We start from the raw sequence: 40,378 nt of genomic DNA, 5'->3' as shown, positions 1-40,378 counted from the left end.
TGCGAACGGAGAAACCTTAAAAGTAATGACCGGCGTTATTGAAAAATGTGCTGTTCTTGGTGGGAAAAGCGCCGAAGCCCATTCACACGCAACCATTAAAACAAGGTCAGGAAGTTACTTAATATCAAGTGTTTCAAATTGCAGTGTCGGGAGTGATGTTACTATTTATGTTAAGCGTGGCATTCTGTATTTTAATACAATCTACGTCGCGGAAATAAAGTAAATGACGCTTTGGTTTTTGCTGTGAAAATCGATTCGCCCCCATTTATTTTATAGGGGCGATATCCTAGCTTTACTTCACCCAAATTTGCTTCGTATTTACAAACTCTCGAATACCGTGGGGCCCCAATTCGCGGCCATAGCCAGAGCTTTTTACTCCACCGCTAGGCAGCCGCGAGTCGGTTTTAACAATACCGTTTATGGCCACTTGGCCCGCTTCTAGGCGGTTGGCAATGTTGGTGGCGAGTTTGGCATCGTTGGTCCATACCGCCGCGCCAAGTCCGTAGGGGGTTTCGTTGGCGAGTTGCACGGCCTCTTCAACATCGGCGGCGCGGATCACGACCATGACGGGACCGAAGGTTTCTTCTTTAAAGGCGCACATACCCTCTGTTACATCGACTAATAGCGTTGGCGGGTAAAAGAACCCTGGGCCGTTGCTGAGCTCCCCGCCGAGTAGACATTTGGCGCCAGCGCTAATGGTTTCGGTTACTTGGCGATGCAGATTTTGACGCAGGTCCTCTCTGGCAATAGGGCCGACTTGGGTATCTGGAAGCAGTGGGTCGCCGGTTTTGAATTTTGCCATTCGGGAGTGCAGCTTTTCGACAAAGGTATCGTATACGGTGTCTTCGACAATAATACGCTTTGCCGCTATGCAAGATTGCCCTGCATTGATCATCCGCGACAGGGTGGCAACGTCTGCCGCGGCATCTAAATTGGCGTTGGCGAGAATAATACACGGGTCGGAGCCCCCGAGTTCAAGCACGGTTGGTTTGATTTCGGAGCCTGCAATGGCGGCAACAATGCGACCAGCATTGCCCGAGCCCGTAAACGACACGGCGGCAATGCGGGGGTCGCGAATGGCGGTTTCTATGGTGCTATTGTCGATCGCAATGTTAACCACAATATTTTCTGGGGCACCGGCATCCGTAAAGACGTTGGCGATGGCGGCGGCACAGGCGGGCACATTGGGGTCGTGCTTCATGACGCAGGTATTGCCTGCCATGAGCGCGGGCGCAAGGTAACGAAAGGCCAACCACAGCGGCGCATTCCACGGCAGTATGCCAAGTAGGGTGCCCAGCGGTGGATGGCACACATAGCTGATACTGGCGTCTGAGGGTAGGGTTTGCGGCGCCAAGTACTCTGCGGCGTGCTCGGCGTAGTATTCGGCGCAGCCCGCTGCTTTTTCAACTTCTGGGCCGCCTTCGAGAATGGGTTTGCCCATTTCTAAGGCCATGAGTTTAGCCAGGGCGTCTTTTTGCACGCGGAGCTCTGTTGCTACTGCGCGCAGTATTTTGCCGCGCTCCTCGATACTGGTGGCCTGCCATTGGTCGGCGGCACGGTCGGCGTCGCCAATTTTTTCGTGGAGCTCGCTACTGTTCAATGTGGGGTATTCGGCTATGACTTTTCCGGTGCAGGGGTTTGTCGCTGTTAGCATGGCTACCTCGTTGTGAATGATTACTCGCCGCTTTTCGCTTTGGCCTTGTCGCTACTGGTGCTGGCTTCGGCTCGCTCCCGTTTGTTTTTACGTGCTTCGTCAAATTCTAGCAGAGCGGGTTCAGGCTGCTCGGGCTTTACGGTGAAATCGCGGTCCATAGTGAAAAAGGATTCGCAGCCGGTGTCGGTAATGTAAATTGAGTCAGAAATTCCACAGGTTTTGTCGCCGTCTACGCCCCACATCCAGGGAATGATGTGGAAGGTCATACCGGGCTGTAGTACCGTTGATTCGCCTTGCTTGAGACTGACGATATAGCCTTCATCCCAACTGGGCGGAAAGGCGATACCAATGGAATAGCCGGAGCGGGTGATAAGCCTGGCGCCACAGTCATTTTCAGAAATAATATTGCGCACTAAGTTATCGGCGTCAGAGACCGTCATACCCGGTTGCACTTTGTCGTGCACTGCGTGCAGTGCCAGTTTCATCCGCTCTTGGGCATGGTGCATAGAGTCGCTGAGTTTGCCCAATACAACGGTGCGCATCATGGCAGTGTGGTAACGACGATAACAGCCGCCAACTTCTAAAAAAACATGCTCATTGGGCAGCATGGTGCGGCCCTCCCAAGTGGCGTGACCGATCATGGTACGGGGGCCGGAGGTGACGTAGGGCATTACTGCTGGGGGCTCGCCGCCCGCTTGGAACATTGCAGCGCTAATGGCGGCGCCAATTTCATTTTCGCTTACACCCGGTTGGCATGCGTCGATACCTGCTTGCATCCCGGCTTCAGTGGCTACGGCCGCTTTGCGCATAAGCTGAATTTCTGCAGGTGATTTGCAGATGCGGCCCTGCTCAACAATGCCAAAACAGTCGAGCAGTTTGGCCTCGGTCAGCGTGGTGTGTACGCGATCTTGTTGATAAGCCGGAAAAAAATAGCTATTGCGCTCGTAGCCAATGCGCTTTTTGGCAAGGCCAAATTCGCGCAGGGCATCTACCAGCATTTGTATCGCGTCGCCGGTGTCGGGGTAGGGCCGCGTGCGCTCTACCCAAGTGCGGGCAATAATATTCGACTCCTCCATGGCGCGCGTGATCATGAAGGGCTCGTCTTCTAAGGGCACAACTAAGGCCTGAAAGAAGGAGTACCCCGTGGTTTGGTAATCGGTGAGATACATGATGTTCTCTGGGTCAGAAATCACCACGGCATCTAAGCGTCGGTCGGCAATTCGCAGCCGCAGCGCCGCGAGGCGATTCTGGTATTCCTCGAAAGGAAAGGTCATGTCGTCGCGTTGAATCATGCGGTGGCCTCCATCACTTTGCTGGTATTGTTCACCAAGATATCGAGTCCATGCTGGAGGTCGTCGTGGGGAATGGTGAGCGGTGGAATTAATTTAACCACGCGGCCACCGGTGCCGCAGCTGGCAATCAGTAGTCCGTCGGCAAAGCACGCGTCTACAATTGCTTTAGCTTGTTCACCACTGCCCACATCTAAGCCGAGAATCATGCCTTTGCCACGCACGGTAATCGCCTTAATGTTCTTTTCAAGTGGCGCTAGTGCGCCCGCCATGAGTGCGCCTTTGTGGGTGACCTCAGTCATGAGTTCACTGTCTTCAAAATAGCCGAGCGCCTCGCTCCCTGCGACAAAGGACAGTGACTGGCCGCGAAATGTGCCGGTGTGTTCGCCGGGGGACCAGTGCTTGTCGATATCGGGCTTAACTAGGTTGAGGGCCATGGGTGTGCCCATACCGCCAACACCTTTGGCGAGGCACACAATGTCGGGGTCGAGCCCCATATCGTCAAAGCTAAAGTAACTGCCAGTGCGGCCACATCCGACCTGGATGTCGTCAATAATTAATAGGGCGCCGATGTCTTTAGCGAGCTTCGCCAGCGCTTGTAACCATTCCCTGCTGGCTACGTTTACGCCGCCTTCCGCCTGTATGGTTTCAACTAAAAATGCGGCAGGTGGCGAGAAGCCGCTAGACGCGTCGCTATAGTAGCTTGCCAACTGTTTAAGATGCGCTGTACAGCCAAATTTGTGATGTGATACATGATTTAGTGGTACGCCTGCCGCGCCCCGGAAATAGGCATTGGCGGTGCAGGCCAAGGCGCCTAAGGTCATGCCGTGAAAGCCGTGGGTAAAGGCCGCTATTTCTTGGCGGCCAGTGGCGCGCCGAGCAATTTTGAGGGCTGCCTCAACCGAGTTGGTACCGGTTGGCCCCATAAATTGCATTTTATGATCCATATTCCGGGGTTCAAGAATGGTTTTAACGAAGCGCTCCATGAACGCCCGCTTCGCGGTGGTGTGCATGTCCAAACTGTGAGTAACACCGTCGGATTCAAGGTAGTTGATCAGGGCCTTTTTCATGCGCGGGTTGTTGTGGCCAAAGTTCAAGACCCCAGCACCTGCAAAAAAGTCGATGTACTGTTTGCCGTTCTCGTCGGTTTGGCGCGCGTTCACGGCCTTGTCGAATACCACAGGGTACACTCGGCAATAGGCGCGGATGTTTGATTCGCGTTGCTCAAAAATACTCATGCGTGCTCTCCTTCTTGTAAATAATGTCCGTCGCGATGCTATTTTTAGATGGTTTGTGCAGGTTTTTCGGGCGTCGTCACGCCGCAGAGGCGAGAAAACAAATTGGTCACCAGAGGGATTAATCGGTCATTAAAATCGTAGTGGGGACTGTGGCAGGGCACTTGATGATGCTCGTCGCCATCGTCCGCACCAATGAGTGCAAAGGCGCCGGGAATTTCCCGAAGATAATAGCTGAAATCCTCCGAGGCCATGATCGGCGTGCGGATATTTAAGTGCAGTGAATCGCTGCCATTGCTTTCTTGCCAAAGCTGGCGAACATGCTGAGCGTGCGCTGGGTGATTGATGGTGGCGTTGTAGCGGGGAGTTATTTCGACCTTACACGCCACGCCGTAACTGTGTGCGGTGTGCTGGCTAATCTCGGTGATTAGGGCATTGATTTGATCGCGACTCGCCTGGTCTGGCATGCGAATACTGCCACTCAAGATCGCCTGCTGGGGAATAATGGTTGCCCCGCTGTCAGCCATGAAGGAGGTTACGCTAACGACGGCTGCCTGTTGTGGGGGGAGGCGGCGACTGACAACTTGTTGCAGCGCTAGGGTAATGGCGCTGGCGGCGAGTACGGGATCGCGGCACAGTTCTGGTTGGCTGGCATGACCGCCCTTGCCGGTCACCGTTATCGTAAAGGTCCCGTTGCCACACATAACAATATCGTCGGGACACACCAGTTTCCCGAAGGGAATCGCAGGCCAGTTGTGCCAGCCATAAATTTCGTCGATGCCGTCTAGTGCGCCTTCATTAATCATTTCTCTCGCGCCGTGCCCGCCTTCTTCTGCTGGTTGGAATAGTAATGTGACAGGGCCAGTTAAGCTTTGTTCATTGTGTTTTAACCAACGCGCGGTGGCAAGCAGTGTGGCGGTGTGGCCATCGTGGCCACAAGCGTGCATACAGCCCGACTGGGTCGACGACCAGTCGCGACCGGTTTGCTCAATAATCGGTAGGGCGTCGATGTCGCCGCGCAGCGCGATATGTTTGCTGTGAGATGTAGCCATTTTGCTGTTGGCTTGCAGTGTGGCGATGGTGCCCGTTCCGGCACATTTGCGCCACGCAATGCCGAGTTGGCTAAGGGTGTTTTGCACTGTTTCAGCAGTGCGAACCTCTTGCCAGCTCGGCTCGGGGTGGGCGTGTAAGTCGCGGCGCAAGGTCTGTGCGGCGGCGATTGTATTCAACCAATATTTAGACATCACGGTTTTACTGTGGCATAGCTTTTGCGTTGGGGCAAATCTTCATTTGAAATTTTTTAAGTGCTTTGAAATGAGCCACATTGGTGCGGTTGCGCAGTTTATGGTGCTGGATCGCATAAATTTCATGAAAAAAATAATTTTTTCATGAAATTTACCTAAATTTTAAAACTCGCTTAACAAGCCAGTGTATCGGCAATTTGGTGCTTTTGGTCGAATCGGCTTGTTTTTTGTCGGCACAGAATCTGCATGCTCATTGAACTGCAACGTAGACGGCACTAGCAAACACTTAGTGCACTGCCAGTGTCGTCGTTGGTGTTATAAAATTTTATAACAGCACCCGGAGTCTGGTGGGAGCTGGGCTCTGTGTCCATACGCAGGTGATTTTAATGCTTTTAGCTACGGATTTAGACGGTACATTTCTAGCTGGCGATAATGACTATCGCCTTAAACTTTATCGATTAATTGCGGCGCACCCAGAAATTAAACTCGCTTTTGTGACCGGCCGCGGGCTGGAGTCGGTATTGCCGCTGCTCTCTGACCCAATGATTCCCGAACCGGATTATATTATTTGTGACGTGGGCTGTACGGTGGTCGATGGCCACACTCAGCAAGCCATTCAACCGCTGCAGGGTGACATTGATAAGCGCTGGCCCGGTGACCATGTGGTTGAATCTGCGGTAAGCCATATTGCCAATTTACAGCGTCAGGATGTTCCTCAGGAACGGCGTTACTCCTTCTTTTGTAATGCCGAAGCGATTAGCGGCGAGCTTGAGGCGGCCGTCAGTGGACTGGATTGTGATCTGCTGTATTCGGCTGGTTTGTATCTGGATATTTTACCCAAGGGCGTGAATAAGGGTTCTACTTTGCGGGGTCTGGTCGAGCAACTGGGCATAGACGATGAAGATGTCTTAGTTGCGGGTGATACCCTGAATGATTTGTCCATGTACGAACACGGCTTTATTGGTGTTTGCGTTGGCGAGTCTGAACCCGCCTTATTAAGCGCGACCGAAAATAAGGCGCGGGTTTACCACGCTGAGGAGACTGGTTGTGGTGGTATTTTACAAGCGATAGAACATTTTGGCTTTTTAGGCGCGGCGGGCATGGCTGCTGAACAGCGCGATGTCTTGGTGCCGGGGAAGTCTGATTTGGTGATTGTTTATCACCGACTGCCCTATGAAGAATTTCGCGAAAATGGTGAGACTATTCGTCGCCGACCAAGCTCACCCAATGGCATTATTCCAACCTTGATGAGCTTTTTTGCCGACGGTCGCGCGGGTTCTTGGGTTGCTTGGTCAATTCATGAAGAAGGTGACGCTAAATTTGAAACTCACACCGAAGTAGATGCCGCACGCTACCCCAATTTGCTTGCCGCACGTGTGGCCTTAACAACACACGAAATGGATATTTTTTATAAAAAGTTCTCTAAAGAAGCCTTCTGGCCAACCCTGCATACCTTCTGGGAACGCGCGACCTTTCGAGAGGATCATTGGCAGGTTTTTCTGAATGTGAATAGGCGCTTTGCTGAGGTGGCCGCCAGCGAGGCTGCTGAAGGCGCAACGGTGTGGATACACGATTACAATTTATGGATGGTTCCGGCATTTTTACGCGAGATTCGCCCTGATGTGATCATTGCGTTTTTTCACCATACCTATTTTCCGTCGGCGGACGTGTTCAATGTTATTCCTTGGCGTCGAGATATTATTGGCAGCTTATTGCAGTGCGATTATATTGGCTTTCATATTCCTCGCCAGAGTGAGAATTTTGTTGATGTTGCTCGCGGCGTAACGCCCTTAATAGTAACGGAGAAAATGAGCTGCGCGCCGCGTTTTTTGAGCTATGGCTGCGCGGTGGGTTTAGATGAAATGAGTACTGAGATTCAAGTCAATGATCGTCGGATTTGTTTGGGGGCGCATCCAGTTGGATTGGACCTTAAACGGGTGGGGGACGCGCTAAGCAATGCAAAAGTGCAGCGGCGAATGCTTGAACTCAGGGAGGAGTTACACGGCACCCGCATGATTTTGTCAGTGGGTCGACTCGATTACACCAAGGGTATATTAGAGCAGCTTGAGGCCTACGAAGGTTTACTGGAAGACCACCCTGATCTCCACGATAAAGTCACCTTGATGATGGTCTGTGTGCCCGCCGCCAGCGAAATGACAATTTATCGGGATTTACAGCAACAAATTGAGCAGGCGGTAGGTCGTATAAATGGTCGCTTCGCCAAAGTGGGCTGGACGCCACTGCAATTTTTCTTTCGCAGCTTGCCCTTTGCTGAGTTGGTGGCCTATTACAGTATGGCGGATGTGATGTGGATTACGCCTTTGCGCGATGGTCTTAATCTGGTAGCCAAAGAATATATTGCTACCCAAGGTATGACTGACGGCGCTGGAGTTGTAGTTCTATCTGAATTTGCGGGGGCGGCGGCAGAATTACGTGGCCCAATTTTGGCGAACCCTCATGATCGTAATGAGCTAGTGCAAACCTGCTACTTTGCACTAAACCTTAACCGTGACGAAGCTCGAAGTAGAATGCGTGAGGCTTACGACGTTGTTCGCCACAATGACATAAAAGTTTGGGGTGATGAGTTTATGGCGGCTGTGGACGCGTGTCGCAGGTCTGCCGATGAGACCACACTTAGGGAGCTGATGCCCGACGTGATTTAGTGTTAAATATTATTATTTAAAGCCTTGTGGTGTCACCAAGAGCAGTTTTGCCGTGGGCACGCGCTGCTTATTTATTTTTTCCGAGGCTGGAGACGCCGTATGGCATTACGCAATGCAGTACAGATGATTTGCTATCCTAATCGTCTGGGCAATAATCTAAAGGATTTATACACCGTCATTGACCGGCATTTTTCCGACGCTATTGGCGGAGTGCATATTTTGCCCTTTTTTCCCTCAAACGCCGACGCTGGATTCTCGCCATTAACCCATAAGGAAGTCGATTCTGACTACGGCGATTGGGCGGATGTTGAACGAATATCGGCAAAATACGATCTATGTTGTGACGTAACCGTAAACCATATTTCAGATGAATCGGTCGAGTTCAAGGATTTTATCGCCAATGGCTATGACTCGGTATACGCGGACCTCTTTGTGCACGTTGATACGTTTGGTGAAATAAGCCCAGATGATTTGGCGAAAATTCATATTCGTAAAGAGAAGGAACCTTTTCGGCGGGTGGACTTTGCCAACGGTGGCACAGGTCGAGTTTGGTGTACGTTTACGGAACATCAGATTGATTTGAATTACGAGTCTGAACTGACGTATCAGCTAATGGAAAGCTATATTGGTTTTCTGGCACAGCGGGGCGTGAAGTTATTTAGGCTAGATGCTTTTGGTTATACCACCAAGCGTATTGGCACCAGCTGCTTTTTGGTGGAGCCCGATGTGTATCGCAATCTGGATTGGATTAATGGTGTTGCCCAGTTACACGGTGCTGAGGTCTTGCCTGAAGTACATGACCACAGTAGCTATCAATACGCCATAAGCCGTCGCAATATGCATCCCTATGGCTTTGCTTTGCCGCCGCTGCTGCTATTTTCGCTGCTGGATGCGAATAGCGTGTACTTAAAAAATTGGCTGCGAATGTGTCCGCGCAATTTGGTGACGGTGCTCGATACTCACGACGGTATCTGTATTCCCGATGTTGAAGGTGTTTTGCCTGATGATAAAATTCGCGCTTTAATCGACAATATCTCCAGCCGCAGTGCTGATCCTATACTGCGTCGCTCGGCTGCCAATATTCACAGCGTTGGCGCTATCTACCAGTTAACCTGTACTTTTTACGATGCCTTAATGCGCAATGACGACGCGTATTTGGCGGCGAGGGCGATTCAATTTTTTACGCCGGGGATTCCTCAAGTGTATTATGTAGGCTTGCTGGCGGGCTGCAATGACAATGAACTAATGGAAGCAACAGGCGAGTTGCGTGATATTAATCGGCATTTTTACAGTATGACGGAAATTGATGAGGCGGTGGCGCAGCCGGTGGTGCAGCGGCTCTTGGCGTTAATGCGCTTTAGAAGCAATTACCCGGCATTTGATGGTCATTTTGAGCTTGGCTACTCTAATGCTTCCAGCGTGGCGATGGCGTGGCGTCATGGTGAATATTATTGCCATCTGTTTGTTGACCTAAATTTCAATACCGCTACGATTAAATATCTCGACAAAGAATCATTAGCTGAATGTCAATTGCAATGTTAGTCAGTGCCTTGCTAAGACGATTTTGTGCCCGCCTATTTACCCGCGAGGCGTGCATGTAAATGATGGATTTGCTTCTCGATATCCTTTGCAATATCGGCTGAACTCATTGCACCGCCGCAATACTGAACGCCATACCAAAGTAGGCAAAGATAGTCATAGATGATTTTCCAGTGATGCAGTCGCTGCCAATCTTCTTGGGTGATCTGGCGTTTTAGGTAATTTACTAGCAAGCGTTCCTGTTGCTGGGTATTTAAACTATTGCCTTCAATTACCACGGCCAATTCATAAAAAGGATCGCTCATAGCTGCGTACTCCCAGTCTATGGCATATAAGGCGTGCTTATCGTTCATGATAAGGTTAGAGCGTAATAAATCGTTGTGGCAGAGCGCGTGGCCGTTATTGAGCGCCTTGGCGCTGGTGATATGCGCACTAGCAGCTGAGTCGAGTGATTTTAATTCGCAGGTAAATGTTGCGTTGGCGTCGATTGCTTGCCAGTAGCAGCTGATTTTATGTTCTACATTTAAGTCTGCATCGATACCAGGTAATTGGTGAATGCCGCGAAGTAATTTGGCGAGTAAAGATAAATCATGATCAATACTGGCGGACCAAGTTTTATCGCCCAGATAGCGGCTGACCATATACTGATGTTGGTCATCGTAATATATTAATGGCGCGCAGAGTCCGGCTTCATCGGCGCGGCTCAGTGCTTTGGCCTCGGCGCAGCGATTTAAATTGAGCGCTTCGCTTATGGGCGAGTTTTTACGCAATACAAACAGCTCCTGCTTAACGCTGATTAAATAATTTAGGTTGGTTAAACCGCCAAGCAAGGGCTTAATAATAACCGGCTGGCTGTCGCTCCAGCGCCACCAATCGTTGGGAATAATATTAGCCTGCGGCATGGTCATGCCGTTCTTGTTTATAGAGCGTATTCCATTGGTAGAAACCGATGACCACGAGTACCACGTAGAGCATGAATAGCAGCGCGGTGAGGTAGAGGCCTCGGTCGATATATAAATAGACCGAAGCACCGTCTATTACAATCCAATAAATCCAATTCTCCAGTACTTTGCGGGTTACCATATAGGTGGTAATGACTGCGCCCCAGGTGGTAAAGGAGTCTAGGTAGGGTAGGGCTGCGTGGGATTTTTGCGCTAGTCCGTAGCCAAAAATTAAGGTCAGTAGTCCAACGACGGCAATCACCAATAGGTGAGTTTTGATTGGCCAGCAATGGATGCTAAGGTTTTGTTGCTTATCTGAGTGATGTCGCCACTGCCACCAGCCATAGACGGCCATAACTAGGTAAAATACCTGTAATGCCGACTCCATTAATAAACTCACGTCCCAGAATAAAAACAGGTATATTGCCGTGCTGATAAAAGCAGCATACCAGCAGCTATTCTTTTCTTTCATGGCGAGGATTAAATACGCCAGCGCCAATATAACCGCGACTAATTCCCATAGCGACATGCTCTGAGCTGCGTCCTTAATGGCCGTAATTGTCTCGGTGTTAAGCATGGTGTGTGGCCGGGCTTAAGTTCCCGTCAATAAATTTGCAGACGAAAATGGCGCGCCCAAATTGTTCATAAGACTTACGCATTTCTTGTTTTATGACATCCATTACCACTTCGTAGTCACCAAATATTTGGGTGCTCATGGTATTGGTGAGTACCTGTAAATTGGTGTGGCAGTTTAGGCGGTCGATAAAGTCTTGAATCGCCGGAATGTAGATGTCTTTCAGTGGGTACATGCTGATTTCAACAGAGAGTTTCATATGATTTTCTCATGTTCTTATAGGGTAAGTAGGGCGACACTCAGTCGCCCGATAAAATTTAAAAGCGGTAGTTAGCCGAGATGCCCGCAATTCGTGGTTCACCTAACTGGTAGTAGGTCTCTGGTGCGTAGCCTTTGGCCGGGTCGTTACCAAAGGCATTGCTGAAGTAAAAACCACGAGTCTGGACATCTTCGTCGCTTAGGTTGCGTCCCCATAGCGACAGGTCCCAATTGCTGCCTTGGTAGCTTAGGCGCGCGTTGACCATTTCATAGCGCAGTGATTTCTCATTGTGACTATTAGAAAAATAGAATTCGTCCTTGCCTTCAAGCTCTATCCGTAAACTTAGATTATTGATGAGGGCGATTTCGGTGCCAATAAAGAATTGATAATGGGGGGCGTGGGCAACTTCTCGGCCGTCCATATTAACTGGCGGTAGCGCTGTACCCGTATTGTCATCTTTAGCATCGACATGAGTAATGCTAGTGAAATCCTTAAACTCCGCGTTTAACCAGCCAGCTGCTGCAAAAAGGCGAACGGCGTCACTGGCGAGATAATTCATCTCTACTTCTAGTCCTGTCGTTTTGCCTTTGGCAGCGTTGCTCAGATAGTCGTCAAAGGAAAAATTATTGGGGTCAAATATCGATTGCTTGGCCTGCACGTCACTGCGATCTTGGTAAAATGCCGCGACTTGGGCCTGCAGGCGATTGTCGAGCCAGCTGCCCTTGAAACCCAATTCGTAATTCAGCATGTGCTCGGTGTCAAATTCATACATATCGGCTGTGATTTCTGAATTTGCCGTCGATGCGGAAATGATTCGGCCATTAATGCCCCCCGCTTTATAGCCTCGGGAGATCGTGCCGTAGAGCAGGCTGTCGTTATGGTAGTGGTATTCAAGGGTGAGGTTGCCCCCCCACAACTCTTCATCGTTACTCGATGTAACGGCGAGTGAGTCGTCATAGTCGGCATTGCGCTGCTCAATCCTAAGTCCGCTGACGAGTTCAAGGGTGTCGCTGAGGCTACTGCGAAGTTGGCCGTAGAGTGCGAAGTTTTCAGTGTTGAACTCGCTGGTGAAGCTGCCGTTGCGTCTTAGGTCTTCGCTATCTTTACGCAGATAGGCGCCAAGCACCCAGCTACTGCTGTCGTTCAGTAGTTTGGCGTGCTCGGTCGATATAAAGCGAAAATCTGCACTGATATTGTCTTTATTGCGCTGGTAGTTGTCCGTGGAGCTGTATTCGTCAGGGTGGTAACCAATATAGGTCCAGTCTTCGTCGTAGCCGTATTCGGTATTTGAGTTGGCGGCACTCAGTGTGGACTCAAGACTAAACAGGGGGTTTGCTGACCAGTGTGCGACAACCGAGCCAGCCACGCTTTCTTGGCGGTCGTGGCCGGGCTGGTCGGACAAGGTGTTGCGTGTATTGTTCAGGGAAAAGGCGTCGTAACCATTGTCGGCATTGAGGTAGAGCAGCGAGAAATCTAACTGCAAATCGTCGCTCGCTTGGTAGCGCAATTTGCCGCGCAAGATTGATTCGTCGATATTGTTGACGTCGTCGCGATCTAGGTATCGATTTTTAATATAGCCGTCAGACTGCTGGTTTTGGGCGGCAATGCGATAACTTATTTTTTCGTTCAGGGGGCCGCTGGTGACGAGGCCGAGTTTGTGGCTATTGTATTGGGCGGCTTCTATTGAAATTTTTGCCATCGGCAATGCCGAGGGTGCGCTGCTGTGCATGCTAATGAGTCCCGCTAGGGCACTCGCGCCGTATTCAGTTCCCTGAGGGCCGCGCAGTATCTCTATTTGGCCAATGTCTAGGGTGCTGGCTGCCAGGCCTAGGCCGCTAAAATCAATGCCGTCGATAATAAGCCCGACCGAGGGGCTTACTGGGTCAATGAACTGACTGCGTTCGCCAATGCCGCGAATTTGAAAGAAGCGTCCCCGCGATGCCCCCGCCGAATAATTTACGTTTGGTGCCATATTAAACAGTTGTTCGATATTACTCGCGCCGCGCGCATCGATAGTGCTTTGGTCAAATACGCTGACGCTGCTGGCAAGGTCAAGCAAACTGGTGTCGCGAAACTGACTGCTAACAATCACTTCTTCTAATTTTGATATCTCAGTCGCGCTAATCAGCCCGCTACTAAGGCAGGCCACAAAGCCAATAGCGTGACGTAGAGGTGTTTTTACAATTAGGGGATTCATGGTTCTCTCTCGGGTGAAACTGATGTGAAAGAGACCCGGTGTGCGACGTGAAGAGGATTACTCACCTATTCCTACGCCGGTATTAACCGGATCAGGTTCAAGGGTTTGCATTGTAGGTTTCAATTGCATCTCAGGCGCTAGCCACCCCTTAGGTATTGCTGACGGATAATAGCAGAAATCTCGTTTAGCGGGAATGGCTCGGTTGTGAGGCTGGTGATGGTTTATATTTTGACGCAACAAAAAATAGCATTGCCGGAAGGGGTATTACTGGGGACGAGTTTTTCATAATCATGTTCGAAGACATGCACATCAAAATACGGCTGCAGCAGCTGTTGTAATTCGTCAAACGTCACGGCGACCATGGGGTGTTCGTCCTGCCATGTTTCGGTATGCGCGCCGGTGGTTTTTTCAATTTTAAGGCGCAGGGACTGCTGGTTGGCGCGGCCGCTGTATCGCCAACCCGAGCTGAAGGTAAAGTGGCTGCCATGGTGTTCGACGGTATGGCGAACAAAAGCGCTGGAATCAATTTTGTTTTTATCGACCGTGTTAAAACAAAAGACACCGCCAGATGCTAGCGCGCGGTGGGTGCTCGCAATACAGGATTTAAGCTGAGTAATATCGCTGCTGTAGTGTATGGAGTATAAAAAGCAGGTAATTAAATCAGGGGCGTCATCTACCTGAAAATTGCACATGTCTTGCAGGCTGAAATTGCCTGCCGGGCAGCGCTGCTGGGCGAGATCAAGCATCGGCTGGTTAATATCTAGGCCCCTGCTCTGGTAGCCAAAATAGATGAAATGCTGAACATGAGGACCGGTGCCACAAGCTAAGTCTAGGTGTTTTTTGCCATTGTTGCCGAAGATCTGATGTAGTCTGCGCATGCAGTTGCTTTGGGCTTGGTAATCGATGTCTGCGCACATTAGGTCGTAATAGCCAGACAGATCTGTGTAAAGCGCGTTAGTTGTCATCTCGGCCTTCTAAATCGTGATTATTGAGGAATATGGGTTTAAGTAATAGCGGTAGTAATGCAACGCCGAATATGAAGATGGTCATGGCGTAGAAATTATCTAAATAGGCGATCATTGCCGCTTGCCGCTGAATTTCCATATCTAGCAATTGTAAGGCGGCAAGCCCGGTATCGCCAAGGTGGTCGGCAGCGGCAAGGGGATCTATTCTTGGGACCGCGACATCAACAATAATGCCACCCACTTCGGCACTAATCGAAATTTTGTCCTGTCTGATATAGGCGTTGTCAGTAGAGGTGAAGCCCAGGTTTGCATAATAGTAAGCGATGGCGGCGCTAAATAGCAGGAGTGGTACCACGAGGATGAGTGCTAGGCGACGGATAGGCGGAGACAAAATCATACCTCTATGTTGTATGTAATTGTTATTGCTGTCCTGATAACAATAATCGTTTTCCGCGCCCCAAGTCTATTTTGGTGGTGCAGTATAAAGTACCGGCGCAATGTTGCATGAAAAGGATGCGCCAGCACAATTATATACTCGGTGACTTATCGTCACGCTATCGTCTGTTTGAATTTACGCTTTGCGTTTATTAATCTGTATTGGCAGTCCGTCCGTTGGAAATACGATTGGCACAACATTAAATTGCATTTTATAGCCAGGCTTTACGCTAATGGTGTGGTTGCGAAGCAAGTGGAACAGAAAAAGCTTTACTTGCATTTCAGCAAAATTGAGACCAATGCATTTGTGGTGACCGCCACCAAAGGGAATCCACTGGTAGAAGTGCCTTTTATGCTCGGCGCGTTCTGCGGAGAAACGTTCGGGGTCAAATTTTTGAGGTTCAGTCCACCATTCTGCCATGTAATGGGTGAATAGGGGGGATACACCGATGCCGGTATTGGCCGGAATACGGTAGCCCATGATTTCGGTTTCTTTAATGGTGCGACGCGGGATTACGGGGACGGGGGGGTACATCCGCAGGGCCTCTTTCATTACCAAGCCCGTTTTTTCCAGCTTAGGTAAGTCATCGTACTGCAAGTCATCACGGGTGATTTGCTGATATTCGCTGTGCAGTATGTCTTGCCATTCGGGGTTTTTGGCGATTGCGTAAATGATAGAGCACAGTGTGCTAGTGGTAGTGTCGTGGGCGGCAAATAGTAAGAAAATAATATGGTCGCGCACGGCTTCGTCGCTGAGTTCGTTGCCGTCTTCGTCTTTGGCATGGCAAAACTGCGAGAAAAAGTCGCCGCTTTCTGTAGCGCGTTTGGCGGTGATGTGCTTTTGAATAAACTCCTCTAGGGCTTGTCGGCCTTTGATTCCCTTGTACCAGGTTGTGCCGGGTATCGGCAGCTTTACTACCGCCATTGACGCTTCCATGGCGTGGAGGAATCCCTTATTGATTTTGTCTGCCTCTTTGCCCATTTCCACGCCCATAAAGACTTGGGCGGCCACATTGAGTAGCAAGCTTTTTATGCTGTCTTTAAAACCAAATTCGTTGTCTTTTGGAAAGTCGATAACGCCCTGGCGCATTCTCGGGTTCATGGTTTCTAAATAGGCTTGCAAAGATTCTTTTTTAAAAGCTGCCTGCAACACTTTTCTGTGGAAGCGATGTACGTCGAAATCGCGCAGCATAAGACCGTTGGGGAAGAGCTTGTCGAGGAGGGGGTCCCAGGCTTTTTTACTGGAAAAGATCTTATCGCTGTCTTTAAGTACTAGCTCATTGGCCTCTGGCCCAAGTAGGGCAATATTGCGCTGCAAGAGCGCATTATTACGATATATCGGGCCATAAAGCTTATATTTTCGGTTAATTAAACCGTGGTAGTCCTTTAAAAATTCAACGGTGTCACCAAGGATGGGCAGCGCGCCGTTGTCGCCCGGAATATGGTTGACGTGGCGGTTAGCTTTACGTGGCAGCTCCAGGTAATCAGTAGACGTTTTCATGCTTATATCCTTATTTAAAGATGCCAGCCGTTAAACAGTAGGTCGATAAATTGTTGAATATGACTTTCAATTTGTTTCGGGCTTAACTGGGGGCTTCCGGTGAGTTTTTGAAAAAAGGGGTATTGCACCACCGGTGCGGTTGCCGATTGCACGACAAAAAACAAGGTTTCAATCGGTATCGGTTTTAGCTCGCCATGTTGATTCACTTTATTAACGAGTTCGCGAATGTATTGCCAGGGCGATTCAAAATAGGACTGATAAATATAATCCAAGCGCGGGCCTTGGGATTGGGATTCTTGCTGGTAAATCAGGTAAATCGCGGGGTGTTCAAAGGCGCTGCGAATATAGACCGTAATGGCCGCTTTGAGAGCGTCCAGCTCTGTGTGATTGTCATCAATGTGGTTTAAAGCATTGACCACTTTAGCGGTAGTTGCACCTGCTAGCTTGTCGACCACCGCTTTCCACAGTGCTTCTTTAGAGCTGAAATAGTGGTGAAAAAAGGTGTAGCTAACCTTGAGCTCGCTTTGCAATTTACGTAGCGATACGCGGTCATAGCCGTCGCGAGCGAAAATGGCGGCGGACGCCTCCAATAAATGATCAATAGAAGGGCTTGCCGCTTCGTCGTTACGTGGCCGTCCGCGTCGTCGTGTTGGCGTTGCTGTGCTCATCGTTAAGACCAATATTAAACATGTGTTTAATATTGGTCTCGACCCGCGCCATTGTCAATAGAGCGGTGCCAACCCCCTCTGTATGGATGATGCGCGCTTCTCGGTGCCTCGCTAAGCTGAGCTACGATTGCCATAAAAATCAATAACAGGACGAATATATGCTTTTACAGGGCAAGGTAGTGATTGTGTCAGGTATTGGCCCAGGTTTAGGACGGGAGCTTGCTGTAGAGGCGGCTAGGCAGGGTGCAGTGGTAGCAATGTGTGCTCGTACCCCTGCCAAACTCGATGAGGCCGAGCGAGAAATTCTGGCCTTGGGCTTGGATACAGCGATTTTGAAGATGGCGACGGATATCAGTGACCGCGAGCAGTGTAAGGCGTTGGTTGCGCAAACTATCGCGCGATTCGGACGTATTGATGTGCTGTTTAATAGTGCCTATAACCCCGGTAGCTTTGAACCGATAGAAGTAGCCAATCTCGATAGCTGGCGTGCGGCAATGGACGTAAACTTGTTCGGCACCATGGCTTTGACCCTTGAGGTCGTGCCGCAGATGAAAGCCCAAGGTGGTGGGGCGATTGTCATGATCAATACCATGGTTACCCGTAAGCCTTTGCAGACCCAGGGTGGCTACGGTGCATCGAAAGCCGCCTTGGCCAGCGCGACCTCCCATTTGGCGCTGGAGCTGGGACAGTACAATATTCGCGTTAACTCAGCTTATATGGGGTGGATGTGGGGGGCGTCGGTTGAAGGCTATTTGCAAATGAACACCGACGCCGGGGGCCCTAGCGTGGCAGATCAGCGCGCGGCGGTGGCAAAGAATATTCCGCTGGGTGATATTCCTGACGATGCTGATTGTGCCAAAGCGGCAATCTTTCTTGGCTGTGATTATGCCTGCGCGATAACCGGCGCCGCTTTAGATGTAAATGGCGGAGAGTATTTGCCGCATTAATTGTGGTGCTGCTTATAAAGTACTGGGCTAAATAGTCAGCCCAGTACTTCAGCTAAATGAAATTAGCTGGCTGGTGGGGTTTTGCTTGCTGCTTTAGCAGAGGCCTTTTTCGCAGCCGCTTTTTTGGCAGGTGCTTTTTTTGCTGCGGTGGCTTTCGCTGGCGCCTTTTTGGCTGGGGCTTTCTTTACCGCCGTCTTTTTGGCAGGTGCTTTATTGGCCGCTGGCTTCGTCGTTTTGTCAAAGTTCTTGGCGGCATCTTGGGCCGCTTTAGCCAGTGCCTTAGCCCGCTGATAATCACCCTTTAGCTCAGTAAGTTGGTCTTTGGCCATAATCATTAAGGCTTTGGCATCTAGTTCTAATTCTTTTGCGGCATCCACTGCGTCATGAGCGCGGTCTAGCTGCTTGTGGATTCTGGCGTCCATGCTTGCTTTTGCCTTTTTCTGTAGCTCGCCGAGCTTAGTCTGTTCTTCCTTTAGTTTTTTACGTGCTCGCTCAGCTTGCATTTTCGCCTTGTCCATTGCCTTGTGGGCATCAGCCATTAAGCGATCGCGCAGTTGTTCAACTTTGTGCTCTAAAGATTCGATCTCTTTACGGATTAATGCAACGGGATCCATTTTCTTATTTGTCATGTCAGTGAGCCTCTGGGGTCGATTTTTCTTGTTAAATAAAAATCTGTAACAGCACTAACATAGCAAACTTTGCGATAATGGACAGGGAATCTGAAATGCTAGGTGAAAAAAAATGGATAAAATGAAATCTGATGCTATTGAAGCGGCTGCATTTAGGCGTTTATTAGCTCATCTCGACAGTCGCAAAGATGTGCAAAATATCGACTTAATGAATTTAGCTGGCTTCTGTCGTAACTGTTTGTCTAAGTGGTATGTTGCCGCTGCGGAACAAGAGGGCGAACGTGTTGATTATGAGGCGGCGCGAGAACGGGTGTACGGCATGCCTTACGCGCAGTGGAAAGCTGAGTTTCAGGCTGAGGCCAGCCCTGAGCAATTGGCTGGCTTTGCTAAAAAGAGCGACTAAAGCTTGCTTTAAAGTCCACCGTTTGGAATAAAGCGATTATCTGTGTTCGCGCGAATCCACAGTAGCATGTCGCGGGATAATTTTTCACCGCGCTTGCGCAGGGCTTTATTTATCCAAATGGCGGGTGACTCTTTGCCCGCATCCCAGCCGCTAATGAGTTTTTCGGCGCGGGTAAAAAAGCGTATTAAGTCGACAAGCTCGTCGTTACTGAAGTTGGCGACGGCGGCTTGCCATTGCTCCGGCGCAACGCGCATAAAGACAGCGTATTTTTGCTGTTCTTCTTCGCTAAAGGGGGCGGGGAGTAATTCGAGCTCATCACTACGGCTCAGGGCAATGCATTGCTGCAGCCATTGCGTGTCAATACTGAGGGTGTCTTTCTCTTTTTCTGGGGTCCAGCTGCCAATCGCCATGTTAACGTATACCTATTTACCGATTATGGGGCTAAGACCCTAGTATAACGCACAATCGCGGGTGACTTGTGCCTAGTGATTTGCTATTTTACTGGCTATTTATCCAGTTGTTGGTGGCTCGCGGTGAGAAGCAGCGTTTGCGCAAAATAATACATTGCGATTGTGATTGTTTTTACGCGTCGGTAGAGGCGCGTGACAATCCCGCCTTGCGTGGGCGCCCGCTAGCAGTTGGTGGTGACGCGGCACGGCGCGGTGTCATCGCGACCTGCAATTATGAGGCGCGGGCCTTTGGTGTTCATTCAGCCATGGCGACGGTCACGGCCATACGGCGTTGCCCAGATTTAGTGATAGTCGCGCCGAATATGGATAAATACCGCGAAGTTGCTCTGCATATTCGCAGCATATTTGCCCAGTTTTCTGAAATAATAGAGCCTCTGTCTTTGGATGAAGCCTACTTAGATGTAAGTGATAGCACGGCATTTCAAGGTAGCGCGACGCGAATTGCGCAAGCTATACGGCAACAGGTGAGTTCTGAACTTGGTATTACCATTTCTGCGGGCGTGGCCCCGAATAAATTTTTGGCGAAGGTGGCCAGTGACTGGAATAAGCCTGATGGTCTTACCGTGATAACACCCGCTCAGGTTGACGACTTCGTCTTAAGCTTGCCCGTGGGTAAAATTCATGGGGTAGGTAAGGTCATGGCTCAGCGCATGGCGGCGCTGGATATATACACCTGCGCGGATTTGCGCCAACGCAGCATGGCGGAGTTGCAACGCCATTTTGGTAAATTTGGCCAGCAACTCTACGATTACGCGCGGGGTATTGATCATCGCGACGTTAAAACTCATCGCCAGCGTAAATCCTTAAGTGTCGAGAATACCTACGCGGAAGATATTGAGGGGGTGGAGCTAGCGCTTGCGGCGTTGCCCGCTTTACTCGATGAGCTAAAACGACGCTTGAATAAGCACAATGGCGAAACCTTTACTGGCGTGTTTGTGAAATTAAAGGCATCTGACTTTAGGCAGACCACCATCGAGCGGCGTTGCGATGGCTTTCTTGAATTAGACCTGTTTGAGACTCTTCTCAAAGAAGCTTGGCTAAGAATGGAGTCTTCCCTGCGTTTAGTCGGGGTGGGGGTTCGGTTTGGCAATAAACAAAGTGGGGCAGTGGCTGAGCGGCGTGCTGAGTATCAATTAGATTTGTTTGATCCGGGCATCTAGGCTTACCCTACAAAATACCATGTTCCTCAGATGCTTGCGTTCGTAAGCAATGACTCTTATTAGTAGGTGTGTTTGCGTTCGCCGTCCCTCATTAAGCGTTTCGCTAAGACAATAAAAAAAGGGAGCACGGTTTCCCGTACTCCCTTTGTCAGTTTAGTAAGCCTTATTTATTCGGGCTAATAACCTGCAGCTCAACACGACGATTGCGTTCACGACCTTCGTCAGTACTGTTGTCGGCAACCGGCCTACTTTCGCCGTAGCCTTTGGCTTTTTGACGTGACTCGCTAATGCCTTTACGTGTTAAGTAGCGCACCACTGATTCAGCGCGTGACTGAGACAGCTTCAGGTTGTATGCATCGCTACCAACCGAGTCGGTGTGACCCATGATGATGATGTTTACGTCAGGCTCATTGGCCAGTGATTCTGCAACTTTATCAAGTACGGTCTGTGAATCTAGCATCAGACGCGACTTGTTAAACTCAAAATGCACGCCGCTTAAGGCAACAGTCTGAGATATCACACAGCCACGTGAATTGACTTTAAGGCCTGGCAGAGTACCTGGGCACTGGTCAATCTTGTTTGGTACGCCGTCGCCGTCGCTATCCAGTGGGCAGCCTTGAGCATTGACTGGAACGCCGCGTGGAGTGCCTGGGCACTGATCAATGTCATTTGGTACGCCGTCGCCGTCGTCATCAATAGAGCAGCCGTTTACATTAACCCGAGCGCCAGGCGGCGTGTTAGGGCATTGGTCGCGGAAGTTAGGAATGCCATCGCCGTCGCTATCCAGCGGGCAACCCGTAGCGTCAACTGGGGTGCCGCGCGGAGTATTGGGGCATTTGTCGATGCGGTCGGGTACGCCGTCACCGTCGGAGTCGAAATTATACGGGCGCGGTTTCTCGCCAAAGGGTACCGAAATACCGATTAGGGCTGCGTAGGTGTAGAAATTATCATCGTCAGGGAATAAGGGCAGATCTCGCTGAATACTGTCAATTTGGTAGCGAATCTCACCGCGAAGGGAGACTTTATCTAGCTCATACATAAAGCCGGCGATCGCATCACTGCCGTAATCAGTTTGATTTGACGTGACGGTAGGCGTTTCGTAATCAATTTCATGGTAAGTGACGCCTACGCCCAGATAGGGCTGCAGTGCATCTGCGTTCAGCATAAACGCACCAAGGGGGAAGTACAGAAAATCTAAACCACCGGCAAAGCGGCTGTAGGTGTCGTTGTTGGTGTTTTTTAACTCACCGTAGTTAAGGTGGGTATCAACCATGACATAGGCGCTTATCGGCTTACCAATACCAATTTTACCTTCGTTACCTGAGTCGTAATCGTCTTTATCGGCAAAGGTCGAGCCAATCATGCCATGAACACGCCAGCGGCTATCAATTACTGCTTCTTTGTCATCGGCTGCATAGGCAGAAAATGCACTGCACCCAACAGCAAGAGCAAGCGTTATATTACGCAGTTTACTCATTGATAATTTCTCCATAGCTTTGTGTTGTAAAAACGCGACCAGTTGGTCGCGTTTTTTTCTATTGTTTTTAGAGAGGGAGGTCGAGGCCGAGGCCGGATAAGATGTCGCCCAAACCTAACGTATCAAGTAGACCGTTAAGCGCTGAAAGATCGGGAACTTGATCTATGGGGAGACCTGTTTGCTCTGCAACAGTTGCTAAAGCGCCGGCTAAGGTTGCAGCCAATTCTTCCGGATTTAGGCCTTCAAGTGCGCTAGTTAAGTCCTCAGGATTAATCTCTTCTGCGCCGGGAATCATACCCACCAAGCTGGTAATTGCGGCAATTACGTCATCTGTAGGCAAACCTTCTCCACCAGCATCGCTCAGTGCGGTGATTAAATCGCCCAGAATTGCCTGAACACCATCCAAATCGCTTGGAATAGGCACTGGTAGCTGATCTATACCGGGAATGTCACTGAAGTCGCTGGTTAGGATTGCATCAAGCAATGCATCAACGGGGATCTGGTTCAGTGCGTCGCCAACCGGTAGCTGAGAAATCGCTGGGTCGCCGTAGTAGCCAAGGTTAAACAGGGCAGGTAGTAACAACTGGTTAGACAGATCGTCATTAGCCGACAACAGTGGATCCAAAATTTGGCAGATAGAGCCGGCCTGATCTTGCAGGGCAATAGTACCAGCAGGCTGAATCAGTACGCTGGCGCCGTTTTCAGACAGCGGATCTGCTTCTACTGCAGGGTTGCTACCTTCGGCGGGTTTAGCGGCGGTGTATATCAGGTTTTTGTCGGCGTCGACAAACACGCGAATACACATTGTTGCTAGACGCGCATCACCTTGGGTAACTAATAAGCCTTTTTCGGTAGCGCTAAACTCAGCAGGTTTGCCAGCACTGGTTAATGGTAGTGGCAGGGCATCAAGGATTTCTGCTGGTACTCCTGAGCCGAGGGCGTCAGCAAGAGGTACTAGCGCAGCATCCAGTGGGGTGTCTGTTGGAATGCTGTCTTCTGGCAGGGCAATGCTTTCGGTAATAGGTGCGACAACACAGGTTTTATTGGCGCTGTCGTAATAGCCAACATCAGCCGTATAGATAACGGCCTCGAGCTCTGACACGTCCTTAAGAATACTAAGGTCGGCAGGATCAACAGTCGCAGGGTCGGCGCCAGCATCTACTGCGCTTTTCAGGAGAGCGTGGGCGTAGAACTTACGGCTACCAGGTATTGTACTAAAGTCAAACCCGTTTTCTCGGCTGGCGTTGATGCTGTAGTTGCCGCTGCCAAGGCAGGAGAATTCATCAACAATTGGCGCCTGTGATGGGTCGTCTTGTTGCTGCAACAGGTACAGTGCAACTAAGCGGTCATCGATAACATTGACAGTAACGGAGTCGGTCAATGAGCCTTTGTAGGTTGCGATTAAAGCAGAGCTGCCAAAGGTTGGGTTAGCTGGCGTGGTTGGGCTCGCGGTGGTCATTGGGTCTTGTTCTGGGTTTACCTTCAGGATAGCTGGTGCGCTAACAGTCCACTTAACGGTGCTGTCGCCGCAACGTGCTTCAAGGCCAGAATAGTTACAGATTGCAACGAAGTCTTGGTCTTCCTGAAGAATGCTGTAGTTGATGTTGTATATTTTGTCTGAGTTCACCGCAGCGAAGGAGCCGTCCTTATTGATGGGCCTGATGGTGACGGAGTCAACATCTGCATCGGTAAGGTTCAATTTTAAGTTGCCGGTGATGCTACTGGTGAGGCTGTTTTTGTAGCTGGCGGTAACCAAGCTATTGTTTTTAGAAGTATTGTTGCGAATGGCGTTGTAATCAGCTTGGCCAATTAAGGTCGCTGTGCCGTCAGTTGTGCTTAAGTTTGTGCTGTAAATATCGGTGGGCGTACCTGACCAGCTTAAAACACCGGCGCCGCGGCACTGATAGCGATCAAATACTTGGTCAGCATTCGCGGGGTTTTCGTAGTGCAGTTTGGCAACCATTTGCAGTGTTTCGCCAGCAGGTACCGTTGCTTCTGTAATGGCGGTGCCATTATCTAAGCCTTTGCAGCTTGTTAGTGGGGTAACGGTTTGGTCTAAGTCGCCGTTACCATTACAAGTTTGGCCTGCAGGGTTAACTACGACGCATACATCCACAGATTTAACCGCTGCGGGCTGAATGATGATGGTTTTAACAGCAAAAGTCGCTGGGTCGTTGGCCGTGTCGTCATCATAGAGTAGTGTGCAGTCGGAACTTGGGGCGATGGTGCTGATAATAACGGTAATGGCTTCTTGACTATTGCTGCTATCAAAGGGGTTGGTGATGGTTGCAGTTGCCGCGGTTTGGCCGCCTGCATATTCCGCAAACTTAAAAAAGCCTTTATTGGCACAAAACTGAGCTTCTGCAGTGCGGTTTTCACGCTGGGTCAGACCTCGCAGGGCTTGTACTAACTGATAAGAAGCAGTGGCGGTCGCGTCTGCATCCAGCGGATCGATTGCGATAATTTCTGGGCCAGTAATAAACGGCGGCGGTACACGTTTGGGTGGAACAACCGTGAACTCTTCAGAAACGACATAGGCAGTGCCTTCAAAAGTGTAGCTACCATTTAAGGTAAGTGTAATGGGGCCTTGAGGCTCAGCGAGGAAAGCGGTGCTGATGATGTCTTTTACTTTACCAAAGCTAGTCGCCTGGCGAACGGCGGCAGCTAGGTCGGCAATCGCTGGATCGCCGACAGGGCCGCTGATAGACCAAGTTGTTTCTCCGGTGACATTTAGTTGGGGGCCTAGATTTTTGTTAACGCCATCTGCTTGCAGGGCGACCATGCGCGCAAGAATACCATCTTCAACTTTACTCGTACCTAAACCGGCCAGCTTTGTTCCGAGAGGGAAGTCTATGCGCAAAGAGGTAGGGTCGAGCTTTGGGTTGGCACGGTCTGGGCTGCGGGCATCACTACCGCCACCGCAAGCAACGAGCACGCTCGCTGCGATAGCTAACGATATACTAAGAATTTTCGTTTTCATTTGTTCCCCTCCAGGAGAAAACTGCCGAAACACAATCGAGTTAAACATTAAAGTTTTAGATGCACGTAGTTTCACGGATGTGGTTATTAAAAACAACACTATGCGCAGCTAGGTTTTGATGTTAGCGCTAAAAATGTGAAAATTTCTGTGAATCAGTCGTAAATCAAGTGATCCAGTGCGATGCAAAGGGGAGTTTTAATAAAGAGGGCTTAAAACCCCTCCCTTGGCGGAGGGATTTTAAGCTAAAGATAGCTTTCAATTGGTGGGCAGGAACAGATTAAATTGCGATCACCGAACACATTGTCGATGCGGTTTACGGTCGGCCAGTACTTATTGTCGCGTAAGCTCGCGACGGGGAATCCAGCCTCTTCTCTTGAGTAAGGACGACCCCAATCTGCGGAAATGATATCCGCTAAGGTGTGAGGAGCATTGACCAGCGGATTGTTGTCGGCGGGGAGTTGCCCGCTTTCAATGCGGCCTACTTCCCGGCGAATATGAATCATGGCGTCGCAGAAGCGATCTAGCTCGCGCTTGGATTCGCTTTCGGTTGGCTCAATCATCAACGTGCCTGGTACTGGGAAGGACATGGTCGGCGCGTGGAAGCCGTAGTCCATTAAACGCTTGGCAATGTCTTCTTCACTAATGCCGGTGCTTTCCTTTAAGGGTCGCAGGTCAATAATACATTCGTGGGCGACGCGGCCATTGCGGCCGGTGTACAGCACTGGGTAGTGATCATTGAGGCGAGCGGCTACGTAGTTGGCGCTCATTATTGCCACTTGCGTTGCTTTCTTTAGACCCTCGGCGCCCATTAAGGCAATGTATGTCCATGATATGGGTAGTATGCCTGCGCTGCCATAGGTGGCGGCAGAAACTGTGTCGTTGGTGGTCGCGATGCCTTCTACCGGCAATACCGGGTGGCTTGGCAGGAATGGCGCAAGATGAGCTTTAACGCCAATGGGCCCCATGCCAGGACCGCCGCCGCCGTGGGGAATGCAGAACGTTTTGTGCAGGTTTAGGTGCGAAACATCGGCGCCAAACTCGCCGGGCGCAGCCAGGCCGACAAGGGCGTTCATATTGGCGCCGTCGACATACACTTGGCCGCCGTGCTGATGGGTGATGTCGCAAATTTCGCGAATACCTTCTTCAAATACCCCGTGAGTTGAGGGGTAGGTCACCATTAGTGCCGACAGTTGTTCGCTGTGGCGTTCGGCTTTGGCGCGCAGATCTGCGATATCGACGTTGCCTAAGGCATCGCAGCCAACAATGACCACGCGCATACCTGCCATAGCTGCGGAGGCTGGATTGGTGCCGTGGGCTGAACTGGGAATTAAGCAGATATCGCGGTTAACGTCGCCACGGCTTTCGTGGTAGCGCTTAATGGCGAGTAGGCCGGCGTACTCACCTTGCGAGCCAGCATTGGGCTGCATTGAGAATTTGTCGTAGCCGGTGCAGGCAATCAGCTGCTGCTCGAGTTCGTCGACCAATTGTAAATACCCAGCCACATGGCTGCTGGGTGCAAAGGGGTGGATGCGGCCGAACTCCGGCCAAGTTATAGGCAGCATTTCGGTGGTGGCATTGAGCTTCATGGTGCACGAGCCCAGTGCAATCATGGAATGATTGAGGGCGATGTCTTTGCGCTCAAGGCGGTTCATGTAACGCAGCATTTCGGTTTCAGAGTGGAACTGATTAAACACCGGATGCGTTAAATAGCTGCTGTGGCGCTGGAGCTCGCTGGGGATGCCCGGTAAATCTTGGAGGCTCTCGTCGATTGCAGCTACCGAGGGCAGGGTTTTGTCGCCGGCGAAGACCGCCCACAGCTTTTCAATGTCGGCAGCGGTGGTGGTCTCGTCAAAGCTAATGCCGAGCTCGGTGGCGCCGCGGCGCAAATTAAGCAGTGCGCTTTCAGCCTTGTTCGCTAACTCGCCAGCTTGGTCACCGCACTGCACGGTGAGGGTGTCGAAGAAATTGGTATTACTGGTAAAGCCTAATTGCTTGAGGCCCTCGGCAAAAATGCCGGTCATGCGGTTGATGCGCAGCGCGATGGTTTTAAGGCCGTCGGGGCCGTGATAAATAGCGTAGAACACCGCCATGATCGCGAGCAGGGCTTGAGATGTACAAATATTGGATGTCGCTTTTTCACGGCGAATATGTTGTTCCCGGGTTTGCATAGCCATGCGCAGGGCTTGATTGCCACGGCTGTCTACCGAAACGCCAATGATACGGCCGGGAATAGAACGCTTATAGCTGTCACTGGTGGCAAAGAAGGCCGCGTGGGGGCCGCCAAAGCCCATGGGCACGCCAAAGCGCTGGGTGTTACCGACGACAATATCGGCGCCTTGCTCGCCGGGTGGCGTCACCAGTAGCAGGCTCATAATGTCGGTGGCGACTACCGTTAATGCGTCTTGGGCTTTGGCTGCGGCGGTAATGGGGCGTAAGTCACGGATCTCGCCATTGCTGGCGGGGTTTTGAATTAACACGCCAAAGCAGGGGGTGCTGGCTAGCTCGCTTTCAGCATCGCCAATATGTATTTCTAAACCCAGTGGCAGAGCGCGGGTTTGCAGTACAGCGAGGGTTTGAGGATGGCAGCTGCGATCCACAAAAAACACATTGCTCTTGTTCTTGCGCACGGCGCGTTTGCTCATTGCCATGGCTTCTGCGGCAGCGGTGGCTTCGTCCAATAGCGAGGCATTAGCCAATTCGAGGCCGGTGAGGTCGATAATCATTTGCTGGAAATTCAGTAATGCTTCAAGGCGACCTTGTGCAATCTCGGGCTGGTAGGGCGTGTACGCGGTATACCAGCCAGGATTTTCTAATACATTGCGCAGAATGACCGGCGGGGTGATGGTGTCGTAATAACCCATGCCAATAAAAGATCGGGCAATTTGGTTTTTGCTGGCGATCTCGCGCAGGCGATTTAGCGTTGCGGTTTCACTTTGTGGCGCAGGTAGCGGCATGTCGCCGCGCAGGATGGCAGCGGGAACGGTTTGTTGAATTAGCTCATCGAGTGAGCTCACGCCAAGGGCGCTTAGCATGGCGTTGGTTTGCTCGTCGTCTGGACCAATATGACGTCTCAGGAAGTCGTTGCTTTGGGAGAGGGCGGTAAGATTGTGGGTCATGCGAAGGGCTGCCTGCGTCGTCTAAATTTGCGACAGCCATTAAACCATAAAGGGGCGTGGGTTACCTTGGCAATTTTCCCTGTTCGGCTCGCTTTATACGCGAGGGTTGTTGCTTATTCATTGCGTTAATTACGGCATTTTTTCAGGGAATCGGCTGTGTGGTTTTTTCTTCATCGGCTTGATGCAAATTAAGTGTGCTCGCAATTTCAGTTGCATCATCTGGCAGTGGTGTGCCGCAGGTGATTTATTTGGCGTAATTTACCGTGTTTTGGCGTGGTGATAGCGTTTAGCCCCTGAGTGTAGACATTATAAGATCGTCGCTTATTAATGTTTGGAGCGAGGGCTGCGCAGTGGTAGTGGGCTTTGAAAGAAAGCGTGGCTTGACGACAAGGCCCTGCGCATTGGGAGTGACGATGCTACTCAGTGCCTGCATGCAGGTAGTGGTGCCCATGGCGGGGAAGTACCGTCAGAATACAGCCCGGAAGAAGGTCGAATTTCCTCGTTAGAGTCAGCGTTAGCCGACGTAATGAGCGGAAGTACAAAATGAAGGCTCGTGCCGTGAGTAGTGCGATGAGTTACCAGCCATTCCACCCAATGCGGAAGCGGGTCGCTGCTCTGCTCGTATGCTGTTGCCACCTGCTTATGGGCGTCGTGCTGAACAGCGGGTAGTGAAGGGTGCCAATGAATGCCTTGAGACCGTACTGGCGACGTATGCCATGTTTAATGAGGAGCTGTTAGTTAGAGAAGAGCATGTGCATTTAACCGTAGTGCCAGCAACGTACAAATGGCTAGAAGAGTGCACTAAGGTGCTGCCGGCGCGGAGTGAGCAAGTGCTGGTTAAGGCGTCGAAGTACGAAACTGTAATGGAAGATGTGATCATCTCTCCTGAGGAGTTGGTTTGGCAATGAGGCCGAGGCGAGCTTGAAAAAATTGATGAAGAGGCAGGTGAAATAGTTCATCAGCGGCGAATTCCGGCAACATACAAAAAAATAGGTAAGCAGGTTTTAGTCACGCCAGCTGAGTGTTGCAAGGAAGTAACGGCCCGGGTGTATGCGACCTTACGCAAGCGCGTGGTTGATGTTCCCAAGCACACTATTGAAGAAACCGCGCCGGCAAAGTATAAGGCAGTTACCGTGCAGCGTGAAATAGCGCCAGAAAGAGAAGTGCGCCACCCCCTCCCCTTGCGCCAATCTATAAAAACTTTAGTTATTGCGAGAAAGCCGCAAATGCGCGCTTGTATTGGCGGGTCATCCCTTGTCAACCAGAGGTGAACAACGATTTGGTCTATAGCCTTCTGCGTGCGCTGAGCGCCAAGGCTTACGACACGGGTGGGCTCGACGGGGTGTTGGGTAAATACACCTTGGCGGCGATGGACGACTAGCAAAAATTTCAGGGTTTAGCGACCGGTCGCTTATCGGTAGAAGTGATCGATGCCCTAGGAATATCATTGTTGATGGCCAAGTAGAAAGTTATCAAAATGCGCTATCTAATCGAATGAGTTGGTGATAATTGCCCTGTTGATTTTATGCGGCGCACAATGGGGCATGGAATCTCTATGTAATTTGCTTACTGATATTCGCGCGTGCACAGTGTGCGCAGAGTATTTGCCACTCGGTGCACGGCCCGTGGTGGTCGCCAATTCCGCCGCGAAAATACTGATCATTGGTCAGGCGCCCGGTACTCGGGTGCATAAAACTGGCATTCCTTGGAATGACCCCTCTGGTGATCGTCTGCGGCAATGGCTGGGAATGGATCGCGAGCAATTTTATGTCGATCCGCGTCTTGCCATTATGCCCATGGGATTTTGTTATCCAGGCAAAGCTAAGTCGGGTGATTTAGCGCCGCGCAAAGAGTGCGCGCCGCTATGGCATGAGCGTTTATTGGTCCACATGCCAAAGGTGGAGCTGGTTCTGCTTATTGGCCAATATGCTCAAGCCTATTATTTACGTGATAATTTCTCTACATTGACTGAGCGGGTTGCTCAATATCCGCCAAGCCACCATTTTTTCCCGCTGCCGCACCCCTCGCCGCGCAATCAGCTGTGGTTAAAGCGCAATCCATGGTTTGATAGCGAGGTCGTGCCGCGATTACGGGCGCGAGTACACCGTATTCTGGAGAAAAAATGAATAAAGTCTTGGGTCCTTGGCAGCAGCTTAGTTGTCGGCAAGTGTATGAGAACCCCTGGTTGCGCCTCGAACATCACGAGGTGAAAACACCGGCCAATACAGATGGGATTTACGGTAAGATTTGTTTTAAAAATATTGCCGTTGGCATCGTAGCTATTGATGACGAGGGCTATACCTATTTAGTGAAACAATACCGCTACCCGCTAACCCAAGACAGTTGGGAAATTCCGGAGGGCGGTTGCCCATTGGCCAATAACGCCCTAGATGCGGCGCGTCGCGAACTGTTGGAGGAAACCGGATTGTCGGCGGGGCGGTGGTTTGCGCTGCAAAGTTTGCACACTTCAAACTCGGTTACCGACGAATGCGCCGAGGTTTTTATTGCGGCGGATTTGAGTCAGGGTGAACAGTGCCTAGAGGCGACAGAAGATATTCAAGTGGCGCGGTTGCCGCTAACTGAGGCTGTTGCAATGGCCTTAGATGGGCGTATAACAGATGCTATTAGTGTTGCTGCACTGCTAAAAACACATATATTACTCAGCCAATTTAACGGTGTTATAAAGGAATTTTTGGCGTCGATGCCTACTGCCTCCTAATTTCGCAATGGCGAATGCGCTGACGGATGAATCGACAAACCGGGGATGTTAAACATGGGAGTTTGCAATGAGGAGTAATCATTTATTGAGTCATGCCTACCGGTTCTTTATTAGCGCTGGTCTCGCGCTATTGCTTGGCGCGCCCGCTGCATTTGCTGCATCTGCAGATGCCAGCGCGAGCGTTGGCTTCACTAAAGAGCAGGTTTTGGCCAAGGCTAATGGCTTTTTTGGTGACACCACGGCGGGCTTGGCCAAGGCTATAGAAAAGCTGTTTGTCGAACAGGGTAGCCCCAATGCGGTTATTTATGGTGAAGAAGTGTCGGCGGCCATCGGTATTGGCGTCCGTTATGGTCAGGGTGAGGTCGAATTGGCGGGCAGCGTGCCAGAACCAATTTTTTGGCAGGGGCCGTCGTTGGGGTTTGACATGGGGGCTAATGCGGCCAAGGTCTTTACCCTTGTTTATCATTTGAAATCGACAGCGGACCTTATGCAACGCTTCCCCGGTGTGGACGGCAGTTTTTACGTGGTAGCGGGGGTGGGCGTCAACTATCAGCAGAGTGGCGAGATGATTTTGGCGCCGATCAGGACCGGTGTTGGTTTGCGTGCCGGCGCCAGTGTGGGCTATGTGCATTACACCCGTAAAAAATCGTGGTTGCCGTTTTAACCAGGTCAACCGAAGGCGCTGAAATTCTGCGCGCCCTCGGTTTTTAGCCTACGACAGGGTTTTTAGGTCTGGGCTTCGTCTGTGTTGCGTTCAGTGGCGTCATCGATTTTGGCCGTATCATCGTCAGTGACATCCGCTGTTGCCTGCATTGATAACGCCTGCAGATGGCGACGATAAAGCTCGTCTAAATACACGCACAATTGATTAACAACAATTTGCGTGCGCAGTGAAATGCCAATTTCAAAGGCGTGCTGGGCGTCGGGTAGTTCTGCATAGGCAACAGGTTGCTTCGAGACCGCATGCAGGGCTTTATAAAGCTCCTGAGATTCCGCGACCGGTACCAGCGTGTCGGCCTCGCCGTGAATGATTAAAAAAGGCGGCGCGTCTTTGTGTACCCAGTATAAGGGAGAGGCCTGACGCCAGAGTTCCGGCTTTTCCGCGCGAGTGTGTTTTAACACTTTGGCTGAAATCCATTGGCTTAAGGATTCACCGGCACTGCGCTGGTTTTGGCTATTTAAAAAGTCGTATACACCATAGAACGGTACGCAGCCTTGTACCTCGGTATTGGCGTCTTCAAAACCGGGCTGAAACTCAGGGGCATTGGCGCTGAGTGCGAGCAAGGTAGACAGGTGGCCGCCAGCAGAGCCGCCGGTGGCGATAACGAAATCTGGATTGCCGCCGTAGTCGGCAATATGGCCTTTTATCCAGCTAAGTCCGCGCTTGCAGTCAATAATATGTTCTGGAAACGTTGAGCTCGGACTAAGGCGGTATTCAATTGCAACGCATACCCAGCCATTGGCGGCCAATTGGTTCATGAGTGGTAGGGCTTGCTCATTTTTGCTGCCGCAGTTTTCTAGCCACGCGCCACCATGCATTTGATAGAGAACGGGGGCATTCTCTGGTAGGTCGTCGCGATGGTAAATGTCGAGTTTGAGCGAGCGACCATTTACCGTGCAGTATTCAATGTTTTTGTGTCGCGTTACGCTGGGTAAACGGTAGGCGAAAGGTTTGAGTAAGCGCTTGAAGTCGGGGTTGATTTGCAGTGAATCTGAGGTGTTCAGCGGCTGATCAGGAGTTAGGCCAAGGGCATCTCGCACGGCTTGCGCCATGATGGGTTCGGCGCGCTGGGCACGGAAATAGAATACGCCAATCGCCAGCCAGCTGCCGAGTGCGATAGTTAGTCCGAAGGCATCACCGAGACCACTGAGTTCGCCAAATAATATAATGAGCAAGGTTAGCGCGATTTCTACGGCTATGACGTGGAGGCCAAACTCGCCAACGATAACACCAAAGATAAAGCTGATTATGCCCAATAGCTCAGGACTGCGTCGGTAGGGGCGGTAGATATTCCATGCCGTCCACGCCCATATTAAGGATAGTAAAAACATGATTAAAGGTCTCCGTGAAAGTCGTCGTTATCATAGGCTATGCGTATGATGATCTCTAGCGCGAGACACAATAAGCCCGTTTAAGAGCGGCTAATTTGATAGTGAATGGCGACGATGTAGTACAGGGTTTCGCCTTTTGGTGTGACCACGTTTACTTCGTCGTCCCGTGATTTGCCTAGCATGGCTTTGGCAAGGGGCGAGTCCATGGATAGGGTGTTTTGGCTTAGGTCGAATTCATCGGGGCCAACAATGCGGTATTCAAATTCCTTGCCGTCCTCGTCCTCTATACGTACCCAGGCACCAAAATACACTTTATCTTGGTTGCTGGGTATTTCAGCGACGACGGTTAACTCTTCTAGGCGCTTGCTTAAATAGCGGACTCGGCTATCAATCTCCCGCAGGCGTCGTTTGCCGTAAATATAGTCGCCATTCTCGGAGCGGTCACCGTTTTTGGCGGCCTCGTGGACGTTGGCAGTGACTTGGGGGCGTTCAATTTTCCACAATTGACGGACTTCTTCGCGCAGGCGGCGCTCGCCTTCTGGGGTGATGTAACACGAGCCTTTGGCGCGAGGAGGGCGGTAACGTGACATATGGGGTGCTTGCCTGCTGTTTTAGCGAAGAATAACGCGCTATGGTAGCGCAGCGAACACTGACAGAGGATAGCGGGTAATGAATAAATGTGTGGCGGTGGTGCAATTTGCCCTAGCGATGATGGGGGCAATAGGTCTCAGTAGCCAAGCAGATGTGGTGCTGAATGGCCAATTAAGCCAAGGCGGCTTGGTGTGGGGCGAGTTGCCAGAGGGCAGTTTAGTAAAGCTCGACGGTAAATCCTTGAAAATTGCAGACAACGGTATTTTTGTCCTTGGTTTTGACCGCGACGCTAAGCCTGTGTCCCAACTAGAGGTTTGCCGCGCAGAGACTATATGTGAAAAGCAGACCTTGAACATTGCTCAGCGCCAATATGATATTCAGCGCATCACCGGTGTGCCCCAAGAAACGGTCACGCCGCCAGCATCAGTGCTTGAGCGCATTCGCAAAGAAACTGCCTTGGTTGTTAGAGCTAGACAGCAGGATTTTGCCCGCCAAGATTTCACGCAAACCTTTAAATGGCCAGTGCTTGGCCCCATCACGGGTGTATTCGGCTCCCAGCGTGTCTATAATGGCAGCCCCGGTCGGCCGCACTATGGCTTGGACATCGCCGCGCCCACGGGTAGCACGGTTTCCGCACCTATTGATGGCGTGGTCACCTTGGCTCATCCCGATATGTTTTATTCGGGTGGTACCTTGATTATCGATCATGGCATGGGGGTTTCATCGACCTTTATCCACTTAAGCAAGGTGTTGGTTGAGGTCGGGCAGCAGGTGAAACAGGGCGATGCTATTGCCGAAGTGGGTGCCACCGGGCGAGCCACTGGCCCCCATCTCGATTGGCGAATGAACTGGGCTGGGCGGCGCTTAGACCCTGCGCTGCTTATGGGGCCGATGCCCGCAGCTAAATAGTAAGCAGCGCCGGTAGTGGGCAAACAAAAGACAGACATACATTGAGAGCGGTAGAAAATGATTGATAAGAAATTGCTAGAAATATTGGTGTGCCCAGTCAGTAAGGCGCCGCTGGAGTATGACCAGAAACGCAATGAGCTAGTCTGCAAAGCCAGTGGTTTAGCCTACCCCATTCGCGATGGCATTCCGGTGATGTTGGAATCAGAAGCCCGGGTTTTGACTACCGACGAGAAACTAGGCTAAGCAAGTCTGTAGGTTGAAATGCGGTGTTGTTTTCGGGCTTGCAAGCCTGAATACACACCCCACTAATTTCGTTATACTTGCCGTTTTTTGCCGCCGTTTACGCCATTCTTAGTATAGGCAGTGGGCGTGGCGGTAAAAGCCGTTGTTGCCCACGGAGTGAGAGATTTCCCATGAAAAGCGCCGCCATTCGTGAAGCCTTTATTCGTTATTTTGAAAACAAGGCTCACACCCACGTGGCCAGTAGTTCGCTGGTGCCGGGTAATGACCCAACGTTGCTGTTTACCAACGCCGGTATGGTGCAGTTTAAAGACGCCTTTTTGGGCAGAGAAAAGCGCGGCTATGTTCGCGCGGTGAGCTCGCAGCGCTGTGTGCGCGCTGGTGGCAAGCACAATGACCTAGAAAACGTGGGTTACACCGCTCGCCACCACACCTTTTTTGAAATGCTGGGCAACTTCAGCTTTGGCGATTACTTTAAACACGACGCCATTAAATTTGCCTGGGAATTTTTAACCTCGCCCGAGTGGATGGGCATTCCCACCGAAAAGCTTTGGGTAACGGTTTATGCCGACGATGACGAAGCCTACCAAATCTGGAATGAGCAAATGGGTGTGCCCGCCGAGCGTATGGTGCGCATCGGCGACAATAAAGGCGGCAAATACGCCTCTGACAACTTCTGGTCGATGGGCGACACCGGCCCCTGCGGCCCCTGTACCGAGATTTTTTACGACCACGGTGCCGACGTAGCGGGTGGCCCGCCGGGCAGCCCCGATGAAGACGGCGATCGCTATATCGAAATTTGGAACAACGTGTTCATGCAATTTAACCGCGACGCCGATGGCACGATGACGCCATTGCCAGCGCCCTCGGTGGATACCGGTATGGGTCTAGAGCGTATTTCTGCGGTGATGCAGGGCGTGCACAGTAATTATGAAATTGATTTGTTCCAAAACCTCATTAAAGCCACCGCTGCAGTGCTTAATGTGAGTGATATCGAACACACTTCGCTGCGCGTGATTGCCGACCATATTCGCTCCTGTGCTTTCCTTGTGTCGGACGGTGTTATTCCGTCTAACGAGGGGCGTGGCTATGTATTGCGGCGGATTATTCGCCGCGCAGCCCGCCATGGTAATAAATTGGGCGCCGAGAAAGCCTTCTTCCACAAGTTGGTGGCACCCTTGGCGCTGGAAATGGGCGAAGCCTATCCAGAGCTTGTGACTCGTCAGGCGCAAATTGAAAAAGTCTTGCTGCAGGAAGAAGAACAGTTTGCCAAGACCCTTGATCAGGGAATGAAAATTCTTGAGCAGGATTTGCAGGGCTTAAGCGGTAAGCAGATTCCTGGCGACACCGTATTCCGTCTCTATGACACCTATGGCTTCCCCGTTGATCTCACGGCCGACATTGCTCGCGAGCAGGGTTTGGGCCTTGATATGGACGGTTTTGAGCAAGCGATGAATGCCCAGCGCGAGCGCGCGCGTTCAGCCTCTAATTTTAAAGTCGACTTGAGTTCAGAGCTTAATATTGACGGTGAAACGGCATTTTGTGGCTATCAGAGCTTAGTTGATGAGGGTGTAGTTGTGGCCTTGCTGCAAGATGGTCAGCGGGTCGCGTCCTTAAAAGAGGGTGACGCTGGCGTTATCATTCTGGATCAAACCCCGTTTTACGGGGAATCAGGCGGGCAGGCCGGTGACGCTGGTGTGCTTAGCGCCAATGGCGTGCGCTTTGAAGTGCGTGACACCCATAAATCGGCTGGTCATCACTTACATCACGGTGTGCTTGTTAGCGGCGTAATTAACGAAGGTGACTGCCTGCAAGCTGAAGTTGACAATAATATTCGCCAGGCAACAGCGCTGAATCACTCAGCAACCCATTTGCTGCACGCGGCATTGCGTCAGGTTTTGGGTGAGCACGTTGGCCAGAAAGGCTCGTTGGTGGACGCCCAGCGTCTGCGCTTTGACTTCTCGCATTTTGAAGGCGTGAGCAAAGAACAGCTCGCCCAAATCGAAGCCTTGGTAAACCAGCAAATACGTCAGAACAGCGCTGTGCAGACCGAGATTATGGATATGGATGGCGCGGCGAAACGCGGCGCTATGATGTTGTTTGGTGAGAAATACGGCGACGAGGTGCGAGTGCTCAGCATGGGTGGCGATTTCTCTGTCGAACTTTGTGGCGGAACCCATGTGCAGCGCACCGGTGATATTGGCCTGATGCGTATTGTTGTCGAGTCGGGTATTGCGGCTGGTGTGCGCCGTATAGAAGCGGTGACGGGTGCCACAGCGCTGGCAGCCTTCGAGCAAGCGGAAAGTGAATTGGGCCAATTGGCAAGCTTGCTTAAGACCGGTCGTGACAAACTCGGTGACAAGATTCAACAGCTATTGGCACAACAAAAGCAGCTAGAAAAAGAAGTGTCAGTCCTAAAAGGCAGGTTGGCGAGTTCGGTGGGTGACGACTTGCTTAATCAACTAGAGGACATTGCTGGCATTAAGGTGTTGGCGACGACGTTAGACGGCGCTGACGCAAAAACTTTAAGAGACACCCTCGATCAGCTGAAAAACAAGCTAGGCTCTGGTGTGGTACTGCTCGCGGCAGACGATGGCGGCAAAGTGGCGTTGGCGGCGGGTGTGACCAAAGATCTAACGAATCGCTTTAAAGCCGGTGAAATGATGAAGCTGGCGGCAGAGGCGGTTGGCGGTAAAGGCGGTGGTCGGCCCGATATGGCCCAGGGTGGCGGTGTCGATGTCGCTGCCATTCCCGCTGCACTGCAAGCGGTGCGGGACTACTGCGCGGCAAAATAGGCCCTCGGCTGACCCCGCTGGGCGCAAAAGCTACGTAAATCACGTATAGCGGCCAGTGGGTCATTTCCTTTAAATTTGATCTGGTGTTTAATGAGCGCCCTTTGGTATGGGCGTTTATTAGCAGAAGCGAATCATGAGTCTAATAGTTCAAAAATTTGGTGGTACTTCGGTAGGCACTGTTGAGCGGATTAAAGCGGTAGCCCAAAAGGTTGCTGGCTTTCGTGAGCGGGGCCACGACATTATCGTTGTTGTGTCGGCGATGAGTGGTGAGACTAACCGCCTAATCGAATTGGCAAAAGCGATGCAAACGGAGCCCACGCCGCGTGAGCTAGATGTATTAGTGTCTACCGGCGAGCAGGTGACTATCTCGTTATTATGCATGGCGCTGCATGCGCTGGGGCAGGGTGCGAAGTCCTATACGGGTACCCAGGTGCGGATATTAACCGACGAAGCGCACACCAAGGCGCGCATTCGGGATATTGATGATGCTAAGATCCGCGCAGATCTCGCTGAGGGGAATGTAGTTGTGGTCGCCGGTTTTCAGGGGGTTGATGAAAACGGCAATATAACCACCTTGGGGCGCGGTGGCTCAGATACCACAGGAGTAGCCTTAGCTGCGGCGCTAAAAGCCGATGAATGTCAAATTTATACTGATGTGGACGGGGTCTATACTACGGACCCAAGGGTGGTGAGTAATGCCCGCCGCTTGAATCGTATTACTTTTGAAGAAATGCTGGAAATGGCCAGCCTGGGTTCTAAAGTATTACAGATACGCTCAGTTGAGTTTGCTGGTAAGTACAATGTGCCTTTGCGGGTATTGCATGCTTTCCAAGATGGACCTGGGACACTGATTAGCTTAGAGGAAGACTCGGATATGGAAAACCCGGCAATTTCGGGCATTGCGTTCACCCGTGATGAAGCAAAGATTACTGTATTAGGCGTACCGGATACCCCAGGTTTGGCCTACCAAATTTTGGGCCCGGTAAGTGATGCAAATATCGAAGTCGACGTGATTGTTCAAAACGTTGCCGAAGATAATACGACTGATCTGACTTTTACAGTCAGTCGTGGAGATATGGCAAGGACTGAAGCCATTGTGTGCAAACTGGTGAAACAAACAGGTGCGCGAGAGGTCAAAACGGATGACAAAATTGCCAAAGTATCGCTGGTTGGTGTGGGAATGCGTTCTCACGCCGGTATTGCGAGCAAGATGTTTAAAGCTTTGGCAGAGGAGTCAATTAATATTCAGCTTATCACAACCTCGGAAATAAAAATTTCGGTGGTCATTGATGAGAAATATTTGGAGCTAGCCGTTCGCTCGCTGCATGCAGCTTTCGAACTGGATACGGAGCCCAGTATTTAATTTATTTGCGCTATTTTCGCTGTGTTGCACAAGGATTCGCACCAGGGTTTTGCGTTGGGCTCTTACAAGGAGATGCCATAATGTTAATTTTAACTCGTCGTATTGGTGAGACCTTGATGGTTGGTGATGAAGTCACGGTGACTGTTTTAGGTGTAAAGGGAAATCAAGTTCGTTTAGGTGTTAATGCGCCTAAAGATATTGCGGTACACCGTGAAGAAATTTACGACCGTATCCAAAATGAGAGCAATGGAAATAAGGAATAAAGCGAAAAAAGTCGTTTAGGCCTTTGCTTATTTCCTGAGTGTGGTATTATGCCGCCCGATTCGTTGAACAGCGCTATGTGCTGATTAACGCTCTGCTTTTTCAAGCCTAGCTTGTTTAAACGGGAAATTTCCGGAGAGGTGGCCGAGTGGCTGAAGGCGCTCCCCTGCTAAGGGAGTATGGGGTTTATAGCCTCATCGAGGGTTCGAACCCCTCCCTCTCCGCCATTATTAAAAAAACCTGCTGATTTAGCAGGTTTTTTTTCGCCTGTGGTTTGTGGCTTGGTGTGCTTTTTACAGTGAATTTCTCTGGCCTGAAAAGGTGGGTACGGTAGTTGTACGGAAATTAATGTCCGCTAAACCACAGCGATTTCTTTGGGCTTGAGTTCTCCTTCATCGCAATGCCGCACTGAGCCGAAGGCGGATGCCACTGTGACCTCCCAACGCCTCCGGACAGCAAAGCTAGATGATGAAAATAAACTTGAGGAGCTTATTGTTCGTGACGTTTCCATTATTAATGCTGCTTGCTTATAGGTCGCTAGGTGCGTACCAGTTTTGACAAGCGGATTGACCTACTTGCACTAGATGCCAATGGCAGCGTGATTATCATCGAGCTGAAACGAGATAAAACTCCTCGTGATGTGGTGGCGCAGGCCATAGATTCAGTTTTATTGCGCTTTGGATAAGTCGTCTTGGATCGAAATTGCTAGGATGGATGTTTTGCGTGGTAACCAAAGCCCTGTCAGGCTTTTAGGTAGTCGCCCCCTTAGCGCCGTGGTGAGGCGCTAAGGGGGCTGTGCTTTGTGTTAAAAGGAGTATTTGGCCTGTAGGCCCCATGTGCGTGGCATCCCCCATGTGTATGCGACTTGGGTAGAGTCGTTTGGGTTGGGGTCGATGCCGTGGGTGAAGTACTCTTTGTCAGTCAGGTTTTTAACAAAGGCTTCAACCTCTATACTGTCGTCAGCATTCATCCAGCCTAAGTGAAAATTAACGAGAGCATAGCTTTCTTGTGTTTCCGTCTTTAGGTTATCCGGGCCAAAATAGACATCATCGGCCCAGCTGAAGTCAACCATGGTATACACACGGCCTATCTGATTGAGATT

Annotated in this window: 35 protein-coding genes, 1 tRNA gene, 1 pseudogene and 1 riboswitch; of the genes and pseudogenes, 17 read left to right on the top strand and 20 right to left on the bottom strand. The window is 50.8% G+C overall.

Annotated elements, in window-relative coordinates; genetic code table 11:
- Positions 1–223, top strand: a 223-nt coding sequence (locus ABYP33_RS05220; protein ID WP_373089093.1) for a hypothetical protein, incomplete at its 5' end; no start/stop codon positions are given.
- Positions 224–292: 69 nt separating this feature from the next.
- Here the strand turns inward: ABYP33_RS05220 and ABYP33_RS05215 are convergent.
- Genes ABYP33_RS05215 through doeB2 form a run of 4 tightly spaced genes read right to left on the bottom strand, consistent with a single transcriptional unit; the run spans position 293 to position 5,422 of the window.
- Positions 293–1,654 carry an NAD-dependent succinate-semialdehyde dehydrogenase gene (locus tag ABYP33_RS05215; RefSeq protein WP_373089091.1) on the bottom strand — a complete coding sequence of 454 codons (1,362 nt, stop codon included), beginning with the start codon at positions 1,652–1,654 and terminating at the stop codon, positions 293–295.
- A gap of 20 nt (positions 1,655–1,674) precedes the next feature.
- Positions 1,675–2,946, bottom strand: coding sequence for an ectoine hydrolase (gene doeA, locus ABYP33_RS05210; protein ID WP_373089089.1), 1,272 nt, complete (start codon positions 2,944–2,946; stop codon positions 1,675–1,677).
- Positions 2,943–4,181 (bottom strand): aspartate aminotransferase family protein, encoded by a 1,239-nt coding sequence (locus ABYP33_RS05205; RefSeq protein WP_373089087.1) that lies wholly within the window; start codon positions 4,179–4,181, stop codon positions 2,943–2,945. Before ABYP33_RS05205 ends, doeA begins: the two co-directional genes overlap by 4 nt.
- Positions 4,182–4,225: 44 nt before the next feature.
- Positions 4,226–5,422: a N(2)-acetyl-L-2,4-diaminobutanoate deacetylase DoeB2 gene (gene doeB2 / locus ABYP33_RS05200; RefSeq protein WP_373089085.1), complete on the bottom strand. Its 1,197-nt coding sequence runs from the start codon at positions 5,420–5,422 to the stop codon at positions 4,226–4,228.
- Between the two features lie 386 nt (positions 5,423–5,808).
- Here doeB2 and ggpS point away from each other — a divergent pair, with 386 nt between their 5' ends.
- Positions 5,809–8,085: a glucosylglycerol-phosphate synthase gene (ggpS, locus tag ABYP33_RS05195; RefSeq protein ID WP_373089083.1), complete on the top strand. Its 2,277-nt coding sequence runs from the start codon at positions 5,809–5,811 to the stop codon at positions 8,083–8,085.
- Between the two features lie 99 nt (positions 8,086–8,184).
- Positions 8,185–9,627: a sucrose phosphorylase gene (gene gtfA, locus ABYP33_RS05190; RefSeq protein WP_373089081.1), complete on the top strand. Its 1,443-nt coding sequence runs from the start codon at positions 8,185–8,187 to the stop codon at positions 9,625–9,627.
- Between the two features lie 32 nt (positions 9,628–9,659).
- On the opposite strand, the gene ABYP33_RS05185 is transcribed toward gtfA, so the two are convergent.
- The 8 genes from ABYP33_RS05185 to ABYP33_RS05150 form a co-directional block, all read right to left on the bottom strand.
- Positions 9,660–10,526, bottom strand: coding sequence for a choline/ethanolamine kinase family protein (locus ABYP33_RS05185; RefSeq protein WP_373089079.1), 867 nt, complete (start codon positions 10,524–10,526; stop codon positions 9,660–9,662).
- Entirely contained in the window at positions 10,513–11,142 is a 630-nt protein-coding gene (gene pnuC, locus ABYP33_RS05180) for a nicotinamide riboside transporter PnuC (RefSeq protein ID WP_373089077.1), read from the bottom strand. Before pnuC ends, ABYP33_RS05185 begins: the two co-directional genes overlap by 14 nt.
- Positions 11,135–11,398, bottom strand: a complete 264-nt coding sequence (locus ABYP33_RS05175) for a YkoF family thiamine/hydroxymethylpyrimidine-binding protein (RefSeq protein WP_373089075.1) — start codon at positions 11,396–11,398, stop codon at positions 11,135–11,137. The genes pnuC and ABYP33_RS05175 overlap by 8 nt, the downstream gene beginning before the upstream one ends.
- A gap of 58 nt (positions 11,399–11,456) precedes the next feature.
- The gene (locus ABYP33_RS05170) at positions 11,457–13,595 is read right to left on the bottom strand and encodes a TonB-dependent receptor (RefSeq protein ID WP_373089073.1); all 2,139 of its coding nucleotides are present in this window, start codon (positions 13,593–13,595) and stop codon (positions 11,457–11,459) included.
- A 51-nt stretch (positions 13,596–13,646) separates the two neighbouring features.
- Positions 13,647–13,754: riboswitch (TPP riboswitch) on the bottom strand.
- A gap of 62 nt (positions 13,755–13,816) precedes the next feature.
- Entirely contained in the window at positions 13,817–14,560 is a 744-nt protein-coding gene (locus tag ABYP33_RS05165) for a class I SAM-dependent methyltransferase (protein WP_373089071.1), read from the bottom strand.
- A complete protein-coding gene (locus tag ABYP33_RS05160; protein ID WP_373089069.1) occupies positions 14,550–14,951 on the bottom strand; it encodes a hypothetical protein in 402 nt (133 codons plus the stop codon). The genes ABYP33_RS05165 and ABYP33_RS05160 overlap by 11 nt, the downstream gene beginning before the upstream one ends.
- A 180-nt stretch (positions 14,952–15,131) precedes the next feature.
- The gene (locus ABYP33_RS05155) at positions 15,132–16,496 is read right to left on the bottom strand and encodes a cytochrome P450 (RefSeq protein ID WP_373089067.1); all 1,365 of its coding nucleotides are present in this window, start codon (positions 16,494–16,496) and stop codon (positions 15,132–15,134) included.
- A 14-nt stretch (positions 16,497–16,510) separates the two neighbouring features.
- On the bottom strand, positions 16,511–17,164 hold the full coding sequence (locus ABYP33_RS05150; RefSeq protein WP_373089065.1) for a TetR/AcrR family transcriptional regulator: 654 nt from the start codon (positions 17,162–17,164) through the stop codon (positions 16,511–16,513).
- A gap of 158 nt (positions 17,165–17,322) precedes the next feature.
- On the opposite strand from ABYP33_RS05150, the gene ABYP33_RS05145 reads away from it, so the two are divergent.
- A complete protein-coding gene (locus tag ABYP33_RS05145) occupies positions 17,323–18,111 on the top strand; it encodes an SDR family NAD(P)-dependent oxidoreductase (protein WP_373089063.1) in 789 nt (262 codons plus the stop codon).
- Positions 18,112–18,173: 62 nt separating this feature from the next.
- Here the strand turns inward: ABYP33_RS05145 and ABYP33_RS05140 are convergent, their stop codons facing one another.
- Complete coding sequence (locus ABYP33_RS05140; RefSeq protein WP_373089061.1) at positions 18,174–18,740, bottom strand: hypothetical protein; 567 nt, start codon at positions 18,738–18,740, stop codon at positions 18,174–18,176.
- A gap of 112 nt (positions 18,741–18,852) precedes the next feature.
- Between ABYP33_RS05140 and ABYP33_RS05135 the strand changes: the two genes are divergently transcribed.
- Positions 18,853–19,143: a DUF1244 domain-containing protein gene (locus ABYP33_RS05135; RefSeq protein ID WP_373089059.1), complete on the top strand. Its 291-nt coding sequence runs from the start codon at positions 18,853–18,855 to the stop codon at positions 19,141–19,143.
- Positions 19,144–19,151: 8 nt separating this feature from the next.
- On the opposite strand, the gene ABYP33_RS05130 is transcribed toward ABYP33_RS05135, so the two are convergent.
- Positions 19,152–19,553, bottom strand: coding sequence for a hypothetical protein (locus ABYP33_RS05130; RefSeq protein WP_373089057.1), 402 nt, complete (start codon positions 19,551–19,553; stop codon positions 19,152–19,154).
- A gap of 68 nt (positions 19,554–19,621) precedes the next feature.
- Between ABYP33_RS05130 and dinB the strand changes: the two genes are divergently transcribed.
- On the top strand, positions 19,622–20,773 hold the full coding sequence (gene dinB / locus ABYP33_RS05125; RefSeq protein ID WP_373089055.1) for a DNA polymerase IV: 1,152 nt from the start codon (positions 19,622–19,624) through the stop codon (positions 20,771–20,773).
- 163 nt (positions 20,774–20,936) lie between these two features.
- On the opposite strand, the gene ABYP33_RS05120 is transcribed toward dinB, so the two are convergent.
- From ABYP33_RS05120 to gcvP, 3 genes are all read right to left on the bottom strand, one after another.
- Positions 20,937–22,250: an OmpA family protein gene (locus tag ABYP33_RS05120; RefSeq protein ID WP_008247062.1), complete on the bottom strand. Its 1,314-nt coding sequence runs from the start codon at positions 22,248–22,250 to the stop codon at positions 20,937–20,939.
- A gap of 67 nt (positions 22,251–22,317) precedes the next feature.
- The gene (locus ABYP33_RS05115; protein WP_008247063.1) at positions 22,318–25,230 is read right to left on the bottom strand and encodes a hypothetical protein; all 2,913 of its coding nucleotides are present in this window, start codon (positions 25,228–25,230) and stop codon (positions 22,318–22,320) included.
- Positions 25,231–25,472: 242 nt separating this feature from the next.
- Positions 25,473–28,346, bottom strand: a complete 2,874-nt coding sequence (gene gcvP, locus ABYP33_RS05110; protein WP_373089052.1) for an aminomethyl-transferring glycine dehydrogenase — start codon at positions 28,344–28,346, stop codon at positions 25,473–25,475.
- Positions 28,347–28,969: 623 nt separating this feature from the next.
- On the opposite strand from gcvP, the gene ABYP33_RS05105 reads away from it, so the two are divergent.
- The 4 genes from ABYP33_RS05105 (at position 28,970) to ABYP33_RS05090 (ending at position 31,729) form a co-directional block, all read left to right on the top strand.
- A complete protein-coding gene (locus ABYP33_RS05105; RefSeq protein WP_373089050.1) occupies positions 28,970–29,254 on the top strand; it encodes a hypothetical protein in 285 nt (94 codons plus the stop codon).
- A gap of 636 nt (positions 29,255–29,890) precedes the next feature.
- The gene (locus ABYP33_RS05100; RefSeq protein ID WP_008247066.1) at positions 29,891–30,472 is read left to right on the top strand and encodes a uracil-DNA glycosylase family protein; all 582 of its coding nucleotides are present in this window, start codon (positions 29,891–29,893) and stop codon (positions 30,470–30,472) included.
- Positions 30,469–31,065, top strand: coding sequence for an NUDIX domain-containing protein (locus ABYP33_RS05095; RefSeq protein ID WP_373089048.1), 597 nt, complete (start codon positions 30,469–30,471; stop codon positions 31,063–31,065). The genes ABYP33_RS05100 and ABYP33_RS05095 overlap by 4 nt, the downstream gene beginning before the upstream one ends.
- A gap of 67 nt (positions 31,066–31,132) precedes the next feature.
- Positions 31,133–31,729, top strand: coding sequence for a DUF1134 domain-containing protein (locus ABYP33_RS05090; protein WP_008247071.1), 597 nt, complete (start codon positions 31,133–31,135; stop codon positions 31,727–31,729).
- Between the two features lie 62 nt (positions 31,730–31,791).
- Here the strand turns inward: ABYP33_RS05090 and ABYP33_RS05085 are convergent, their stop codons facing one another.
- Positions 31,792–33,117: an alpha/beta hydrolase fold domain-containing protein gene (locus ABYP33_RS05085; protein WP_373089046.1), complete on the bottom strand. Its 1,326-nt coding sequence runs from the start codon at positions 33,115–33,117 to the stop codon at positions 31,792–31,794.
- Between the two features lie 80 nt (positions 33,118–33,197).
- Complete coding sequence (gene greB / locus ABYP33_RS05080; RefSeq protein ID WP_373089044.1) at positions 33,198–33,707, bottom strand: transcription elongation factor GreB; 510 nt, start codon at positions 33,705–33,707, stop codon at positions 33,198–33,200.
- A 79-nt stretch (positions 33,708–33,786) separates the two neighbouring features.
- Here greB and ABYP33_RS05075 point away from each other — a divergent pair, with 79 nt between their 5' ends.
- From ABYP33_RS05075 to ABYP33_RS05045, 7 genes are all read left to right on the top strand, one after another.
- The gene (locus tag ABYP33_RS05075; protein ID WP_373089042.1) at positions 33,787–34,617 is read left to right on the top strand and encodes a M23 family metallopeptidase; all 831 of its coding nucleotides are present in this window, start codon (positions 33,787–33,789) and stop codon (positions 34,615–34,617) included.
- 57 nt (positions 34,618–34,674) lie between these two features.
- Entirely contained in the window at positions 34,675–34,860 is a 186-nt protein-coding gene (locus tag ABYP33_RS05070; RefSeq protein WP_008247075.1) for a Trm112 family protein, read from the top strand.
- 170 nt (positions 34,861–35,030) lie between these two features.
- Positions 35,031–37,652 carry an alanine--tRNA ligase gene (gene alaS, locus ABYP33_RS05065; protein WP_373089040.1) on the top strand — a complete coding sequence of 874 codons (2,622 nt, stop codon included), beginning with the start codon at positions 35,031–35,033 and terminating at the stop codon, positions 37,650–37,652.
- 133 nt (positions 37,653–37,785) lie between these two features.
- Complete coding sequence (locus tag ABYP33_RS05060; RefSeq protein ID WP_373089038.1) at positions 37,786–39,015, top strand: aspartate kinase; 1,230 nt, start codon at positions 37,786–37,788, stop codon at positions 39,013–39,015.
- 80 nt (positions 39,016–39,095) lie between these two features.
- Positions 39,096–39,278, top strand: a complete 183-nt coding sequence (csrA, locus tag ABYP33_RS05055; RefSeq protein ID WP_008247082.1) for a carbon storage regulator CsrA — start codon at positions 39,096–39,098, stop codon at positions 39,276–39,278.
- A 132-nt stretch (positions 39,279–39,410) separates the two neighbouring features.
- Positions 39,411–39,503 (top strand) — tRNA-Ser (locus ABYP33_RS05050).
- Between the two features lie 314 nt (positions 39,504–39,817).
- Positions 39,818–39,961 (top strand): hypothetical protein, encoded by a 144-nt coding sequence (locus ABYP33_RS05045; RefSeq protein ID WP_373089036.1) that lies wholly within the window; start codon positions 39,818–39,820, stop codon positions 39,959–39,961.
- Between the two features lie 120 nt (positions 39,962–40,081).
- Here the strand turns inward: ABYP33_RS05045 and ABYP33_RS05040 are convergent.
- A pseudogene (locus ABYP33_RS05040) lies at positions 40,082–40,378 on the bottom strand (hypothetical protein); the annotation flags it as partial.

It is taken from the genome of Zhongshania sp. (assembly GCF_041584495.1).
GTDB lineage: Bacteria > Pseudomonadota > Gammaproteobacteria > Pseudomonadales > Spongiibacteraceae > Spongiibacter.
This window is presented reverse-complemented; position numbering and strand designations above follow the sequence as displayed.

Excerpts from the sequence above, each read along its gene's own strand:
- ABYP33_RS05165 (WP_373089071.1), bottom strand. The coding sequence starts at position 14,560 with ATGACAACTAACGCGCTTTACACAGATCTGTCTGGCTATTACGACCTA.
- gtfA (WP_373089081.1), top strand. The coding sequence starts at position 8,185 with ATGGCATTACGCAATGCAGTACAGATGATTTGCTATCCTAATCGTCTG.
- ABYP33_RS05095 (WP_373089048.1), top strand. The coding sequence starts at position 30,469 with ATGAATAAAGTCTTGGGTCCTTGGCAGCAGCTTAGTTGTCGGCAAGTG.
- ABYP33_RS05100 (WP_008247066.1), top strand. The coding sequence starts at position 29,891 with ATGGAATCTCTATGTAATTTGCTTACTGATATTCGCGCGTGCACAGTG.
- ggpS (WP_373089083.1), top strand. The coding sequence starts at position 5,809 with ATGCTTTTAGCTACGGATTTAGACGGTACATTTCTAGCTGGCGATAAT.
- ABYP33_RS05090 (WP_008247071.1), top strand. The coding sequence starts at position 31,133 with ATGAGGAGTAATCATTTATTGAGTCATGCCTACCGGTTCTTTATTAGC.
- ABYP33_RS05150 (WP_373089065.1), bottom strand. The coding sequence starts at position 17,164 with ATGAGCACAGCAACGCCAACACGACGACGCGGACGGCCACGTAACGAC.
- ABYP33_RS05205 (WP_373089087.1), bottom strand. The coding sequence starts at position 4,181 with ATGAGTATTTTTGAGCAACGCGAATCAAACATCCGCGCCTATTGCCGA.
- ABYP33_RS05120 (WP_008247062.1), bottom strand. The coding sequence starts at position 22,250 with ATGAGTAAACTGCGTAATATAACGCTTGCTCTTGCTGTTGGGTGCAGT.
- doeA (WP_373089089.1), bottom strand. The coding sequence starts at position 2,946 with ATGATTCAACGCGACGACATGACCTTTCCTTTCGAGGAATACCAGAAT.
- ABYP33_RS05085 (WP_373089046.1), bottom strand. The coding sequence starts at position 33,117 with ATGTTTTTACTATCCTTAATATGGGCGTGGACGGCATGGAATATCTAC.
- ABYP33_RS05155 (WP_373089067.1), bottom strand. The coding sequence starts at position 16,496 with ATGAAAACGTCTACTGATTACCTGGAGCTGCCACGTAAAGCTAACCGC.
- csrA (WP_008247082.1), top strand. The coding sequence starts at position 39,096 with ATGTTAATTTTAACTCGTCGTATTGGTGAGACCTTGATGGTTGGTGAT.
- ABYP33_RS05140 (WP_373089061.1), bottom strand. The coding sequence starts at position 18,740 with ATGACAAATAAGAAAATGGATCCCGTTGCATTAATCCGTAAAGAGATC.
- ABYP33_RS05130 (WP_373089057.1), bottom strand. The coding sequence starts at position 19,553 with ATGGCGATTGGCAGCTGGACCCCAGAAAAAGAGAAAGACACCCTCAGT.
- ABYP33_RS05070 (WP_008247075.1), top strand. The coding sequence starts at position 34,675 with ATGATTGATAAGAAATTGCTAGAAATATTGGTGTGCCCAGTCAGTAAG.
- ABYP33_RS05075 (WP_373089042.1), top strand. The coding sequence starts at position 33,787 with ATGAATAAATGTGTGGCGGTGGTGCAATTTGCCCTAGCGATGATGGGG.
- ABYP33_RS05135 (WP_373089059.1), top strand. The coding sequence starts at position 18,853 with ATGGATAAAATGAAATCTGATGCTATTGAAGCGGCTGCATTTAGGCGT.
- ABYP33_RS05215 (WP_373089091.1), bottom strand. The coding sequence starts at position 1,654 with ATGCTAACAGCGACAAACCCCTGCACCGGAAAAGTCATAGCCGAATAC.
- ABYP33_RS05185 (WP_373089079.1), bottom strand. The coding sequence starts at position 10,526 with ATGCCGCAGGCTAATATTATTCCCAACGATTGGTGGCGCTGGAGCGAC.
- ABYP33_RS05060 (WP_373089038.1), top strand. The coding sequence starts at position 37,786 with ATGAGTCTAATAGTTCAAAAATTTGGTGGTACTTCGGTAGGCACTGTT.
- ABYP33_RS05115 (WP_008247063.1), bottom strand. The coding sequence starts at position 25,230 with ATGAAAACGAAAATTCTTAGTATATCGTTAGCTATCGCAGCGAGCGTG.
- ABYP33_RS05175 (WP_373089075.1), bottom strand. The coding sequence starts at position 11,398 with ATGAAACTCTCTGTTGAAATCAGCATGTACCCACTGAAAGACATCTAC.
- ABYP33_RS05145 (WP_373089063.1), top strand. The coding sequence starts at position 17,323 with ATGCTTTTACAGGGCAAGGTAGTGATTGTGTCAGGTATTGGCCCAGGT.
- alaS (WP_373089040.1), top strand. The coding sequence starts at position 35,031 with ATGAAAAGCGCCGCCATTCGTGAAGCCTTTATTCGTTATTTTGAAAAC.
- doeB2 (WP_373089085.1), bottom strand. The coding sequence starts at position 5,422 with ATGTCTAAATATTGGTTGAATACAATCGCCGCCGCACAGACCTTGCGC.
- gcvP (WP_373089052.1), bottom strand. The coding sequence starts at position 28,346 with ATGACCCACAATCTTACCGCCCTCTCCCAAAGCAACGACTTCCTGAGA.
- pnuC (WP_373089077.1), bottom strand. The coding sequence starts at position 11,142 with ATGCTTAACACCGAGACAATTACGGCCATTAAGGACGCAGCTCAGAGC.
- ABYP33_RS05105 (WP_373089050.1), top strand. The coding sequence starts at position 28,970 with ATGCTGTTGCCACCTGCTTATGGGCGTCGTGCTGAACAGCGGGTAGTG.
- ABYP33_RS05170 (WP_373089073.1), bottom strand. The coding sequence starts at position 13,595 with ATGAATCCCCTAATTGTAAAAACACCTCTACGTCACGCTATTGGCTTT.
- greB (WP_373089044.1), bottom strand. The coding sequence starts at position 33,707 with ATGTCACGTTACCGCCCTCCTCGCGCCAAAGGCTCGTGTTACATCACC.